The 56,979-nt window shown below is 63.5% G+C and carries 55 protein-coding genes (2 of these 55 running past the window's edge); 39 read left to right on the top strand and 16 right to left on the bottom strand.

Annotation, left to right across the window (positions count from 1 at the left end):
- Positions 1-262 carry the final stretch of a phosphopyruvate hydratase gene (gene eno, locus PQQ53_RS11790; RefSeq protein WP_121317352.1) on the top strand. The gene continues 1,022 nt to the left of window position 1, outside the view, so only the last 262 of its 1,284 coding nucleotides appear in the window; its start codon lies off the left edge, out of view; the stop codon is at positions 260-262.
- Between the two features lie 108 nt (positions 263-370).
- A complete protein-coding gene (ftsB, locus tag PQQ53_RS11785) occupies positions 371-799 on the top strand; it encodes a cell division protein FtsB (protein WP_121317354.1) in 429 nt (142 codons plus the stop codon).
- A gap of 123 nt (positions 800-922) precedes the next feature.
- On the opposite strand, the gene PQQ53_RS11780 is transcribed toward ftsB, so the two are convergent.
- The 3 genes from PQQ53_RS11780 to PQQ53_RS11770 form a co-directional block, all read right to left on the bottom strand.
- Positions 923-1,303: a hypothetical protein gene (locus PQQ53_RS11780; protein ID WP_408156291.1), complete on the bottom strand. Its 381-nt coding sequence runs from the start codon at positions 1,301-1,303 to the stop codon at positions 923-925.
- 203 nt (positions 1,304-1,506) lie between these two features.
- A complete protein-coding gene (gene hslO / locus PQQ53_RS11775; protein ID WP_408144049.1) occupies positions 1,507-2,457 on the bottom strand; it encodes an Hsp33 family molecular chaperone HslO in 951 nt (316 codons plus the stop codon).
- Positions 2,458-2,500: 43 nt separating this feature from the next.
- Positions 2,501-3,025: a gamma carbonic anhydrase family protein gene (locus PQQ53_RS11770; RefSeq protein WP_408324178.1), complete on the bottom strand. Its 525-nt coding sequence runs from the start codon at positions 3,023-3,025 to the stop codon at positions 2,501-2,503.
- 280 nt (positions 3,026-3,305) lie between these two features.
- On the opposite strand from PQQ53_RS11770, the gene PQQ53_RS11765 reads away from it, so the two are divergent.
- From PQQ53_RS11765 to PQQ53_RS11720, 10 genes are all read left to right on the top strand, one after another.
- Entirely contained in the window at positions 3,306-4,199 is an 894-nt protein-coding gene (locus PQQ53_RS11765) for a ferritin-like domain-containing protein (protein ID WP_408324176.1), read from the top strand.
- A gap of 83 nt (positions 4,200-4,282) precedes the next feature.
- Positions 4,283-5,167 (top strand): alpha/beta fold hydrolase, encoded by an 885-nt coding sequence (locus PQQ53_RS11760; protein WP_408324175.1) that lies wholly within the window; start codon positions 4,283-4,285, stop codon positions 5,165-5,167.
- 102 nt (positions 5,168-5,269) lie between these two features.
- Complete coding sequence (locus PQQ53_RS11755) at positions 5,270-6,100, top strand: 3',5'-nucleoside bisphosphate phosphatase (RefSeq protein ID WP_408144055.1); 831 nt, start codon at positions 5,270-5,272, stop codon at positions 6,098-6,100.
- Between the two features lie 185 nt (positions 6,101-6,285).
- On the top strand, positions 6,286-6,921 hold the full coding sequence (locus PQQ53_RS11750; protein ID WP_408144057.1) for an L-threonylcarbamoyladenylate synthase: 636 nt from the start codon (positions 6,286-6,288) through the stop codon (positions 6,919-6,921).
- 58 nt (positions 6,922-6,979) lie between these two features.
- Complete coding sequence (locus PQQ53_RS11745) at positions 6,980-7,642, top strand: site-2 protease family protein (protein ID WP_408144059.1); 663 nt, start codon at positions 6,980-6,982, stop codon at positions 7,640-7,642.
- 6 nt (positions 7,643-7,648) lie between these two features.
- Positions 7,649-8,851 carry a tryptophan--tRNA ligase gene (locus PQQ53_RS11740; protein WP_121317372.1) on the top strand — a complete coding sequence of 401 codons (1,203 nt, stop codon included), beginning with the start codon at positions 7,649-7,651 and terminating at the stop codon, positions 8,849-8,851.
- Positions 8,852-8,868: 17 nt separating this feature from the next.
- Positions 8,869-9,468 (top strand): class I SAM-dependent methyltransferase, encoded by a 600-nt coding sequence (locus tag PQQ53_RS11735; protein ID WP_408324173.1) that lies wholly within the window; start codon positions 8,869-8,871, stop codon positions 9,466-9,468.
- 43 nt (positions 9,469-9,511) lie between these two features.
- Positions 9,512-10,423 carry a 4-hydroxy-tetrahydrodipicolinate synthase gene (gene dapA, locus PQQ53_RS11730; protein ID WP_408156282.1) on the top strand — a complete coding sequence of 304 codons (912 nt, stop codon included), beginning with the start codon at positions 9,512-9,514 and terminating at the stop codon, positions 10,421-10,423.
- 126 nt (positions 10,424-10,549) lie between these two features.
- Entirely contained in the window at positions 10,550-11,692 is a 1,143-nt protein-coding gene (bamC, locus tag PQQ53_RS11725) for an NlpB/DapX family lipoprotein (RefSeq protein WP_408144066.1), read from the top strand.
- Between the two features lie 7 nt (positions 11,693-11,699).
- A complete protein-coding gene (locus PQQ53_RS11720) occupies positions 11,700-12,473 on the top strand; it encodes an MBL fold metallo-hydrolase (RefSeq protein WP_408144068.1) in 774 nt (257 codons plus the stop codon).
- A 146-nt stretch (positions 12,474-12,619) separates the two neighbouring features.
- Here the strand turns inward: PQQ53_RS11720 and PQQ53_RS11715 are convergent, their stop codons facing one another.
- Positions 12,620-13,318: a Bax inhibitor-1/YccA family protein gene (locus PQQ53_RS11715; RefSeq protein WP_168669848.1), complete on the bottom strand. Its 699-nt coding sequence runs from the start codon at positions 13,316-13,318 to the stop codon at positions 12,620-12,622.
- A 285-nt stretch (positions 13,319-13,603) separates the two neighbouring features.
- Here PQQ53_RS11715 and ndk point away from each other — a divergent pair, with 285 nt between their 5' ends.
- The 17 genes from ndk to PQQ53_RS11630 all read left to right on the top strand — a co-directional run bounded on the left by ndk (position 13,604) and on the right by PQQ53_RS11630 (position 33,043).
- Positions 13,604-14,029: a nucleoside-diphosphate kinase gene (gene ndk, locus PQQ53_RS11710; protein ID WP_042322811.1), complete on the top strand. Its 426-nt coding sequence runs from the start codon at positions 13,604-13,606 to the stop codon at positions 14,027-14,029.
- A 161-nt stretch (positions 14,030-14,190) separates the two neighbouring features.
- Positions 14,191-15,342, top strand: a complete 1,152-nt coding sequence (gene rlmN / locus PQQ53_RS11705) for a dual-specificity RNA methyltransferase RlmN (RefSeq protein WP_408144071.1) — start codon at positions 14,191-14,193, stop codon at positions 15,340-15,342.
- A 218-nt stretch (positions 15,343-15,560) separates the two neighbouring features.
- Positions 15,561-16,664: a RodZ domain-containing protein gene (locus tag PQQ53_RS11700; protein ID WP_408144073.1), complete on the top strand. Its 1,104-nt coding sequence runs from the start codon at positions 15,561-15,563 to the stop codon at positions 16,662-16,664.
- An 85-nt stretch (positions 16,665-16,749) separates the two neighbouring features.
- Positions 16,750-18,066 carry a flavodoxin-dependent (E)-4-hydroxy-3-methylbut-2-enyl-diphosphate synthase gene (gene ispG / locus PQQ53_RS11695; protein ID WP_042322815.1) on the top strand — a complete coding sequence of 439 codons (1,317 nt, stop codon included), beginning with the start codon at positions 16,750-16,752 and terminating at the stop codon, positions 18,064-18,066.
- A gap of 20 nt (positions 18,067-18,086) precedes the next feature.
- Complete coding sequence (gene hisS / locus PQQ53_RS11690; RefSeq protein ID WP_408324170.1) at positions 18,087-19,427, top strand: histidine--tRNA ligase; 1,341 nt, start codon at positions 18,087-18,089, stop codon at positions 19,425-19,427.
- Positions 19,428-19,493: 66 nt separating this feature from the next.
- Entirely contained in the window at positions 19,494-20,123 is a 630-nt protein-coding gene (locus PQQ53_RS11685; RefSeq protein WP_408144079.1) for a YfgM family protein, read from the top strand.
- Between the two features lie 74 nt (positions 20,124-20,197).
- On the top strand, positions 20,198-21,343 hold the full coding sequence (bamB, locus tag PQQ53_RS11680) for an outer membrane protein assembly factor BamB (RefSeq protein ID WP_408144081.1): 1,146 nt from the start codon (positions 20,198-20,200) through the stop codon (positions 21,341-21,343).
- A 444-nt stretch (positions 21,344-21,787) separates the two neighbouring features.
- Positions 21,788-23,125, top strand: a complete 1,338-nt coding sequence (der, locus tag PQQ53_RS11675; RefSeq protein ID WP_408157068.1) for a ribosome biogenesis GTPase Der — start codon at positions 21,788-21,790, stop codon at positions 23,123-23,125.
- A gap of 142 nt (positions 23,126-23,267) precedes the next feature.
- Positions 23,268-23,504: an RNA chaperone Hfq gene (hfq, locus tag PQQ53_RS11670; protein WP_006051315.1), complete on the top strand. Its 237-nt coding sequence runs from the start codon at positions 23,268-23,270 to the stop codon at positions 23,502-23,504.
- A 72-nt stretch (positions 23,505-23,576) separates the two neighbouring features.
- Positions 23,577-24,752 carry a GTPase HflX gene (hflX, locus tag PQQ53_RS11665; protein WP_408324168.1) on the top strand — a complete coding sequence of 392 codons (1,176 nt, stop codon included), beginning with the start codon at positions 23,577-23,579 and terminating at the stop codon, positions 24,750-24,752.
- Between the two features lie 49 nt (positions 24,753-24,801).
- Positions 24,802-26,181 (top strand): FtsH protease activity modulator HflK, encoded by a 1,380-nt coding sequence (hflK, locus tag PQQ53_RS11660; RefSeq protein WP_408324166.1) that lies wholly within the window; start codon positions 24,802-24,804, stop codon positions 26,179-26,181.
- 12 nt (positions 26,182-26,193) lie between these two features.
- A complete protein-coding gene (gene hflC / locus PQQ53_RS11655) occupies positions 26,194-27,096 on the top strand; it encodes a protease modulator HflC (protein ID WP_408324164.1) in 903 nt (300 codons plus the stop codon).
- A 45-nt stretch (positions 27,097-27,141) separates the two neighbouring features.
- Entirely contained in the window at positions 27,142-27,333 is a 192-nt protein-coding gene (locus PQQ53_RS11650; protein ID WP_121317405.1) for a DUF2065 domain-containing protein, read from the top strand.
- A gap of 229 nt (positions 27,334-27,562) precedes the next feature.
- Positions 27,563-28,714 carry an ATP phosphoribosyltransferase regulatory subunit gene (locus PQQ53_RS11645; protein WP_408324163.1) on the top strand — a complete coding sequence of 384 codons (1,152 nt, stop codon included), beginning with the start codon at positions 27,563-27,565 and terminating at the stop codon, positions 28,712-28,714.
- Positions 28,715-28,916: 202 nt separating this feature from the next.
- On the top strand, positions 28,917-30,263 hold the full coding sequence (locus PQQ53_RS11640) for an adenylosuccinate synthase (protein ID WP_121317409.1): 1,347 nt from the start codon (positions 28,917-28,919) through the stop codon (positions 30,261-30,263).
- A gap of 3 nt (positions 30,264-30,266) precedes the next feature.
- Entirely contained in the window at positions 30,267-30,857 is a 591-nt protein-coding gene (locus tag PQQ53_RS11635; RefSeq protein WP_168669864.1) for a phosphoribosyltransferase, read from the top strand.
- A gap of 299 nt (positions 30,858-31,156) precedes the next feature.
- The gene (locus tag PQQ53_RS11630; RefSeq protein ID WP_408144095.1) at positions 31,157-33,043 is read left to right on the top strand and encodes a potassium transporter Kup; all 1,887 of its coding nucleotides are present in this window, start codon (positions 31,157-31,159) and stop codon (positions 33,041-33,043) included.
- A gap of 234 nt (positions 33,044-33,277) precedes the next feature.
- Here the strand turns inward: PQQ53_RS11630 and PQQ53_RS11625 are convergent, their stop codons facing one another.
- Positions 33,278-35,626 carry a Tex family protein gene (locus PQQ53_RS11625; RefSeq protein WP_408324161.1) on the bottom strand — a complete coding sequence of 783 codons (2,349 nt, stop codon included), beginning with the start codon at positions 35,624-35,626 and terminating at the stop codon, positions 33,278-33,280.
- Between the two features lie 384 nt (positions 35,627-36,010).
- Between PQQ53_RS11625 and PQQ53_RS11620 the strand changes: the two genes are divergently transcribed.
- From PQQ53_RS11620 to yoaA, 3 genes are all read left to right on the top strand, one after another.
- Entirely contained in the window at positions 36,011-36,952 is a 942-nt protein-coding gene (locus tag PQQ53_RS11620) for a hypothetical protein (RefSeq protein WP_408144099.1), read from the top strand.
- 135 nt (positions 36,953-37,087) lie between these two features.
- Positions 37,088-37,306, top strand: coding sequence for a DUF465 domain-containing protein (locus PQQ53_RS11615; protein ID WP_042322843.1), 219 nt, complete (start codon positions 37,088-37,090; stop codon positions 37,304-37,306).
- Between the two features lie 63 nt (positions 37,307-37,369).
- A complete protein-coding gene (gene yoaA, locus PQQ53_RS11610; RefSeq protein ID WP_408144101.1) occupies positions 37,370-39,646 on the top strand; it encodes a DNA repair helicase YoaA in 2,277 nt (758 codons plus the stop codon).
- A gap of 149 nt (positions 39,647-39,795) precedes the next feature.
- Here the strand turns inward: yoaA and PQQ53_RS11605 are convergent, their stop codons facing one another.
- On the bottom strand, positions 39,796-40,059 hold the full coding sequence (locus tag PQQ53_RS11605; protein WP_168669870.1) for a hypothetical protein: 264 nt from the start codon (positions 40,057-40,059) through the stop codon (positions 39,796-39,798).
- 235 nt (positions 40,060-40,294) lie between these two features.
- Positions 40,295-41,545 carry a JmjC domain-containing protein gene (locus PQQ53_RS11600; protein WP_408324159.1) on the bottom strand — a complete coding sequence of 417 codons (1,251 nt, stop codon included), beginning with the start codon at positions 41,543-41,545 and terminating at the stop codon, positions 40,295-40,297.
- A 32-nt stretch (positions 41,546-41,577) separates the two neighbouring features.
- Here PQQ53_RS11600 and PQQ53_RS11595 point away from each other — a divergent pair, with 32 nt between their 5' ends.
- Positions 41,578-42,117, top strand: a complete 540-nt coding sequence (locus PQQ53_RS11595) for an FKBP-type peptidyl-prolyl cis-trans isomerase (protein ID WP_121317423.1) — start codon at positions 41,578-41,580, stop codon at positions 42,115-42,117.
- Here PQQ53_RS11595 and PQQ53_RS11590 read toward each other — a convergent pair.
- The 4 genes from PQQ53_RS11590 to PQQ53_RS11575 all read right to left on the bottom strand — a co-directional run bounded on the left by PQQ53_RS11590 (position 42,097) and on the right by PQQ53_RS11575 (position 48,138).
- Positions 42,097-43,494: a metallophosphoesterase family protein gene (locus PQQ53_RS11590; protein ID WP_408324157.1), complete on the bottom strand. Its 1,398-nt coding sequence runs from the start codon at positions 43,492-43,494 to the stop codon at positions 42,097-42,099. The genes PQQ53_RS11595 and PQQ53_RS11590 overlap by 21 nt on opposite strands.
- Entirely contained in the window at positions 43,481-46,171 is a 2,691-nt protein-coding gene (gene mutS, locus PQQ53_RS11585; protein ID WP_408144108.1) for a DNA mismatch repair protein MutS, read from the bottom strand. The genes PQQ53_RS11590 and mutS overlap by 14 nt, the downstream gene beginning before the upstream one ends.
- Before the next feature lie 159 nt (positions 46,172-46,330).
- The gene (gene lplT / locus PQQ53_RS11580; protein WP_408324155.1) at positions 46,331-47,629 is read right to left on the bottom strand and encodes a lysophospholipid transporter LplT; all 1,299 of its coding nucleotides are present in this window, start codon (positions 47,627-47,629) and stop codon (positions 46,331-46,333) included.
- Positions 47,630-47,973: 344 nt separating this feature from the next.
- Complete coding sequence (locus PQQ53_RS11575) at positions 47,974-48,138, bottom strand: hypothetical protein (protein WP_408144112.1); 165 nt, start codon at positions 48,136-48,138, stop codon at positions 47,974-47,976.
- A 633-nt stretch (positions 48,139-48,771) separates the two neighbouring features.
- On the opposite strand from PQQ53_RS11575, the gene PQQ53_RS11570 reads away from it, so the two are divergent.
- Positions 48,772-49,146: a tetratricopeptide repeat protein gene (locus PQQ53_RS11570; RefSeq protein ID WP_408324153.1), complete on the top strand. Its 375-nt coding sequence runs from the start codon at positions 48,772-48,774 to the stop codon at positions 49,144-49,146.
- Between the two features lie 223 nt (positions 49,147-49,369).
- Positions 49,370-49,849: a glycosyltransferase family protein gene (locus PQQ53_RS11565; RefSeq protein WP_408324152.1), complete on the top strand. Its 480-nt coding sequence runs from the start codon at positions 49,370-49,372 to the stop codon at positions 49,847-49,849.
- Between the two features lie 69 nt (positions 49,850-49,918).
- Here the strand turns inward: PQQ53_RS11565 and PQQ53_RS11560 are convergent, their stop codons facing one another.
- Positions 49,919-50,722, bottom strand: coding sequence for an inositol monophosphatase family protein (locus tag PQQ53_RS11560; RefSeq protein WP_121317432.1), 804 nt, complete (start codon positions 50,720-50,722; stop codon positions 49,919-49,921).
- Between the two features lie 671 nt (positions 50,723-51,393).
- Between PQQ53_RS11560 and PQQ53_RS11555 the strand changes: the two genes are divergently transcribed.
- Together PQQ53_RS11555 and cysE are read left to right on the top strand one after the other, a co-directional pair.
- Positions 51,394-52,230, top strand: a complete 837-nt coding sequence (locus PQQ53_RS11555; protein ID WP_408324150.1) for an RNA methyltransferase — start codon at positions 51,394-51,396, stop codon at positions 52,228-52,230.
- A gap of 187 nt (positions 52,231-52,417) precedes the next feature.
- Positions 52,418-53,248, top strand: a complete 831-nt coding sequence (gene cysE, locus PQQ53_RS11550; RefSeq protein ID WP_408324148.1) for a serine O-acetyltransferase — start codon at positions 52,418-52,420, stop codon at positions 53,246-53,248.
- Positions 53,249-53,519: 271 nt separating this feature from the next.
- Here cysE and PQQ53_RS11545 read toward each other — a convergent pair whose 3' ends face one another.
- Positions 53,520-54,317, bottom strand: coding sequence for a UDP-2,3-diacylglucosamine diphosphatase (locus PQQ53_RS11545; RefSeq protein WP_408144120.1), 798 nt, complete (start codon positions 54,315-54,317; stop codon positions 53,520-53,522).
- 44 nt (positions 54,318-54,361) lie between these two features.
- Entirely contained in the window at positions 54,362-54,856 is a 495-nt protein-coding gene (locus PQQ53_RS11540) for a peptidylprolyl isomerase (protein ID WP_168669883.1), read from the bottom strand.
- On the opposite strand from PQQ53_RS11540, the gene PQQ53_RS11535 reads away from it, so the two are divergent.
- A complete protein-coding gene (locus PQQ53_RS11535; protein ID WP_408157048.1) occupies positions 54,855-54,992 on the top strand; it encodes a hypothetical protein in 138 nt (45 codons plus the stop codon). The two genes, PQQ53_RS11540 and PQQ53_RS11535, sit on opposite strands and share 2 nt — an antisense overlap.
- Positions 54,993-55,055: 63 nt before the next feature.
- On the opposite strand, the gene PQQ53_RS11530 is transcribed toward PQQ53_RS11535, so the two are convergent.
- On the bottom strand, positions 55,056-55,637 hold the full coding sequence (locus PQQ53_RS11530; RefSeq protein WP_408144125.1) for a peptidylprolyl isomerase: 582 nt from the start codon (positions 55,635-55,637) through the stop codon (positions 55,056-55,058).
- Between the two features lie 48 nt (positions 55,638-55,685).
- Positions 55,686-56,474 (bottom strand): tetratricopeptide repeat protein, encoded by a 789-nt coding sequence (locus tag PQQ53_RS11525; protein ID WP_408144127.1) that lies wholly within the window; start codon positions 56,472-56,474, stop codon positions 55,686-55,688.
- Positions 56,475-56,706: 232 nt separating this feature from the next.
- Here PQQ53_RS11525 and cysS point away from each other — a divergent pair, with 232 nt between their 5' ends.
- Positions 56,707-56,979, top strand: the start of a protein-coding gene (cysS, locus tag PQQ53_RS11520; RefSeq protein ID WP_408144128.1) for a cysteine--tRNA ligase. 1,125 nt of this gene lie beyond the right edge of the window; 273 of the gene's 1,398 nt are visible here — the first part of the coding sequence; the start codon lies at positions 56,707-56,709; its stop codon lies beyond the right edge, outside the window.

Genomic DNA, 56,979 nt, shown 5'->3' with positions numbered 1-56,979 from the left:
CGGTACGCTGACGGAAACCTTCGCGGCCATCGAAATGGCCAAGCGCGCCGGCTACACGGCCGTGATCTCGCACCGTTCGGGCGAAACCGAAGATTCGACGATCGCGGACATCGCGGTCGGCCTGAATGCCGGTCAGATCAAGACGGGTTCGCTGTCGCGTTCGGACCGCATCTCGAAGTACAACCAGCTGCTGCGTATCGAGGAAGATCTCGGCGATATCGCGAGCTACCCGGGCAAGTCGGCGTTCTACAACCTGCGCTAAGCAGCCAGTTTGCCAGCGCTGACCGATGAGCCGGTTTTCCTTCGTTTCTGATTGACCTCGCCGCCCTGCGTATAGCGCAGGGCGGCGCGTATTTATTGTGCTTACTTCATGCGGCTTGTCACTGCTGTCCTGATCGTTTTGCTGGCGCTGATCCAGTACCCGCTCTGGTGGGGCCATGGCGGCTGGTTGCGCGTGCACGAGTTGCAACAGCAACTGGCGCAGCAAGTGCAGAAGAATGCCGATTCGAAACTGCGCAACGAACGTATTCAGGGCGAAGTGCAGGATTTGCAGAACGGCACCGCCGCGGTCGAAGAGCGGGCACGCTACGAAATGGGCATGGTCAAGGACGGCGAAGTGTTCGTGCAGTTCGTGTCGCCGAATGCGCCATTGCCGACGGCCAATACACCTTCGGTGACCACCTCCACGCGTGGGGAAGTCTCGGCCGCGCCGCTGCATGTGGTGCCCAATCCGGAGTCGCGTGCGAAGCCGGATCGCAAGCGTGGCGCCAAGGCGGCCAAGGACAAGACGACGCATTGAGCCTGGCTGCTTAAGGCTGACTCAGGACGAAGGATGCAAAAAAGCGCGGTTCAGAAATGAACCGCGCTTTTTTTTGGGGATTGGTGTTCAGACAGCTGACCGGCGATGAATCGCAGCTCCGGCCTACCAGCCCCAGGTCGGCCCAAAGCCGACGCCGATGCCGGTGCCCCAGCCCCGTCCCCAGCCGCCGCTCGAATAGCCGCCGAACACGCGGACGGGCGGCGAGTAGTAACGTGACCAGGCCTGCGCGGCGTTCTCGGCGGCAATCGCCTGGTCCTGCTCGAACAGCACCTGACGGTCGATCGTGTCGTAGCGTGCGAGTTCTTCGGGCGTGAGCTGCGCGGGGGCGTAGGCCGCGTCGGATTGTTCGGGGGGCAGGCGGCTCAAAATCTGCGACGGCCCCGGCGGGTTCATCGCGCAGCCGCTCAACGCCGCACTACCCGCGACGATGACCATGGCAACCAGCTTGCACGCATCACGTTTCAACGAAGCAGCGTAGTTCATGTTCGATCTCCATCGGTCGGACGCCTAAGTAAACCATGCGCAGCGTGCATCGCCAATGATTCAACGTAACGATGATCAAAGGCAACGCGCCGCCCAAGCCGTGAAAAGGACATGGGCGGCGCGTAGTCAACCGCCGTCAAACTATACGGCAGGGCAGGCGCCGCTGATGCCGCATCGCCCCTGCATCCACCGCAGCAAGCCGGTCAGTGCCGCTGGTCGGCAGCCGGCGTGACGCCTTGTGAGAGTGCGTTGGCGACGAAAAGTTGCGCCACGTCCACCGGATCGAATTCGTAGCGCTGATTGCAGAATTCGCAGTGAATCTCGACGTGGCCACGCTCTTCGATCACGCCGTCCACTTCTTCGCGACCCAGCATCTTCAGCATGCCGCCGACTTTTTCGCGCGAGCACGTGCACTCGAAACGCGCCGTCGCGGGTTCGAAATGCTGGACATTCTCTTGCCAGAACAGGCGGCGGAACACCGTTTCCGGTTCTTCCTTCAGCAACTCGTCTTGCGACAGCGTGCTGCCCAGCGTGCAGACACGCTCCCAGGTGTCCGCGTCCAGTTCGCCCGGATGCGGGACGATGCCGCCGTCGCCCGGCAGCTTCTGCAGCAGCATGCCGACCGCGCGTTCGGTGTTCGCCGCGAGCCAGAGGCGCGTGTCGAGCTGCTCCGAGTGATGCATGTAATGTTCGAGCACCTCAGCCATCGATTTGAGCGGGCCATCCACACCCGACAGCGGCACGATACTTTGATACGGCTGCTGGCCGGGGTGTTTGTCGGCCGGGTCGAGCGTGATCACGCAGCGGCCATGGCCGCTCGCGTTCAGCAGATCGACCATCGAGGTCGCGTCGTCGATCATGTCGTTCGCGTCGACGGACAGCTTGGCGGTGGCGCGCATCGACAGATCGGAGCCGCACTGGACCACGAGCATCTTGATCGGGCCGTCGCCGAAAATCTGCATGACGAGCGTGCCGTCGAACTTGAGGTTCGCCGACAGCAGCGCGCACGCGGCCATCATCTCGCCCAGAATCGTCCGCACGGGCGCCGGATAATCGCGGCGCGTCAGCACTTCCTGCCACGTATTGCGCAGCGAAACGATCTCGCCGCGCACTGGCGCCGCGCTGAACATGAATTTTTGCAACTGGTCGCTCACAACTTTTCCTTGGTGGAATGGCGCAGCTCGCACGCGCCGGCTGTTAGCCGATGCGTACGAGCTGCGCCTTGAAATATTCGCGGCGCTCGGCATAGCTTGCCGTGCCGCGCTGCATATTGGCGATATCCGTCTCGGTCAGTTCGCGCACCACCTTGGCGGGCGCGCCGAGAATCAGCGAATTGTCGGGAAACACCTTGCCTTCGGTGACGATGGCGCCCGCTCCGACCAGACAGTTGCGGCCGATCACGGCGCCATTCAAGACCACGGCCTGAATTCCGATCAGCGAGCCTTCCTTGATCGTGCAGCCGTGCAGCATGACCTGATGGCCGACCGTCACGTTCGGCTCGATCGTCAGCGGAAAGCCGGGGTCGGTGTGCAGCACCGCGTTTTCCTGCACATTGCTGCCCGCGCCGATGGTGATCGCCTCGTTGTCGCCGCGAATCGTCGCGCCGAACCAGACGCTCGCGTTTTCCTCGACCTTCACATTGCCGATGATGGTCGCCGAATCCGCGACGAACACGCTTTCATGGATGGTCGGGGCGGCTTCGCCAAGCTTGTAAATCGTCACAATGTCTCCTCTTGATCGGTCGCGGCGCACGCGTGCGGGTGTCCCTTCCCGCTGGCGCAATGAGCGCGCTGGCGAGTCGAATCGAGTATTGTAAACGTTTGTGTGGTTGGGCCGCCTGGCGCGCGCGCCAGGCGAACTCGTCGACTGTGGTTTGCATTCGCGGCCATGTTGCGCGCCGCGGGGTTCCACGAAGGGGTCGGTCCTTACCGGGCGGCATCCCGCATCTTCGCGCCTCTTCGTTTCTTCTTCATTAGCCGTTTCCTTCACCTATCCGCTTGCCATGATGTCCGCAGCTCCGAGCGTTGCACCTGTTTCGTCCGTACCGAATGCCCAAGGTCAGCCTGATTGCGCCCGCACCGCCGCGCTGGCCGCCTTGCGCGAGAGCGATCCGGTCACCAAGGCGGCTGCGGCGCGCGCCCTGTACGCCGCCGTGCTCGCGGGCAGCGCAGCGTGTTCCGCGCGCCTCGAACTCGGCGAACCTGCCGGCCTGCCGGGGCGTCCCGCACGGCCCGAGCTGGTCGATGCGCGCCAGCTGAAACGACGCAGCATGCAGTCGCCGCAAGGCCGGGCGGTGTTGCTGCATGCGCTCGCGCACATCGAATTTAACGCGATCAACCTCGCGCTCGACGCCGTCTGGCGCTTCGCCGGCATGCCCGACGCGTTCTACACCGACTGGCTCAAGGTCGCGGCCGAAGAGGCGTATCACTTCTCGCTGCTGGCCGGGCGCCTCGCGGAATACGGCCACGCGTACGGCGATTTCCCCGCCCACGACGGCCTGTGGGACATGTGCGAGCGCACCCGCGCCGACGTGCTGGCGCGCATGGCGCTGGTGCCGCGCACGCTCGAAGCCCGCGGCCTCGACGCTTCGCCGCCGATCCGCGCGCGCCTGCTGCAGGCGGGCGATCAGGCGTCCGCGGCGATTCTCGACGTGATCCTGCGCGACGAGATCGGCCACGTGCTGATCGGCAACCGCTGGTTCCGTCATTTGTGCGACGCGAGCGGGCTCGACGCGCACGAGACCTACACACGCCTCGCCGATCAGTATCACGCACCGAAATTACGTGGGCCGTTCAATTTCGAGGCGCGCCGCGACGCGGGTTTCGACGAAGCGGAACTCGCCGCGCTCGCCAATCTCGACGCCCAGCAGCCGGTTCCGCCGGCAGAGAGCGCCTGAACGCTTCTTCGACAATCGGACCCCCCGTATCGTGCGGCTATCTCTATAATCGAACGATCATTCTTTTTTTGAGCGCGCCGTTCATGAATACTTCCCGGTCTGAGTTCGTCGCCGTGCGCGGCATCCGTCTGCATGTGCGCCGTTGGGGCAATCCCGATGCGCCCATGCTGTTCATGCTGCACGGCTGGATGGACGTGGCGGCCTCGTTCCAGTTCGTCGTCGATGCATTGGGCGGCGACTGGCAGGTGCTCGCGCCGGACATGCGTGGCTTCGGCCTCTCGGACTGGCCGGTGGCCGAACGCGGCGGCGGCAGCTACTGGTTTCAGGACTATGTCGCCGATCTCGACGCGTTGCTCGACCACTATGCGCCGGACGGTGAGGTGAATCTGGTCGGTCACAGCATGGGCGCGAACATCGTCTGCCTGTATGCGGGCGTGCGGCCCGAGCGGGTGCGGCGGGTGGTCGATCTGGAGGGCTTCGGGCTCGCGCCGTCGCACTCGGCGCAAGCACCCAAACGGCTGCGCAACTGGCTCGACGAGTTGCGCGATCCGCCGCAACTGAAGCGTTATGCATCGCTCGACGACGTCGCCGCCCGCCTGATCAAGACCAATCCGCGCCTCGAGCCGCAGCGCGCGGGGTTTCTCGCGCAGCACTGGTCGAAGCCCGATGGCGAAGGGCGTCACATGCTGCTCGCCGATCCGGCGCACAAGCTGCGCGGCCCGACGCTGTACCGTCTCGACGAGGTGATGGCCGTGTGGCGCAAGGTCAGTGCGAAAGTGTTGCACGTGGAGGTCGCCAACTCGCCGACGCTCGCGCAGATCGCCGGCGAGATTCCGCTCGACGAGTTCAAGGCGCGTTTCCAGGCGTTTCCGAACTGGCGCGAGAAGATCATCGACGAGGCGGGGCACATGGTGCATCACGACCAGCCGGAGCAAGTGGCGGCCTTGATCGAGGGGTTCTGTTCCTGAAATCGTCACGTAGTGGGAAGGATCGCGCCGGCGGCGCGAGATAGCTCTGCGTCCACTTACTGCGTTGCAGTAAAATGGCTGGAGAACCTTTCGAAGACCACGATGAACGCTGATCTGCACTGTCACTCCACCGTTTCCGACGGCCAGTTCGCGCCGGCCGACGTTGCGCGCCGCGCGCACGCGGGCGGCGTGACGCTGTGGGCGCTCACCGATCACGACGAACTCGGCGGCCAGCATGAAGCGCGTGCCACTGCCGAGGCGCTCGGCATGGGCTACGTGAGTGGCGTTGAAATTTCGGTGACGTGGGCCTCGCGCACCGTGCACATCGTCGGGCTGGGCGTCGATCCGACCAGTTCGATCCTGATCGATGGCCTCGCGCGCACCCGCGACGGCCGCGCCGCGCGCGCCGAAGCGATCGGCGAGCAACTGGCCACGCTCGGCATTCCGGACGCGTATCGGGGCGCGCTCCAGTACGTGTCGAACCCGGACATGATTTCGCGCACGCATTTCGCGCGTTTCATGGTCGAACACGGCTATTGCACCTCCACGCAGGACGTGTTCAACCGCTATCTCGGCGACGGCAAACCGGGCTATGTGGCGCACCGCTGGTCGAAACTGGCCGACGCGGTTAGCTGGATCCGGGCGGCAGGCGGCGAGGCGATCATTGCGCATCCGGGCCGCTACGCGTACACACCGGTCGAATTCGACGCGTTTTTCGCCGAGTTCATCGATCTCGGCGGCAAGGCGATCGAAGTGGTGACCGGCAGCCACACGCCCGATCAATACCGCGAATACGCGGACGTCGCGCGCCGTTTCGGCTTCGAGGCGTCGCGCGGGTCCGACTTCCACGCACCCGGCGAAGGCCGCATCGACCTCGGCACGCTGCCGCAATTGCCCTCCGATCTCAAGCCCGTCTGGGAACGCTGGCTGTGATCGTGCGCCGTGCCTTGGGGCACGTCACGCGCGGGAGCCGGCCGGGCGTCGCCCATACCCGCATCCGAACCGCCGGGCGCCAGTCATCCGCATGCCAGCCGTCCGTGATTCAATCGCTGTTCACGATCCGGCCGCGGCTCGTTTGAAGTTCACTTGACGTTCATCGATAGCCACCGTTAGTCACCATGTCCCAATACTTTCGGCTTCATCCTGACAACCCGCAGCCGCGCCTCGTCAAGCAGGCCGTGCAGATCATCAGGGACGGCGGCGTGGTCGCATTGCCGACGGACTCGAGCTATGCGCTCGCGTGCCAGCTCGACGACAAGGACGCGGCGGAGCGCCTGAGGCGCATTCGCGGCCTCGACGAGAAGCAGCTGCTGTCACTGCTGGTGCGCGACCTGTCGGAACTGGCGAACTTCGCGATGGTGGACAACCGGCAGTACCGCCTGATCAAGTCGGTGACGCCCGGTCCCTATGTGTTCGTGTTGCAGGCGACCAAAGAAGTGCCGCGGCGCCTGTCGCACCCGTCGCGCAAGACCATCGGTCTGCGCGTGCCGGACCACGCGATCACGCTCGCGATTCTCGAGGAACTCGGCCAGCCGCTGCTCGGCTCGACGCTGATCATGCCGGGCGAAACCGAGCCGTTGAACGACCCCGAAGAAATCCGCGAGCGGCTGGAAAAGCAGGTGGATCTGGTGATCGACGGCGGCGCCTGTGTGTGCGAGCCGTCCACTGTCATCGATCTGACCGGCACGCAGCCGCTGCTGGTGCGGGCAGGGCGCGGCTCTCTCGCACCTTTCGGCCTCGAAGAGACGGCTTGAAAGCGGCATGAATGAAAGCGGACAGACGCACGCAATCGCGTTGTTACAATAGCGAGTTATGGATTCTTCCCTGATACAGACCATTGCGGTGTACGCGCTGCCGGTTGTTTTCGCGATTACGTTGCACGAAGCCGCACACGGCTACGTCGCGCGCTGGCTCGGCGACAATACCGCCTACGTGCTCGGCCGCGTGTCGATCAATCCGATGCGGCACATCGATCCGCTCGGCACGATCGCGATTCCCTTATTGCTGTATTTCGCCACCAGCGGCGCCTTCGTGTTCGGTTACGCGAAGCCGGTGCCGGTCGCTTTCGGCAACCTGCGCAATCCCCGCTGGGGCAGCCTGTGGGTCGCGGCGGCGGGCCCGGGTTCCAATTTCATCCAGGCGCTGATCTGGGGCCTGTTCGGCGTCGCGCTGGCGGTGTTCAATGTCGATGAACCGTTCTTCACGCGCATGGCGGGCGCGGGCGTCGGCGTGAACCTCGTGCTCGGCGTGCTGAACCTCTTTCCGTTGCCGCCGCTCGACGGCGGCCGCGTGCTGATGGCGCTGTTGCCGCCACGGCAATCGATCGCGCTGTCGCGGCTCGAGCCCTATGGCTTTTTCATCGTGATGGCGCTGGTCATGACCGGCACGTTGACGCGTTATTGGCTGAATCCGCTTGTCACGTTCGGCTACAGTGCGATTACCGCAATCCTGACTCCTCTTGTTTCGCTTTTCTAAATAACCATGTTCCCAGACCGTATCTTCTCCGGCATGCGGCCCACCGGGTCGCTGCACCTCGGCCACTATCACGGCGTGCTGAAAAACTGGGTGCGGCTGCAGTCCGAATACCCGTGCTTCTTCTGCGTGGTCGACTGGCATGCGCTGACAACGCACTACGAAACGCCCGAAGTGATCGAAAAGAACGTCTGGGACGTGCTGATCGACTGGCTCGCGTCCGGCATCGATCCGGCGCAGGCGACGCTGTTCATCCAGAGCAAGGTGCCCGAGCACGCGGAGCTGGCGCTGCTGCTAGGCATGAGCACGCCGCTCGGCTGGCTCGAACGCGTGCCGACCTACAAGGAGCAGCAGGAGAAGCTGAAGGACAAGGATCTGTCCACCTACGGCTTCCTCGGCTATCCGGTGCTGATGGCGGCGGACATTCTGCTGTACCGCGGCTCGCTCGTGCCGGTCGGTGAAGACCAGGTGCCGCACGTCGAAATGACGCGTGAAATCGCGCGCCGTTTCAACTACCTGTACGGCCGCGAGCCGGGCTTCGAACAGAAGGCCAACGAAGCCGCGAAGAAGCTCGGCGGCAAGCGCTCCAAGCTCTATCACGAGCTGCGCAACGCATACCAGCAGGAAGGCGACGACGAGGCGCTCGAACAGGCGCGCGCGATGTTGCAGGAATCGCAGAGCCTGTCGATGAGCGACCGCGAGCGTTTGTTCGGCTACCTTGAAGGGTCGCGCAAGATCATCCTGGTCGAGCCCCAGGCGATGCTGACCGAAGCATCGCGCATGCCGGGTCTGGACGGCCAGAAGATGTCGAAGTCGTACGGCAACACGATCGGCCTGCGTGAAGACGCGGAAACGATCACGAAGAAAGTCCGCACCATGCCGACCGATCCGGCTCGCGTGCGCCGCACCGATCCGGGCGATCCGGACAAGTGCCCGGTCTGGCAACTGCACCAGGTCTACACGGACGAAGCCACCCACGAGTGGGTGCAGAAGGGTTGCCGCACGGCGGGCATCGGCTGTCTCGATTGCAAGCAGCCGGTGATCGAAGGCATTCTGCGCGAACAGCAGCCGATGCTCGAACGCGCGCAGAAGTACATGGACGACCCGTCGCTGTTGCGCGCGATCGTCGCCGACGGTTGCGACAAGGCCCGCAAGTACGCCACGGAAACGATGCGCGACGTGCGCGAGGCCATGGGCCTGTCGTACAACTGAGCCGGCGGATCGCAGCGATGAGCACGCCCGCCGCCGTCATCCATGGATTGGGTGAGCCGTCGCACTGGGTGCGCCAATGGGCGCATCTGATCGCGCCCGGCGGCGCGGTGCTCGATGTCGCATCGGGGGCGGGGCGGCATGCACGCTTCTTTGCGTCGCTGGGCCACCCGGTGACCGCGCTCGATCGCGATGCCGCCGCACTCGGCACGCTGCGCGGCGAACCGCTTATCACGCCGCTTGCCGCCGACCTCGAAGGTGCCGCGTGGCCGTTATCGGCCGACGCGAGGTTCGCCGCCGTGGTGGTAACGAACTATCTGCACCGGCCGCTATTTCCGCAGCTACTGCGCGCGCTGGCGCCGGGCGGCGTACTGGTTTACGAGACCTTCGCGCAAGGAAACGAAAGCGTCGGCAAGCCCTCCAATCCAGCGTTTCTCCTCGCGGCCGGCGAGCTTCTCGACAGGGTGCGCGGCCAGCTCCGGGTGGTCGCGTTTCAGGACGGTTTTCTCGCGCAGCCGCGCCCGGCCTACGTCCAGCGGATTTGCGCCATTCTGGAGGCGGAGCGCCCAGACGACCCCGTGCAGGCGGCGCCCCCGCCTTGTTACGAGTTGGCTGGCTAATCCGCTACAATCGCGGTTTACCTGATCAAATTCATGGCGTTTCATGACTAACGGCAACCACAGCAACGACGGCGTTCAGATTCGCGGCAGCATTCCTGCCATCATTACCCCGATGCTCGAAGACGGCAGCCTCGATCTGCCGGCGTTTCGCAAACTGATCGACTGGCACATCGCGGAAGGCACGGATGGGCTCGTGGTGGTCGGCACGAGCGGCGAGTCGGCCACGCTGTCGGTCGAAGAGCACGTGCTGATGGTCAAAACCGCAGTCGAGCACACGGCGGGCCGTATTCCGGTGATCGCGGGCTCGGGCGGCAACTCCACCACCGAAGCGATCGAACTCACGCAGCAGGCGAAAGACGTTGGCGCGGACGCGACGCTGCAGGTCGTGCCGTACTACAACAAGCCGACCCAGGAAGGCATCTATCGCCACTTCGCGAAGATCGCCGAAACCGTCGATCTGCCGGTGATCCTTTACAACGTGCCGGGCCGCACCGTTGCGGACATGAGCAACGAGACCGTCCTGCGCTGCGCGCAGGTGCCGGGCATCGTCGGCGTGAAAGAAGCGACCGGCAACATCGAGCGCGCCGCGCATCTGATCAAGTCGGCGCCCGCGCATTTCGGCATCTACAGCGGCGACGATCCCACCGCGATCGCGCTGATGCTGCTCGGCGGCCACGGTAACATTTCGGTCACCGCGAACGTCGCGCCGCGCGCAATGAGCGAACTGTGCAAGGCCGCACTCGCGGCGGACGCGAAGACCGCGCGCGAGATTCATCTGAAGCTCCTGTCGCTGCATAAAAACCTGTTCATCGAATCGAATCCGATTCCGGCCAAATGGGCGCTGCAGCAACTGGGCCGGGTGCAGGGCGGCATCCGCCTGCCGCTCACGCCGCTCGCCGCGCAGTATCACGAAGCGGTGCGCGCCGCGCTGCGCGAAGCAGGGCTGCTGGCCTAAGCGGTTCGACCGCGGCATCCCGCAGCGCCAACCAAAGACCGCCACCGGCATTCCCTTAACCGACGTCGATCCAGCCCACGTTCCCGGCAGAACCAGGCACCGCGTTCCAGCATCACGAAGGACCTCATGAAACGTTCCGCACTTTCCCTCCACGCAACCCGCATGGCGGCGCTGGCGCTTGCCCTGACGACGCTCGCCGGCTGTGACACGCTGAACGACTGGTTCGCTTCCGACCGCGTCAACTACAAGGGCGCGGGGAGCGCGCCGCCGCTCGCCGTTCCGGGCGACCTGAGCACCTCGCCGACCGATCAGCGTTATGTCGCACCGCCCGCCAATCTGGCGCTGGGCGGCGCGACGGCGCGCAATGTGACGGCAGCGGGCAACGCGACCGAAGGCCAGCCGACCGCGCAGGACCCGTTCGGCATGCACATCGAGCGTGATGGCGATCGCCGCTGGCTGGTGATCGACGGCCGCTCGCCGGAACAACTGTGGCCGCAGCTGCAGGAGTTCTGGCAGGAAAACGGCTTCGTCCTGAAAACGGACGCGCCGGCCACCGGCATCATGGTGACCGATTGGGCGGAAAACCGCGCGAATATTCCGGACGACTGGTTCCGCCGCACGGTGGGCAAGGTGATCGACTTCGCGTACTCGTCGGGCACGCGTGACAGCTTCCGCACGCTGGTGTCGCGCGGCTCGTCCGACACCACGGACATTTCGATCACACATAGCGCGATGGAAGAAATGATGACGGGCCAGGACAAGACGTCGTCACGCTGGGAAGAGCGTCCGCGCGACCCGGCGCTCGAAGCGATGTTCCTCGCCAAGCTGATGGAGAAGTTCGGCCTGACAGAAGCGCAATCGAAGCAATTGCTGACCGACGCACGCCCGGCTACCGCGTCGGCGACGATCGACAAGAGCGCGGGTGCGTCGACGCTCGACCTGCAGGAATCGTTCGACCGTGCATGGCTGCGCGTGGGCCTCGCGCTCGACCGCACCAATTTCACCGTCGATAACCGCGATCGCGCGAAGGGCATCTATTACGTGCGCTACGCGGACTCGATGCAGGAGCTGAAGCGGGAAGGGCTGCTCGGCAAGCTGTTCTACAGCGGCAGTAGTTCGTCGAAGAAGCCGGGTCAGGAATTCCTCGTCAACGTGCGCTCGAAGAGCGACTCCGTGACACAGGTGGCGGTGCTCGACGCGAACGGTCAGGTGGACACGTCGTCCGACGCGCAGCGCATTGTGACGCTGCTGCACGCGCAACTCAACTAAGCGAGCCGTGCGCTTCGCGAGTCTCGGCAGCGGCAGTGAAGGCAATGCGTTGCTGGTGGAGGCGCAAAGCGGCGCGACCACCACGCGCGTGTTGCTCGACTGCGGCTTTTCGGCGCGAGAAGTCGAGCGGCGCCTGACGCGGATCGGCGCGAGCGTCGAAGGTCTCGACGCCATTCTGATCACGCATGAGCATAGCGATCACATCGGCAGCGCGCTGACGCTGGCGCGCAAGTGGTCGATTCCGTTGCACATGAGCTGGGGCACCGCCCGCGCGGTAGGCGCCGATGAAGCCGATGTCGACCTTCAGGTGTTGTGGGGCGACGAGGCGGTGGCGATCGGCGACCTCAGCATCCTCCCTTACACTGTCCCTCACGATGCCCGCGAACCGTTGCAATACGTGTTCTCGAATGGCGCGAGCCGGCTCGGCGTGCTGACCGACGTCGGCACGTCCACGCCGCATATCAGCGCGGTGCTGAGCGGCTGCGACGCGCTCGTGCTCGAATGCAATCACGATGTGCGGATGCTCGCGGGCAGCCGCTACCCGCAATCGTTGAAGGCGCGCATCGGCGGCAATCATGGGCATCTGAACAATGACGCGGCGGCTGATATTCTGGCTTCGCTCGACCGCTCGCGCCTTCGCCACCTCGTCGCTGCGCATTTGAGCCAGCAAAACAATCTGCCGGAACTGGCGCAGGCGGCGATGGCCGGTGTATTGGGTGCGGCGCCTACCGACGTGGTGGTCGCTTCGCAGGATGAGGGGTTTGCTTGGCTGAGCGTGTGATGCCCGGCCGTGGGTGGTGGATCGATCACGATCGCTAACGCCGCAAGCATTGCGGCGGTACAAAGAAAAAGCCCATAACGATTTCTCGTTATGGGCTTTTTTCCTTCAGGGCGAAGCGTTCTGGGAACACCGCGCCCGCGTCAGACTCAGTTGCGGTTGCCGCCGAAGATGCCGAGCAGCGCGAGCAGGTTGACGAACACGTTATACAGGTCCAGATAGATCGCGAGCGTGGCGGTGATGTAGTTCGTTTCGCCGCCGTTCACGACGCGCTGGACGTCGAACAGCATGTAGGCCGAGAAGATCACGATGGCCATCACCGAAACCGTCAGCATCAGTGCCGACAGTTGCAGGAACACGTTGGCGACCGAAGCCAGCAACAGCACGATCACGCCCATGAACAGCCACTTGCCGAGGCCGGAAAAATCGCGCTTGCTGACCGTGGCAATGGTGGCCATTGCCGTGAAGATCACACCAGTACCACCGAAGGCGAGCATGATCAGCGACGGCCCGTTCGAAAAACCGAGCACGAAGCTCAGGATGCGCGACAGCATCAGGCCCATGAAGAACGTGAAGCCGAGCAGCACGAACACGCCGAGCGAGCTGTCTTTCGTTTTCTGGATCGCGAACATGAAGCCGAACGCGATCGCGAAGAACGCCAGCATGCTCATTGCCGGGCTGGTGGCGGCGAACAGCGTGAAGCCGGTGGCGAGACCCACCCACGCGCCGAGCACGGTCGGAATCATGGACAGCGCCAGCAGCCAGTAGGTGTTCCGTAGTACGCGGTTGCGCGTTTCGACCGTGCTGACAGCGCCATTGCGGCCAAAGCTATACGGATGTTCGTTCATGGTCTCTCCTTACCTCAGAAACGTGTTTCGTGATGGTGGTACGGCGGTTGGGCCGCGCCGGGCGCATGGGGTGGCCGCGAGGCGCAGGTCTTCATTCCTAAGATTAGCGCCGAAGCACGGAGTTTCAATACCTCGAAATGCCCGTACGTCCTACGCTACCAGTATTTTAGAGCGCGCGCTGCGTTCCTTTCAGTTCTGTAAGGGTTCAATCGCAATCATACACGGGAACATGCTACAATAGCGGATTCATTTGAATCTGTAACCTCTTAATTTTTTGGAGTTTTTATGGCGATCGAACGCACCCTGTCGATTATCAAGCCGGACGCAGTGGCCAAGAACGTGATCGGCCAGATCTACACCCGTTTCGAAAACGCTGGTCTGAAGATCGTGGCATCGCGCATGGTTCACCTGTCGCGCGCTGACGCGGAAAAGTTCTACGCCGTGCACGCTGCACGTCCGTTCTTCAAGGACCTGGTCGAATTCATGATCTCGGGCCCGGTTGTCGTGCAAGCGCTGGAAGGCGAAAACGCAATCCTGAAGCATCGCGATCTGATGGGCGCAACGGACCCGAAGAAGGCGGAAAAGGGTACGATTCGCGCCGACTTCGCGGACAGCATCGACGCTAACGCAGTCCACGGTTCGGACGCGGCTGAAACGGCTGCCGTTGAAATCGCATTCTTCTTCCCGCAAGTGAACGTCTACTCGCGTTAAGCCGGTTTGTTTTCACGCAGTTCGTGCAGCCGATCTGTTTTATCGCACGAATCGCCCGGCAAAGTAGTAAGGTAAAAGCAGCAGGAATGGGCGCGAACGGCATTGCGTTCATGCAGCTTGTTGCATGAACGCAGTCTCGCACTGAAATGGCAGGATTCGATATGACGAGCAGTCCCACCGTCAACCTTCTCGACCTTGACGCCCAAGGGCTGGTCGCCTATTGCGACAGCCTGGGCGAGAAGCCGTTTCGCGCCAAGCAATTGCAGCGCTGGCTTCATCAGTACAACGCTGCCGACTTCGACGGCATGACCGATCTCGCGAAGTCCTTGCGCGAAAAGCTCAAAGGGCGCGCTTCGATCACGATGCCCGGCATCGTCAGCGACCATATTTCGACCGACGGCACACGCAAGTGGCTGATCGACGTCGGTAACGGCAACGCGGTTGAAACCGTCTACATCCCCGAAGAAACGCGCGGCACGTTGTGTGTGTCGTCGCAGGCCGGGTGTGCGGTCAATTGTCGTTTCTGTTCGACCGGCAAGCAGGGTTTCTCCCGCAATCTCTCCACCGGTGAAATCATCGGCCAGCTGCGCATGGCCGAATTTGCGCTGCGCGCATCGCGCGGCGTGGCCGGCGGCCGCGCCACGGGTGGCGACGGCAAGGGCGAGCGCGTGGTCACGAACGTCGTGATGATGGGTATGGGCGAGCCGCTGCTCAATTACGACGCGGTCGTGCCGGCCATGCGCCTGATGCTCGACGACAACGCGTACGGGCTTTCGCGCCGGCGCGTCACGCTGTCCACCTCGGGTGTCGTACCGATGATGGATCGGCTCGGCGCCGATCTGCCGGTGGCCCTCGCGGTCTCGCTGCATGCGCCTAGTGATCCGCTGCGCGACATGCTGGTGCCGTTGAACAAGAAGTATCCGCTGCGCGAACTGATGGCGGCTTGCCAGCGCTATCTGAAAGTCGCGCCGCGCGATTTCATTACGTTTGAATACTGCATGCTCGACGGCGTGAACGACAGCGAAGCGCAAGCGCGCGAATTGCTGGCCGTGACGCGCGACGTGCCGTGCAAATTCAATCTGATTCCGTTCAATCCGTTCCCTGAATCGGGCCTGATCCGCTCGAAGCCGGAACAGATCAAGCGGTTTGCACAAGTGTTGATGGACGCGGGCGTCGTCACCACGGTGCGCAAAACACGCGGCGATGACATCGACGCTGCCTGCGGTCAGTTGGCCGGTGCGGTTCAGGACCGCACGCGCCTTGCTGAGCGCACCGGGAAGGCAGCGAAGGTGATCGAGGTTCGCGCCGTGTAATCGCGCGGTATGGCAGGACCGTCGGCGTTCGCTGGAAAGTTGAGTCGATCCGCGAAAGTCGTCATGCCACCGTCGATTGAAAAGAAAGTTTGCAGAAGCGATCGGAAGCGGCACACAAAGCCGCGCATTTTGTTATAAACGGTCTGCGATCCGGGCGCGAGGTTTCAGCGGCTCCGGGTGGCACGAGTGAAAAAAGAATCGACGCGAAAGGATTTGGGATGAGTGAGCCGCAGCACCCGCAGCCGCACGACACAGACACGAACGAAGGCCATCCGGCGCCGGTTGCACGGGCGGTAGTGCAGCCTGTTGTGCAGTCGAACCTGGATTCGTTGGCGGCGGCTGGCGCGCGCTTGTCCCAGTTGCGTGAATCGAAGGGCTGGTCGATCGAAGACGTATCGGCCCGCCTCAAGGTGTCGGTCAACAAGTTGCGTGCGCTCGAGTCGGGCGACATCAGCCAGTTGCCGGATACGACTTTCGCGCTCGGCGTGGTGCGTAGCTACGCGAAGATGCTCGGCGCCGATCCGGCGCCGTTCACGCAGGCATTGCGCCGCGAAACGGGTGTGCCGGCACCGGATCTGTCGATGCCGGCGTCGTCGGGTAAGGATTTGCCGCGTGGCCGGGTGTCGCTGTCGCTCGGCGGCGGCGGGCAGAAAAGCCGTTCGTGGCTGTGGGGCGTGGCGGCGGTTGTCGTGGCGGTGATTGCGCTCGCTATGTGGCATACCAATGGCGGCGATTCGACTGCGTGGCTTGCGCGTCTGAAAGCAAGCGCGAATGGCGCCACGGGCACCGCGACCGGCGCATCGGGCGCGGTGGCGCAGGGGCCGTCGGCGGGCGCGACTGCGGAAGAAGAAGCGTCGGCGCCGGAAGCGCCGGCCGCAGCAGAAAACGCAGCGTCGGCCACGCCGATGCCCGCGCCGCTGGCTACCGGTGCGGCGCCGTCATCGGCACCTGCGGTTACTGCAATGACGGCGGCGCCGAAGGTCGGCTCGCAGGCTCAGGCCGCGGCACCTGGCGCGAGCGCGCCGGCTGCCGTCGTGGCCGGGGCTTCGGCGGCAACGGTGGCGCCTGCTGCAGGCGAAGCGATCGTCGCGCTGCGGGTGACGCAGGACAGCTGGTTCAGCGTGCGCGGCAAAGATGGCAAGGAAGTGTTTTCCGGCCTCGTGCACGCAGGCGATACGAAGGAAGTGACAGGCGAGGCGCCGTTCAAAATCACGCTCGGCAACAAGGCCGGTCTCGAGTCGCTGACGCTCGACGGCGAACCGGTCGATCCGGCGAAATATTCGGCGGCCAAAGGGAATGTGGCGCGTTTCGCGCTGCCTTGACAGGTACGGTATGCGCCGCGGCCAACCAGTCCGCGGCGCTTTTTCAATTCAGGCGCTACGTTTTTGTGTAGCGCATGCGGCGTAAATGGGTTTTTCGATGCAATCCGAAGCTCAATCCCGATCCAGTAGCAAGATCGTTTCTAACGAACCGGTGTTCGGCGGCCAGGCTGCGCGGCGCAAGTCGCACGCAGTCGACGTGCGTTGGGGCGGCCAGCTCGTCACCATCGGCGGCGACGCGCCCGTGCGCGTGCAGTCGATGACCAACACGGACACGGCGGACGCGATCGGCACCGCGATCCAGATCAAGGAATTGGCGCAAGCCGGTTCGGAACTGGTGCGCATCACGGTGAACACGCCGGAAGCGGCCGCGGCCGTGCCGGCCGTGCGTGAGCAGCTTGACCGCATGGGCGTGTCGGTGCCGCTGGTCGGCGACTTCCACTACAACGGCCATCTGCTGTTGCGCGATTACCCCGCGTGCGCGGAGTCGCTGTCCAAGTACCGGATCAATCCGGGCAACGTCGGCCACGGCGCGAAACGCGACACGCAGTTCGCGCAGATGATCGAAGCCGCGGTGAAGTACGACAAGCCGGTGCGCATCGGCGTCAACTGGGGCAGTCTCGATCAGGACCTGCTCGCGAAGATGATGGACGAGAACGCGTCGCGCGCCACGCCGTGGGAAGCGCAAAGCGTGATGTACGAAGCGCTGATCCAGTCGGCGATCGGCTCGGCCGAACGCGCGGTGGAACTCGGCCTCGGGCGCGACAAGATCATCCTGTCGTGCAAGGTCAGCGGCGTGCAGGACCTGATCGCCGTGTACCGCGAACTCGCGCGCCGTTGCGAATTCGCGCTGCATCTCGGCTTGACCGAGGCAGGCATGGGTTCGAAGGGCATCGTTGCGTCGACCGCGGCGTTGTCCGTGCTGTTGCAACAGGGCATCGGCGACACGATCCGTATCTCGCTCACGCCGGAGCCGGGCGCATCGCGCACCGGCGAGGTGATCGTCGGCCAGGAAATTCTGCAGACCATGGGGCTGCGTTCGTTCACGCCGATGGTGATCGCGTGCCCGGGTTGCGGTCGTACCACCAGCACGCTGTTCCAGGAACTGGCGTCGCAAATCCAGACCTATCTGCGCACGCAGATGCCGGTGTGGCGCGATCAGTATCCTGGCGTCGAAAAGATGCACGTTGCGGTGATGGGCTGCATCGTCAACGGTCCGGGCGAATCGAAGCAGGCCAATATCGGCATCAGCCTGCCGGGTTCGGGCGAAAACCCGGCCGCGCCGGTGTTCATCGACGGCGAGAAGGTCAAGACGCTGCGCGGCGAGAACATCGCGCAAGAATTCCAGCAAATCGTGAGTGACTACGTCGAGCGCCGCTACGGCCGCGCTGAAGCACTCAACTAAACATCGGCTATCGAACACAGATGACTGAACAGAAGAAAAAGCTCGAAAAGCTCTCCGGCGTGAAGGGCATGAACGACATCCTTCCGCAGGAAGCCGGGCTGTGGGAATTTTTCGAAACCACCGTCAAGTCGATGCTGCGTTCGTACGGATACCAGAATATTCGTACGCCGATCGTCGAGCATACGCAGCTGTTCAAGCGCGGTATCGGCGAAGTGACCGACATCGTCGAGAAGGAGATGTACAGCTTCACCGACGCGTTGAATGGTGAAAATCTGACCATGCGTCCCGAGAACACGGCGGCGGTGGTGCGTGCGGCTATTGAACACAACATGCTGTACGACGGTCCGAAGCGGCTGTGGTACGTCGGTCCGATGTTCCGTCACGAGCGTCCGCAGCGCGGCCGCTATCGTCAGTTCCATCAGGTCGGTGTGGAAGCACTGGGCTTCGCGGGTCCGGACGCCGACGCTGAAATCATCATGATGTGTCAGCGGCTGTGGGACGACCTTGGCCTGATGGGTATCAAGCTCGAAATCAATTCGCTGGGTCTGGCGGAAGAACGCGCGGCGCACCGCGTCGAACTGATTGCGTACCTCGAAAAGCACGTCGACGTGCTCGACGAAGAAGCGAAGCGCCGTCTCTACACGAACCCGCTGCGCGTGCTGGACACAAAAAATCCGGCCATGCAGGAAGTCGCGCAGAACGCGCCGAAGCTGATCGATTTTCTCGGTGACGAGTCGCGTGCGCACTTCGAGGGTTTGCAGCGCATCCTGAAAGCGAACAACGTCCCGTTCACGATCAACCCCCGTCTCGTGCGCGGTCTCGATTACTACAATCTGACCGTGTTCGAGTGGGTGACCGACAAGCTCGGCGCGCAAGGCACGGTCGCGGCGGGCGGCCGCTACGATCCGCTGATCGAGCAGCTCGGCGGCAAGCCGACGGCAGCGTGCGGCTGGGCGATGGGCGTCGAGCGGATTCTCGAATTGCTGAAGGAAGAGGATCTCGTGCCCGAGGCTGAAGGCTGCGACGTGTACGTGGTCCATCAGGGCGACGCCGCGCGCGAGCAGGCCTTCATCATCGCGGAACGTCTGCGCGATACGGGGCTCGATGTGATCCTGCATTGCAGCGCCGACGGTCAGACGGCCAGCTTCAAATCGCAGATGAAGCGCGCCGACGCGAGCGGTGCGGCATTCGCGGTGGTGCTCGGCGAAGACGAAATCGCCAACGGCATGGTCGGTGTCAAACCGCTGCGCGATACAAATGCTAACGGCGGTAAAAACGAGCAACATAACGTGCCCGCCGAAGACTTGACCGAATTTCTAATCAATGCGATGGTTGCAACCGCCGAAGACGGCGACGACTGATCGCGATGTCGCCGGGCCGATTGGCTCGACACGCACACGTATCAAGAAAGAGGAAATCGCCGGGCAATGAGTTACCACGACGAACAAGAATCGATTGAAAGTCTGAAGGCATGGTGGACGCAGTGGGGCAATGCAACCACGTGGATCGTGCTGGTGGCATTGGTTGCAGCAGCCGGATGGAACGGCTGGAATTTCTGGCAACGGCGCCAGGCGGCAGAAGCCGCGGTGCTGTATGACCAGGTGCAGCAAGCCGTGGCATCGGGTGACAAGGCCCGGATCACGCGCGCCGCCACCGACATGGAAGACAAGTTCAGTCGCACCGCGTATGCACAGATGAGCGCGCTGGGCGCAGCCAAGGCGCTCTACGCGGCAGGCGACGAAGCCGGTGCGAAGGCCCAGTTGCAATGGACCATCGATCACGCGAAGGACGACGAGTTCAAGCAGATCGCCAGGCTGCGCATGGCGTCACTGCTGCTCGACGAGAAGGCTTACGACCAGGGCCTCGCGTTGCTCGCCGAACCGCAATCCGACGCGTTCAAGGGCGTCGTGGCGAACCGCCGCGGCGATCTGCTCGCCGCCCAGGGCAAGCGCGACGATGCGCGCACGGCCTACAAACTCGCGCTCGACTCGCTGTCGAAAAACGACAGCTCGGCACGCCAGTTGATTCAGTTCAAGCTGGACGCGCTGGGCGGCTGATCGCCGCACATAGTGCGCCGCACGAACGACCAACCGGTCTCCTTTAATTAATTTCCTGAATGCTTCGTCCACCGATGAATCTGCTGAAACGTTACGCCGTGCCCGTTATCTGTGCGATGACCGTCCTCACGATGGCGGCTTGCTCATCCACGAAAGACGAGCGCCGCGTGCCGACGCCGCTCACCGAGTTCAAACCCGTGCTCGACGTGCAGCAGGCCTGGACGGCGAGCGTAGGCAAGGCGGGCCGTTACCTGTTCGCACCGGTCGCTGTCGGCAACGCGGTGTTCGCCGCAGGCGCGAACGGCTCGGTTGCGAAGATCGACGCGCAAACCGGCAAGGACATCTGGCGCGTCAAGCTGCGTGACGATCTGTCGGCGGGTGTCGGCAGCGACGGCACGCTCACGGCAGTAGGCGGTCTGAAGGGCGACGTCTACGTGCTCGGCGCGGACGGCAAACAGTTGTGGACCGCGAAGGCGCCGGGTGAAATCATTTCGCCGCCGCTGGTCGGCAACGGTCTCGTGGTGGTGCGCACGGTCGACGGGCAGCTCGTCGCTTTCAATGCGCAAACCGGCGAGCAGAAGTGGAACTACCGCAACCGCGCAGTGCCGCTCAATCTGCGGGTGTCGGCGGGCATGACCTTCGCGGGCGACGCGGCCGTGCTGGCCGGTTTCCCGGGCGGCTCGTTCGCCGCGATCAACCTGCAGACCGGCGACGCTTACTGGCAGACCCCGGTGTCGTATCCGAAGGGCGTGACGGAAGTGGAGCGTATCAACGACGTGACCGGGCCGCCCACGCTGGTCGGCTCGCAAACCTGCGCGGTGACGTTCCAGGGCCAGATTGGCTGTTTCGACGCGAACTCAGGCCGCGTGGTGTGGGAAAAGGCGTTCTCGAGCACGAGCGGCCTCGCGCAGGATGACCGCACCGTGGTGGCGGCGGACGACTGGTCGGTGGCGTCGGCGTTCGACGTCAACACCGGCGCGGTGCTGTGGAAGAATGACCAGTTGAAGAACCGCGATCTGAGCGTGCCGTTCCTGCTGGGCCGCGCTGCGGTGTTTGGCGACTATCAAGGCTACGTGCACTTCCTGTCGGCTGCCGACGGCACGCTCGTCGCCCGCGTGAAGACCGACGGCAGCGCGATTACCGCGGCACCGGTGCTGGCCGGTGAGACGCTGGTCGTGCAGACGCGCGACGGCGGCCTGTACGGCTTTCGCCCGCGCTGATCGCGCGAGGCTTGCGTTCGAGCGCGCAGGCCGGCTTCGCCGGCCGCGCGCGTTTCTGTCGAGCGGGTTTTGATTGTTGTCGTATCGCAAAGCAAGTAGAAGAATTTTGCCGGAGTGGCTGGTCCGGCAAGTCGGATCGGACAGGGCACGTGTGAGCCTCGTGTCCCTTGGTGGCTGCTTGCGGCACCACCTGTCGGCGGCCTCGCAGATCCATCGCCCGCGAACGGGCGTGCGGGCCGTCGAGCAAGAAAGACTGAATCTGGCGGCCCGTTGGCGCTGCCCATACAGCCAAATCCCCGTCCGCCCGGGTGTGCATATTGCCCGCACATCCGAGGCTGGTCGAATTCGTGATAATTTTCGTCAAACGCTGCCGTGTGGCGGTCGCATGGCGTCGCTACGCGAGCGGTCGATTTCGATCCCGCGTTTCACCGTGAACAACATCTGATGAAACCCGTTATTGCCCTCGTCGGGCGCCCCAATGTGGGGAAATCCACGCTGTTCAACCGCCTCACGCGCTCGCGTGACGCGCTGGTTGCCGACCTGCCCGGTCTCACCCGCGATCGCCATTACGGCGAGGGGCGCACCGGCGAGCGGCCGTATCTGGTCGTCGATACCGGCGGCTTCGAGCCGGTCGCGAAAGACGGCATCCTGCACGAGATGGCGCGTCAAACCCGCCAGGCGGTCGAGGAATCCGACATCGTCGTGTTCATCGTCGACGGCCGCAACGGTCTCGCGCCGCAGGACAAGTCGATTGCCGACTATCTGCGCAAGGTCGGCAGGCCGATCTTCCTCGTCGTCAACAAGGCCGAGGGGATGAAGTACACGACTGTCGCCGCCGACTTCTACGAACTCGGTCTCGGCGACCCGCGCGCCATTTCGGCCGCGCACGGCGACGGCGTCACGGAAATGATCAACGAGGCGCTCGGCGTCGCGTACGCCGGCCAGCCGGAAGAAAGCGACGACGAGAAAGCGGCGCGCGGCGTGAAGATCGCGATCGTCGGCCGTCCGAACGTCGGTAAGTCGACGCTGATCAATGCGCTGGTCGGCGAAGAGCGCGTGATCGCGTTCGACATGCCGGGCACCACGCGCGATTCGATCTACGTCGACTTCGAGCGCCAGGGCAAGCCGTACACGCTGATCGACACGGCCGGCTTGCGCCGCCGCGGCAAGGTGTTCGAAGCGATCGAAAAGTTCTCGGTGGTGAAGACGCTGCAATCGATCTCGGACGCGAACGTCGTGATCCTGCTGCTTGACGCGCGCCAGGACATTTCCGAACAGGACGCGCACATTGCCGGCTTCGTCGTGGAGCAGGGCCGCGCGCTGGTGGTGGGCGTGAACAAATGGGACGGTCTCGATCCGCATGTGCGCGAGCGCACCAAAGCGGACCTCGAACGCAAACTAAAATTTCTCGACTTCGCGAAATTCCATTTCATTTCCGCGGCGGAGAAAACCGGTATTGGTCCGCTGATGCGTTCGGTCGACGATGCATACACTGCGGCAATGGCCAAGCTGCCGACGCCGAAGCTCACGCGCGCGCTGATCGATGCGGTCGAATTCCAGCAGCCGCGTCGTCGTGGTCCGGTGCGGCCGAAACTGCGTTACGCGCACCAGGGCGGACAGAATCCGCCGATCATCGTGATTCACGGCAACGCACTCGATGCGATCACCGAAACGTATAAACGTTACCTCGAAAACCGCTTCAGGGAAACTTTCAAGTTGACTGGGACTCCATTGCGAATAGAGTTCAGATCATCGACGAACCCTTACGCGGACAAAGGCTGAAACCCGCGTGCGTGTTGGGTTTGGGCGCAGGACCCCGGCTCTCGCGCAAAAACGAAAATCGGCTATAGTGTAGCGGTTGACGGCTGATCTCTTTTTCCTCACCGTCAATTCAGTCAACCTGCAAAAAAATACGGAGTTTGCTATGAGCAACAAAGGGCAATTGTTACAAGACCCGTTTTTGAACGCACTGCGTAAAGAGCATGTGCCGGTGTCGATCTACCTGGTCAACGGCATCAAGCTTCAAGGGAACATCGAATCGTTCGACCAGTACGTCGTGTTGCTCCGGAATACGGTCACCCAGATGGTCTACAAGCACGCAATCTCGACGGTCGTGCCAGCCCGCCCGGTGAATTTCCACCCGGATTCCGAACAGTCCTAACCCCCGTCGCGGCCGGCGTAGCGTCGCCCGTTGGCGATTACTCCCGGCCGCCTCATTTTGATACCCTCCAATTTGATCAATGCAGCGCTTGTCGGCATCGACTTCGGTAAGATCGATTTCGAAGCCAGTCTCGAAGAACTCAGCCTGCTCGCGCAAAGCGCGGGCGCGAATCCCTTAGTCACCCTCACCGGACGCCGCTCCAGTCCCGACGCGAAGATGTTCGTCGGCAGCGGCAAGGCCGAAGAATTGCGGCTTGCCTGTGAGGCGAACGACATCGAACTGGTGATCTTCAATCACGCTCTGGCGCCTGCGCAGCAGCGCAATCTGGAGCAAGCGCTTAATCGGCGCGTGGTCGATCGCACGAGTCTCATCCTCGATATTTTTGCGCAACGCGCCCGCAGTCACGAAGGCAAGCTGCAGGTCGAGCTCGCGCAGCTGCAATATCTGTCGACCCGGCTGATTCGCGCATGGACCCACCTCGAACGCCAGAAAGGCGGTATCGGTTTGCGCGGTCCCGGCGAAACGCAGCTCGAAACCGACCGCCGTCTGATCGGCGAGCGCATCAAGGCGCTCAAGACGCGGCTCGAAAAACTGCGCCGTCAGCACGGCACGCAGCGCCGCGCGCGCAGCCGCAACCAGACGATGTCGGTATCGCTGGTCGGCTATACGAACGCGGGCAAGTCCACGCTCTTTAACGCGCTCACGAAAGCTCAGGCGTATGCCGCCGACCAGCTGTTCGCGACGCTCGACACGACCTCACGGCGCGTCTATCTCGGCGACGAAGCGGGGCAGGTGGTGGTGTCCGACACGGTCGGCTTCATTCGGGAATTGCCGCACCAGCTGGTCGCGGCGTTTCGCGCGACGCTCGAAGAAACCATTCATGCCGACCTGCTTCTGCATGTGGTCGATGCGTCGAGCGCGGTGCGCCTCGACCAGATCGATCAGGTGAACGAGGTATTGCACGCGATCGGCGCGGACACGATCCGCCAGCTGCTGGTGTTCAACAAGATCGACGCGGTGCCGGAGCTGGCGGCCCGTGGCGACGCGGTCGAGCGGGATGAGTATGGTAATATTTCGCGCGTCTTTTTGAGCGCGCGCACCGGGCAAGGGCTGGATACGTTGCGTGCTGCCATCGCTGAAATCGCTACTGCTGAACCGCTTGCCGATACGTTGATCGATCGGTCGGAAGAAGGCCGGTCGGCAGCACCGCGCGACGACGACCGCAAGGTTCCAGAACTCGGGCACTGACCCATTCCAATTGCACTGACCCGCTGTCTACTCTGGTGAACGAACACAGGTGAACGATTACAACGAGCGGAGTATCTGGCTGCGCATGCGAGCCTTGCTTTCACTGAACGATCCGCGCTGGGGCCGGGGAGACGGCAATGGCGACCGGCAACGGCCCAACGATCCCAAGCGTCCGCCGAAGGACGGCGAAGGTCCGCCCGATCTCGACGAGATGTGGCGTGATTTCAACCGCCGCTTGAGCCGGATCTTCGGACGCAAGGGCGGTGGTGCGGGCGGCGGCCGTCCGGACAACGGACGTGGCGCGCGCATCGGCGTGGGCATCGTGATCGGCGTGCTGATCGCGATCTATCTCGGCAGCGGCGTGTTCGTCGTTCAGGATGGCCAGGCCGCGGTCGTCATGCAGTTCGGTAAGTATCGCTACACCGCCGGGCAAGGCGTGCATTGGCGTCTGCCGTATCCGTTCGAAGCACATGAGTTCGTCAATATCGGCCAGGTCCGCCAGGTCGAGATCGGCCGCAACAACGTGGTACGCCCGGCGAACGTGAAGGACGCGTCGATGCTCACGCACGACGGCGATATCGTCGACGTTCGGTTCGCGGTGCAATACCAGGTGCGCAAGCCCACCGACTATCTGTTCCGCAGTGGAGACCCTGATCAGAGCGTCACGCGTGCTGCTCAGTCGGCGGTGCGCGGCATCGTCGGTGCGCGCAGCACGAACGAAGTCCTCGATCAGGATCGCGAAACAATGCGCCAGCAACTGGTGGCGGCGATCCAGCAATCCCTCGATCAATACGAATCCGGCCTCGCCGTGACGGGTGTGACGATCCAGAGCGTGCAGATGCCCGAGCAGGTGCAGGCCGCGTTCGACGACGCCGCCAAGGTGCGTCAGGAAAACGAGCGCGCGAAGCGCGATGCGCAGGCTTATGCGGCGGATCTGTTGCCGCGTGCGCAAGCCGATGTGGCGCGCCAGATCGAAGAAGCGAAGACCTACAGCGAGAAGACGGTGGCGCAGGCACAAGGCGAAGCCGACCGCTTCAAGCAGGTATTCGCGCAGTACTCGAAAGCGCCCGCCGTGGTCCGCACGCGCATGTACATGGAAACCATGCAGCAGATCTACTCGACTACGACCAAGGTGTTTGTGGACAGCAAGAACGGCAACAACGTGTTGTATCTGCCGCTCGACAAGCTGGCCGAGCAGGGCCGGCAGCGCGTCGCCGACGCCGCTGCGGCCACGCCGGGCGCTGCGGCCGCAGGTGCGCCGCAAGCGGCGAGTGCCGCGGCGCCGTCGGGCGCTTCCGCCCCTGTCGCGGGAGCGGCAACCGCACCCGCCGCGAGCGATGTGCCCGCCAGCCAGCCGGGAGCCAGCGGCGCCTCGATGCGTTCACGCGAAGCCTTCCGCAATCGCATGCGCGAAGACGACGTTCAATAAGGAGCGCACAACATGAACAAGATCATTGCGCTCGTCGTGGCTGTCGTCATCGTGCTGTTTGCGGCTTCGTCGATGGTGTTCGTCGTCGATCAGCGGCACATGGCCGTGTTGTCGTCGCGTGGCGATACGCCGTCCACGTTGCTCGGCCCGGGTCTGCACGTCAAATTACCGCCGCCGCTGCAAACGGTTACGCTGGTCGACAACCGCATCCAGTCGCTCGACACGCCTGACGAAGACCGCTTTGCCACGTCGGATAAGACCGATCTGCTGGTCAATCCGGTCATCAGGTTCCGCGTGACCGATCCGCTCAAGCTGCTCGCCGAAACGAAGGGTGACGTGCAAAGCCTGCCGGACCGGCTCGCGTTGCTGTCGCGCACTGCGCTCGGCGATGCGTTCGGCAAGTTCACGCTGACCGATGCGCTCTCCAAACAGCAAAGCGTGGCCGACGAAGCACGCGGCGCGATGGACAAGGGCGCGACCTCGCTGGGCGTGTCGGTGGTCGACGTGCAACTGACGCGTGTCGATTTCCCGGCGGGTATGACCGATTCGGTCTTCAAGCGGATGATCGCCGCCCGCGAGCAGATCGCCGCCGACGAACGCGCGAAGGGCGCGGCCGAGGCCAACCAGATCAAGGCGGACGCACTCGCGCAACAGCAGGCGGTGCTCGCCGATGGTTATAGCCAGGCGCAGACCATCCGCGGCGAAGGCGATGCGAAGGCAGCGGAAATCGCCGCCGAAGCGTTCGGCAAGGATCCGCAGTTCTATCAGTTTTATCTGAGCATGCAGGCATACAAGAAGACCTTCAAGCCGGGCGACCTGATCGTGGTCGATCCGAACAACGAGTTCTTCCGCTTCATGCGTAGTCCGACCGGTGGCGTTACGCCGGACGCTCCCGCGGTCTCGCGCAAACACTGATAACCGGAAGGCCGCGGCATTCGCATCGCGGCCCGTTGAATTCGCATGGATATAGCCGGCTCGTTACTGCTCGCGATCGCGTTGATGCTGATTATCGAGGGGATGTTCCCCTTCGTTTTTCCGGCCGCCTGGCGCGACACGTTCCGTAAAATAGCGGAACGGCCTGCGCACCAGATTCGCGTGGGCGGTCTGATCGTGATGCTGCTCGGGCTAATCCTGCTGTTCATCGTGACCTGACGGGCCGCGTCGGCGAGTGGGCGGCACGTGTGCTGCCCGATTGCTCGCAGGGCCAACGCCCGGTTTGGGTGCGCTGGGCGCTGTAGCACACGGTGATATCCGCTTGAAGCGCTGTCGGCGGACCGCGCCGATGTCCGCGACAGTCGCCAGAATCAAGCCGCCGCCCGCCATTCACACACTCACTTACCGGCGCTTCAGCCGCCGTGTTCAACGTCGTAGGACTGTATCGATGTCGACCTGGTTACTTCCCGAGAATATTGCCGACGTGCTGCCGTCGGAAGCCCGCAAGATCGAAGAGTTGCGGCGCCATTTGCTGGACCGTTTCCGCTCGTACGGCTACGAGATGGTGATGCCGCCGCTGCTCGAATACCTCGAGTCGCTGCTCACCAGTGGCGGCCATGATCTGAATCTGCGCACCTTCAAGCTCGTCGATCAATTGTCCGGCCGCACGCTCGGCCTGCGCGCCGACATTACGCCGCAAGTTGCGCGTATCGATGCGCATCTGCTGAACCGCCAGGGCGTTACGCGTCTTTGCTACGCGGGCAACGTCGCCCATACGCGGCCGCGCGGCCTGCACGCGACGCGCGAGCAGATCCAGATCGGCGCGGAAATCTACGGTCACGCCGGCCTCGAAGCGGATCTGGAGATCCAGCAACTGATGCTCGACGCGCTGCGTCTGGCCGGGCTCGCCAAAGTGCGCCTCGATCTGTGTCATGCGGGCGTGCTCGCGGCCTTGATCGAAGCTGAGCCGGCTGCGGCCGACCTCGGCCAGTCGCTCTACGACGCGCTGGCGGGCAAGGACGTGCCGCGCCTCGTCGGACTGACGGAGGGGCTCACGCCGGTGATCCGCGACGCGCTGCGCGCGCTGCCCACGCTGTACGGCGACGCCTCGATCCTCGACGAAGCCCGGGCGCGCCTGCCCAACGCACCGGCGATCGCCCGCGCGCTCGACGACCTCGCGTTCCTCGCGAGTCAGGTGGACGGCGCCGAAGTGATGATCGACCTCGCCGACTTGCGAGGCTATGCGTACCACAGCGGCGTGATGTTCTCCGCGTACGTCGACGGCGTGCCGAACGCGGTGGCGCGCGGCGGTCGTTACGACCACGTCGGCCAGGCTTATGGCCGGGCTCGCGCGGCAACCGGTTTTTCGCTCGATCTGCGTGAAGTCGCGCGCATCTCGCCGGTCGAAGCGCGCAGCAGCGCGATTCTCGCCCCGTGGCAGCACGACGACGCGTTGCGCGTGAGCGTCGCCGCGTTGCGCGATGCCGGTGAAGTGGTGATCCAGGCGCTGCCTGGCCACGAGCACGATCTGGATGAATTCGCGTTCGACCGCGTGTTGGTCGAGCGCAACGGTGCATGGGTCGTCGAACCGCGCGCCTGAGCGCGTTCCGGCTGATCCTTGAGGGGTTATTCCCGACACCTGCCAGACGGCGGCGAAAGTGCCGCTGAACCAGGCGCGGTGAGTCGCCGCGCCGTCTTTCCTATACCCAACATAACGTGCATACCGTTGAGCGGAAACGGAAAAATTCGGAAGGTTCCGCGAACATAGGTAGAATACGTTTTTAACCAGCTTACGAAACAACATGTCTGCCAGCGCAGTGAATGTGAACCCCGGGCGTAACGTCGTCGTCGTGGGAACCCAGTGGGGTGATGAGGGCAAGGGCAAGATCGTCGACTGGCTGACGGACCACGCCCAAGGCGTCGTTCGCTTCCAGGGCGGTCACAATGCCGGTCACACGCTCATCATCGGCGGCAAGAAAACCATCTTGCGTCTGATTCCGTCGGGCATCATGCATCCCGGCGTCGCGTGCTACATCGGCAATGGCGTCGTGTTGTCGCCGGAAGCGCTGTTCAAGGAAATCGGCGAACTCGAAGCCGCCGGCGTCGATGTCCAGAACCGCCTGTTCATTTCCGAAGCCACCACGCTGATCCTGCCGTATCACATCGCCATCGACCAGGGCCGCGAAGCGCGCCGTGGCGCGGGCAAGATCGGCACGACCGGGCGCGGCATCGGCCCGGCCTACGAAGACAAGGTGGCACGCCGCGGCTTGCGCGTGCAGGACCTGTTCGAGCCGGCGACGTTCGCCGAACGCCTGCGCGAAAACCTCGACTATCACAACTTCGTGCTCACGCAATACCTGGGTGTCGCCGCTGTCGACTTCCAGCAAACGCTCGACACGATGCTGAGCTACGCCGACCGTCTGAAGCCGATGGTCACGGATGTTTCGCGCCGTCTGTACGACGCGAATGCCGCCGGCAGCAATCTGCTGTTCGAAGGCGCGCAAGGCACGCTGCTCGACATCGACCACGGCACCTATCCGTTCGTCACGTCGAGCAACTGCGTGGCAGGTGCGGCGACGGCGGGCGCGGGCGTCGGTCCGCAAAAGCTGAACTACATTCTCGGCATCACCAAGGCGTACTGCACGCGCGTCGGTTCGGGCCCGTTCCCGAGCGAACTGTACGATGCGGACAACGCCGCGCGTCAGGAAGCGATCGGCCTGGAACTGGCCACCGTCGGTAAGGAATTCGGCTCGGTCACTGGCCGTCCGCGCCGCACCGGCTGGCTCGACGTCGCCGCGCTGCGCCGCTCGATCCAGATCAACGGCGTGTCGGGTCTGTGCATGACCAAGCTCGACGTGCTCGACGGCCTCGACGAAGTGAAGCTATGCGTCGGCTACACGGTCGACGGCAAGAATGTCGATCTGCTGCCGCGTGGCTCGTCGGAAGTCGCGCGTTGCGTGCCGGTGTACGAAACCTTCGCGGGCTGGAAGGAAAGCACCGTCGGCATCAAGGAATGGGACAAGCTGCCGGCCAATGCGCGCGCGTATCTGTCGCGTGTGCAGGAAGTCGCGGGCATTCCGATCGACATGGTGTCGACCGGTCCGGATCGCGACGAGACCATTCTGCTGCGTCATCCGTTCAAGGTTTAAGCCATGGTTCAAGGTGTACCCATGATCGCGATGAAAGATCCGCGCAATGACGACAAGAACCTGTGGGTCGGCTGGGACGAGTATCACCGGCTGATCGAATTGCTGGCGCTCGACGTGCACGAATCGGGCTGGAAGTTCGATCAGATCCTGTGCCTCGCGCGCGGCGGCCTGCGCGTGGGCGACCAGCTCTCGCGCATCTACGACCTGCCGCTGGCGATTCTCGCCACCAGCTCGTATCGCGAAGCGGCCGGCACGGAGCAGGGCGAACTCGACATCGCGCAATACATCACGATGACGCGCGGCGAGCTGCACGGCAACGTGCTGCTGGTCGACGACCTGGTCGATTCGGGCGTCACGCTGGCGCGGGTTCAGCAGCATCTGAAGGAACGCTATCCGGCGATTACCGCGGTGCGTTCGGCGGTGCTCTGGTACAAGGGCTGCTCGAAGGTGAAGCCCGATTACCACGTGCAGTATCTGCCCACCAATCCGTGGATTCATCAACCGTTCGAGGAGTGGGACACGGTTCGTCCGCACAACCTCGGCGCGTGGATCAAGCGCGGTGTCGCGCAGGCGCAGGAGTCGTCGGGAGAGTGATGTGGACTTCGGCGCTTTAACCATCGCGTCGTTTGCACCGCAGTGCCCGCAAAGCGGAGCCCGTATGGGCTCCGTTTTTTTTTGCGCATCCATCCCGCCTGCGCGCGGCTCGAATGCACTTCGCAATCCGCGTGATGGCGGCGCCGGCCGGACGGCCGACCCCGCAGACGCGTGCAAAACGCAGTGCTACACTGCGCGGACTATCCACGTGGTGTATCCACAACAAGCAGGGCGGCGTCAGGCGGGCAGTTTAGAATAGCGGTCGTTTTTTCCGCTCAGGGAACGGATTCCTCGCGTCTATGACAGATAACAATCACGAGCACAAACAGCCACTGCCTTCCCTCGCGATTGCTGCGATCGGAGTGGTGTTCGGCGATATCGGCACGAGCCCGTTGTATTCGTTGAAAGAGGCATTCAGCCCGTCGCACGGCATTCCACTGACCGAGCAATCGATCCTCGGTGTGATCTCGCTGCTGTTCTGGGCGATCATGATCGTGGTCGGCGTCAAGTACGTGCTGTTCGTGATGCGCGCGGACAATAACGGCGAGGGCGGCGTGCTCGCGCTGATGGCGCTGGCGCTGCGCTCGCTGGACGAGAAGTCGAAAATGGCCGGCCTGCTGGTGATGCTCGGCATCTTCGGCGCCTGCATGTTTTACGGCGATGCGGTGATTACGCCGGCCATCTCGGTGATCTCGGCGGTCGAGGGCCTCGAGATTGCGGCGCCCCATCTGTCACATCTGGTGCTGCCGCTGACGATCGTCATCCTGATTCTGCTGTTCTGGATTCAGCGGCACGGCACGGCGATGGTCGGCCGCCTGTTCGGCCCGATCATGGTGGTGTGGTTCGTCGTGCTCGCCGCGCTCGGCCTGTGGCATATCGGGCAGGCGCCCAACGTGATCCGCGCGCTGAACCCGTATTACGCGTACTCGTTCATGGCCGCGCACGTGCTGCAGGCCTATGTGGTGCTCGGCTCGGTCGTGCTGGTGCTGACCGGCGCCGAAGCGCTGTACGCCGACATGGGCCACTTCGGCGCGAAGCCGATCCGCATGGCGTGGTATCTGCTGGTGATGCCGTCGCTGGTGCTGAACTATTTCGGCCAGGGCGCGCTGCTCATGCACGACCCGAAGGCCATCGAAAATCCGTTCTTCCTGCTCGCACCCGACTGGGCGTTGCTGCCGCTCGTCGTGCTGTCGACGGTGGCGACGGTGATCGCCTCGCAGGCCGTGATCTCCGGCGCGTATTCGCTGACGAGCCAGGCGATCCAGCTTGGCTACGTGCCGCGCATGAAGATCCTGCACACGTCGGAACTGGCGATCGGGCAGATCTATGTGCCCGTGGTGAACTGGATGCTGCTGTTCATCATCCTGTGCATCGTGATCGCCTTCAAGAGCTCGGACAATCTCGCCGCCGCGTACGGTATCGCGGTGACGGCGACGATGGTCATCACGACGATCCTCGCGTGCGTTGTGATGGTCAACGTGTGGAACTGGAACAAGCTGCTGGTGGCGTTGATCATCGGTGTGTTCATGACGATCGACCTGGGCTTTTTCGGCGCCAATCTGCTGAAGGTCGAGGAGGGGGGCTGGCTGCCGCTCGGTATCGGCGCACTGCTGTTCTTCCTGCTGATGACCTGGTTCAAGGGCAGGATGATCGTCAAGGAGCGCACGGCCGCCGACGGTATCCCGCTGATGCCGTTCCTGCAGGGGTTGCTTGCCCATCCGCCGCATCGCGTGTCGGGGACGGCGATCTATCTGACCGGCAGCGATACGCTGGTGCCGGTGAGCCTGCTGCACAACCTGAAGCACAACAAGGTGCTGCATGAACGCACGATCTTCCTGACCTTCGTGACGCGCGATATTCCGTACGTGAACGACGCGGAGCGTGTGACGGTCAAGGATTTCGACGGTGGTCTGTATCTCGTGAAGGCGGCGTACGGCTTCAACGAAACGCCCGACGTGAAGGCGGTGCTGCTCGAAGTCGGCCGCACGCACGACATGACCTTCGAGCTGATGGACACGTCGTTCTTCCTCGCTCGCGAAACGGTGGTGCCGACGCAACTGCCGGGCATGTCGGTGTGGCGCGAGCGCGTGTTCGCATGGATGCATCAGAACGCCGCGAAGCCGACGGACTTCTTCAGCATTCCGGCCAACCGGGTGGTGGAGTTGGGAACCAAGATCGAGATCTGAGCACGGTCACAGCGGGTTGCTGGGCGCTTCGTACGACGGGGCGCGAAAACAAAAAGCCCACGCGATTGCGTGGGCTTTTTGTTTGGGTTTCTTCAAGGGCTTCGTTGCCGCATCGGCGCATTCATCGCCGCGCGAGCGCTCAGGCGATGAAGGTGCGCACATGCATACCCGGAAGCATACGTAGGCCAGCGCGTGAGCGGGTCAACATACCGCCCACGCGCAAACCCGACGCGCTCACTTCTGCTTGAGCTTCGCGAACGCGGCAGCCATCGCACCACCGGGTTCCGGTTCGCGCGAGCGTTGCTGCGAAGCGCCTCGTCCTGCACCGCCCGAGCGGGCGGCACCGCCGCGATCCTGCTGCGCGCCGCCGCCGCTGCGTGCTGCAGCCGCGCCGAACTCGTCGTCCAGACGCATGGTCAGCGCGATGCGCTGACGCTTCACGTCGACTTCGAGCACCTTCACCTTGACGATCTGGCCGGCCTTGACGACTTCGTGCGGGTCCTTGATGAACTTCGTCGACATCGCCGACACGTGCACGAGACCATCCTGATGCACACCGATGTCGATGAACGCGCCGAACGCCGCCACGTTCGTCACCACGCCTTCGAGCACCATGCCCGGCGTCAGATCGCTGACCTTCTCGACGCCTTCGCGGAACGTCGCGGTCTTGAACTCGGGGCGCGGGTCGCGGCCCGGCTTTTCGAGTTCGAGCAGAATGTCGCGCACGGTCGGCAGGCCGAAACGCTCGTCGACGAATTCACTCGGTGACAGCCCGCGCAGCGCGTCGCGATTGCCGAGCACTTCGCCGACCTGCTTGCTGATCTTCGCGAGCATCCGTTCGACGACCGGATACGCTTCCGGGTGCACCGACGAACGGTCGAGCGGATTCTCGCCGTTGTTGATGCGCAGGAAGCCGGCGGCCTGTTCGAAGGTTTTGTCGCCGAGACGCGGCACCTTGCGCAGATGCTCGCGCGACGGGAACGGACCGTTCGCATCGCGATAATCGACGATGTTGCGCGCGAGCGTTGCGTTCAGGCCCGACACGCGCGCGAGCAGCGCGACCGACGCGGTGTTCGCATCGACGCCGACCGCGTTCACGCAGTCTTCGACCACCGCGTCGAGCGAGCGCGCCAGTTCGCGCTGATTGACGTCGTGCTGATACTGGCCGACGCCGATCGCCTTCGGCTCGATCTTCACGAGTTCGGCGAGCGGGTCCTGCAGGCGGCGCGCAATCGACACTGCGCCGCGCAGCGACACGTCCATGTCGGGGAATTCCTTCGCCGCGAGTTCGGAGGCCGAGTACACCGACGCGCCCGCTTCGGACACGACGATTTTCTGCAGCTTGAATTCCGGATGACGCGCAATCAGCTCGCTGGCGAGCTTGTCGGTTTCACGCGACGCCGTGCCGTTGCCGATGCTGATCAGCTCGGCCTGCGTCTGCGCGCAGATGCGCGCGAGTTTCGCGATGGAGCCGTCCCAGTCGCGGCGCGGTTCGTGCGGATAGATCACGTCGGTGGCGAGCACCTTGCCGGTTCGATCGACCACCGCGACTTTCACGCCGGTGCGCATCCCCGGATCGAGACCGATCACGGCCTTCGGGCCGGCGGGTGCGGCCAGCAGCAGGTCCTTCAGATTGCGCGCGAACACGCGGATTGCTTCGTGTTCGGCTTCGTCGCGCAGGTTGGTCAGCAGTTCGTTTTCGATGTGCGGCTGCACCTTCACGCGCCAGCACCAGCGGCACACGTCGGAGAGCCATTTGTCGGCCGGGCGGTTCTGATTGGCGATGCAGAAGTGGCGCGCGATCAGCGCTTCGCCCGGATGCGGCACTTGTGCGTCGAGCTCTTCGCCGAGGCCCAGCTTGACCATCAGCACGCCCGCATTGCGGCCGCGGAACAGCGCCAGCGCGCGATGCGACGGCACCGTGCGGATGGTCTCCGCGTAATCGTAGTAGTCGCGGAATTTCTCTTCTTCCGCGTTCTCCTTGCCCTCGACCACTTTCGACGACACCACGCCCTGGTTGAACAGGTAGTCGCGCAGCTTGCCGAGCAGCTCGGCCGTTTCGCCGAACTGTTCGGAGAGGATGTCGCGTGCGCCGTCGAGCGCGGCCTTGACGTCGGCGACGCCTTTCTCGGCGTCCACGTACGCGGCGGCTTCGGTTTGTGGATCGAGCAGCGGATTGGCCAGCAGCGCGTCGGCGAGCGGCTGAAGACCGGCTTCACGCGCGATCTGCGCGCGCGTGCGGCGCTTCGGCTTATACGGGAGGTACAGATCTTCCAGCACCTGCTTGCTGTCGGCGCCTTCGATCGCGCTGCGCAGCTCGTCGGTGAGCTTGCCCTGTTCGTCGATGCTCGTGATGATCGCGGCGCGCCGGTCTTCCAGTTCGCGCAGATACAGCAGGCGTTCCTCGAGATTGCGCAGTTGCGTGTCGTCGAGATTGTCGGTCACTTCCTTACGGTAGCGGGCGATGAACGGAACAGTCGCTCCTTCGTCGAGAAGTTGCACCGCGGCCGCGACCTGGCGCGGCTGGACGGACAGTTCGGCGGCGATGCGCTGTACGATCTTGAGTGCTACGGTTTCCGTCATAAGGTCTTGGTGTTCCTGCGGACTCAGTCAGGGGCCGCGCGCTGACGGCGCGTCGGGACACGCCGGGCGTGTGCGCTGCGACCAGGTTGCTGGAGCGGGGCATTTTGCCATAAATGCCAAAGGGCTCAACCGCAGGGTGATAGAATTTCGGGCATGTTCCGCTGACCCTCTACGACGTTGCCAATCTCCTTGTCCCTCAACCGCCTGGGCTCCCGCTTGGTCTCTCGCCTGTCACCGGGTTTGTCGCCGGTATTGCCAGAATCGCCGCTGTTTTCGTCGCGTTTGTCGCTCACCTCGATGGTGTCGGCGGCGCGCGCCGCGCTTGGGTCCATGTTCCGGTCTACGTTCCGGTCCACCTTCGGGTCCACTATCATCGCGCAGCGGATGTTCGCCGTATCGTGCGCGTCGTGTGTGATGGCGGCCGCGCTGGCCCTGTCCGCAACACCGGTCGCGGCGCAAACGCCGGCGTCGGCGGGCAATAGCCCGGCGGTGCCCGCGGAGGCTGTAGCGCCGGCAGCAGCAACAACCGCGCAGGACGAAGCGCCGGCCGGCGACGCGGACACCGACAGCGCGGCGAGTGCCGATAGCGCGAGCGACGCGGCCGCACCGGACAACTCGTTCGAAGCGCGGCAACGCGCGCTGGATCAGCGCAGCGACGAGAACAACTACACCTACGGCGTCGCGCAGCACAATTGCTACAGCCGGTTCTTCGTCAATCACTGCCTGAACCGGGCGCGCGACAGCATGCGTGCGGTGCAGGCGGAGATTCGCAAGGAACAGCTCGCGCTCGACGGCGAGCAGCGTGCGCAACGCGCGCGCGCGCGCGACGAACGGGCCGCGCTGCGCCGCGCCCGCAACGAAGCGGATGCGCCGCAGCGTGCCGCCGAAGATACGCGCAACGAACAGGCTTACCAGGACAAGCAGCGTCAGCACGCGATCGATCAGGCACAACGCGGCGCCGAAGCGCCGCAACGCGCGGCCAACGCGCAGGCCTACGAGGACAAGCAGCGCCAGCATGCGATCGATCAGGCGCAGCGTGGCATCAGCCCGTCGCAGGCGGCGGCCAATCAGCAGGCCTACGATCAGAAGCAGTCCGACTATCAGCGCAAGCTCGAGGAAGCGCGGCAGCAGGGCGCGCAGAAGGCGCAGGAGCGCGTTGAGAAGCAGCAGAGCTTCGAGAAGAAGCAGGTCGATGCCGCCCAGCACAAGGCCGATGTGGAAGCGCGTCAGAAGCAGGCGGCCGAGAAGGCCGAGCAGAAGCGGCAAGACCAGTTGAAGCAGCAGCAACTCGAAGAGCAGCAAAAACAGCAACAGCAGCAACAGTAAATGTGCTGTAGTGGGTCCTGGCGGGTTCTGGCCAGGACCGTAGTCCGTAGTCGCCGTAACGCGTTTTAAGCCGGACAGCAACCTCAGGCGTCGGTCTGCGCGCGCAGCCCGCGCCGCAGACGGGAGGAGGCGAGCATGCGCGATCATCACCACGTCATCAACGCGGACACACTTCGCGACCGAATTCTGCAACTGGAATCGGAGCACAGTGGGCTCGATCGGTTGATCGACCGAATGTCGGATGAGCCCGGCATCGACGACTTCGAGTTGCAGCGCCTGAAAAAGCGCAAACTCAAAGTCAAGGACACCATCATCTTGCTGCAATTGCAGCTCGAACCGGACGCACGCGCCTGAGTTCGCGGCCTGGCAGGCGCCGGGCGCGCGCCGCGCGAGCCGGACTTTGCAGGAACGCTTGCCTTGAATTCACCGCTTGAAACTTCATCCCGGCGCACGTCGGACGACGACACCGCAGCAGCTACCGGCACGCCGGCGCCGCGTCCTGGCGCGTCCGCGCTGAGCGCGTCGTTGAATCCGCGGCGCGTCGCCGAGCTGGATCAGATCTTCGCCGACGACGGTCTGCTGGCCCGGCAGATCGACGGCTATCGCTCGCGGGCCTCGCAGATCGAAATGTCGCGCGCAGTCGCCGCGGCGATGGAAGCGTCGGGCCGCGCGATGCCCGAGCCCGCGATGTTCGAGGCGCAGAAGCGTCCTGCACGGCGTCTGCAGACGGCCGGCGCGGCCGGCGCCGAGGCCGCGGCCGACGCCTCTGAAAACACCGGAGCGAGCGGACTCGACGGCAGTGAGAACACGCTGATCGTCGAAGCGGGCACGGGCACCGGCAAGACCTATGCGTACCTCGTGCCGGCCATGCTGTGGGGTGGCAAGGTGATCGTCTCCACCGGCACCAAGCACTTGCAGGACCAGCTCTTCCAGCGCGACATTCCGACCGTGCGCGACGCGCTCGCGGTGCCGGTGTCGGTCGCGATGCTCAAGGGGCGCGCCAACTACCTGTGCCACTACTATCTGCAGCGCACCGCGGATAACGGCCGTCTGCCGTCGCGCCAGGAAACCTCGTATCTGCAGGACATCGTGCGCTTCGCGAAGATCACGCGCACCGGCGACAAGGCCGAACTCGCGAGCGTGCCGGAAACGGCGGCGGTGTGGTCGATGGTCACGTCGACGCGCGAAAACTGTCTCGGCCAGGAGTGTCCGCATTACAAAGACTGCTTCGTGATGCAGGCGCGCCGCGAAGCGCAGCAGGCCGATATCGTGGTGGTCAACCATCACCTGTTTTTCGCCGACATCATGTTGCGCGACACCGGCATGGCCGAACTGCTGCCCACCGCGAACACCGTCATCTTCGACGAAGCGCATCAGCTGCCCGAGACCGCGACGCTGTTCTTCGGCGAGACGCTGTCGACCACGCAGTTTCTCGAGCTCGCGCGCGACTCGGTCGCCGAAGGTCTGGGCCATGCGCGCGAAACGGTCGACTGGGTCAAGCTCGGGGCGACGCTCGAGCGCGCGGCGCGCGATGTGCGGCTCGCGTTCAAGGAAGACTCGGTGCGTTTGTCGATCGGCCAGTTGCCCGACGATCATCCGCTGTTCCCCGCGCTCGAAACGCTCGAAACCGAACTCGACGCATTGGCTACCGCGTTGGCGGGGCAGGCCGAACGCGCCGAGTCGATCGGCGCGTGTCTGCGTCGTGCGCGTGAATTGCAGGGGGTGCTGGCCGGCTGGACCACGCCGCCCACCGCGACCGAGCGCAATGCCGCCGACGCACAGCAGGCCACCTCGAACGACGGCAACGCCGAACGCGCGGACCCGAACGAAAAGGTGCGCTGGATCGAAGTCTTCTCCCATACCGTGCAGTTGCACGAGACGCCACTGTCGGTCGCGCCGATCTTCGCGAAGCAGCGCGCCGGCGTGCCGCGTGCGTGGATCTTCACGTCGGCGACGTTGTCGGTGCGCGGCGACTTCACGCACTACGCCGCGCAGATGGGTCTGAACGCCAGGCGCTCGATGACGCTGCCCAGTCCCTTCGACTATCCGACGCAGGGGCTTCTGTACGTGCCGCGCAACTTGCCGCAGCCTTCCTCGCCGATGTTTACCGACGCCGTGTTCGACGCCGCGTTGCCCGCGATCGAAGCCTCGGGCGGCGGCGTCTTCATGTTGTGCACGACGCTGCGCGCGGTGGATCGCATCTCGGCGAAGTTGCGCGACACGATCGAAGCGCGCGGCTGGAACTACCCGCTGCTTGTGCAGGGCGATGCGAGCCGCACCGAGTTGCTCGACCGCTTCCGCTCGTACGGCAATGCGATTCTGGTGGGTAGCCAGAGCTTCTGGGAAGGGGTGGACGTGCGCGGTGATGCGCTGTCGCTAGTGGTGATCGACAAGCTGCCGTTTGCGCCGCCTGACGATCCGGTGCTGTCGGCGCGGCTCGATGCGTTGACGAAGAAAGGCTTGAGCCCGTTTGCCGTGCATCAGTTGCCGCAGGCCGTGATCACGCTGAAGCAGGGCGCGGGCCGTCTGATTCGCGCGGAGACCGATCGCGGTGTGCTGATGATCTGCGACACGCGCCTCGTCGACAAGCCGTATGGACGTCGTATCTGGCAAAGCCTGCCGCCGTTCAAACGTACCCGTGAGATCGAGGTGGTGCGCGAGTTCTTCGAAGAGAATTCGACGCCGGTTCAATAGGCCGGATGTGGGTCGAACCGCCGTTGAAAAACGGCGCCTGAATGGCAAAACGCCACGGATGTGAATCCGTGGCGTTTTGCTTTACCACCCGCGAAATCGGGAAGATTTCGCGGTGCGGTTTCGCCCAGAGGCGAGCCCTAAGCTACAGCTTAGTTGCTTGCAGCCGAAGCCGGAGCAGCAGCCGAAGCAGCAGCGCCTGCGTCCGAAGCAGCAGCGCCTGCATCCGAAGCAGCAGCCGTAGCCGAAGCAGCAGCGTCGCTCGCAGCAGCAGCCGAATCGGAAGCTGCAGCAGCAGCCGGTGCCGAAGCAGCAGCTGCGTCGCTAGCCGGGGCAGCGGCCTGATCGTTGCTCTTGTTGCATGCAGCCAGTGCCACAGCTGCCAACAGGGATGCTACGAGGAGGGATTTCTTCATGATCACGTCCTTTTATGGTTTAAAGGTAAGCAACAGCGCAAAATAAAACCGGTAATGTGCTCCAACACCGACCTGGGCCGCTGGTGGAGACGCTCTTTCGACGAGCTGGAATCTTCCCTACGGCTTGGGCGGAAATTATATGCACTTTCGCACTGACAGTCGATAAATCCGGGGTCAATACGTTGTCTTTCTCATACAAAATTTCAACGGTACGGTATATAGCAGGCGAGCAGAGTTACGCAAGCTCGCCCACTTGTATCCAGCCCGCACAATACCACTCGTGTAGCAGTGCTGTCACCGACGAATCGTGTGAGAGTGTTACAAAGCGTTTCGCACTCAAGCACCGGTGATCCGCGAGATCAAACAGCCATTTTTTTGCGCCATCAAATGACGTTTCTTCTCCATTTACGAAGAAAAAACGGCGGTTGTACAACAGATTGGTCTTGCGGTCGAGCCGCAGGCCGGACTTCGCTGCCTGACTGATAAAACGGGCTTCGTTGAGCGGCCTTTGCGGCGGATCAAACACGACACTCGGCTTCGGTTCGCTGAGATAGGTGCCAAGGAACGACGCAATATCCTGCTCTTTCCATTTGATGCCAGCAAGGATTGCGCCAACCTTCTCGACCAGCGCCGCCGGCAACTCCGCAGGACGGTCGACGGCGGGCTGCTGCGGATCGCGGTAAAGCGCGCCGGTCTTGCCCGCCGATTCGCCGCGCTCGGCCAGATGGTAGAGAAACTGCGCGGTCAACTCGCTCGCGGCAGGGGCGCGAAAGCCGATCGAGCAGGTCATGCATTCGCCTTCCGCGATGCCGTCATGCGCGATGCGCGGCGGCAGATACAGCATATCGCCCGGCTCGAGCAGCCATTCCTCTTCGGCCTGGAAATTCTGTAAAACTTTCAAAGGCAGGCCGGCTTGCAAGGTCAGATCTTTCTGCGAGCTGATGCGCCAGCGCCGCTTGCCTTTTACTTGCAAAAGAAACACATCGTAGGAATCGAAGTGGGGGCCTACGCCGCCGCCATCGGTTGCGTACGAGATCATCAGGTCGTCGAGGCGCGCGTCCGGCACGAAGCGGAAGCGGTCGAGCAACGCGCGCGCGCGATCGTCGTAAAGATCCACGCCTTGCACGAGCAGCGTCCACGCGCGCTGCTTCACCGAGGGCAGTTCGTCGGGCGCGAACGGGCCGTGCTCGAGCTGCCATTTGTTGCGGAAGTGAGTGATCAGGCGCGCTTCGACTTCGTCCTGATCGGCCAGTTCAAAGAATTCGTCACGTGAGAGCGGCGCCTCGACGTTCGGAATCGCCTGGCGAATCAGCAACGGCTTTTTTTGCCAGTACCGGCGCATGAATTGCGACGGACTCAAATTGCCGAGCAACGCAGTCGGCGTGTCGGGCGAGGGTGGAAGAACGGCAAGCGCCGGCTTTGAAGCCGGCGACGAATTCCGTGCCGAAGCTGCATCGGCCGGGTGGTCTGTGGGCCGCTTGGGCATCGTATAATGTGAGTTGTATTCTGGAGAATCGAATGAAAATCGCAAAGAACACCGTCGTGTCGGTCGCTTACAAGCTATCGGATGCGCAGGGCAATCTGATTGAAGAAAGCGACGAGCCGATGGTCTATCTGCACGGCGGCTATGATGGCACGTTCCCCAAGATCGAGGAAGAGCTCGACGGCCACGAGGCCGGCTTCGAGACTCAGATCCAGCTCGAACCGCAAGACGCGTTCGGCGAGTACGATGCCGATCTCGTGAAGATCGAGCCGCGCGATCGTTTCCCGGAACCGCTTGAAGTCGGCATGCAATTCGAAGGCACGCCGGAAGAAGGCGACGAGGATCTCGACTCGCTCGTCTACGTGGTGACCGAAGTCGCGGAAGACAAGGTCGTGCTCGACGGCAACCATCCGCTCGCGGGCATGGCGCTGCGTTTCGCGCTGACCGTGAAAGACGTACGCCCGGCTACCGAAGACGAAATCCAGCACGAGCATGCGCATGGTGCTGACGGCCTCGAAATCCTCGACGAAGACGACGAGGAAGACGAAGACAAGTCAGGGCCCACTCTGCACTGAACTTGCCGGCACGCCGCCGGGCACGCTCGAGCCTGATGAGGTGCCGGGCGCGTGCGGCGTGGAGGCCGGGGCGGGCGGCGCCGACATCGCCGGTCCATATCCGCCGCCGCCCTGATCGGCCGGCAGGCGCGGCACTTGGTCCGGTTGCGGCTCGCCGGGAGTCTGCAGTAGCGGCGGCAATTCCGATGCCGGTCCGAGTGCGGGTACGGCCGGCATCGAAGCAGCCGGTTCCTCGCGCGGCCATGCCGGTTGCGTCGCGGGCATCGGCATATGCTTCGGCACATCGCGCACGCTCACACGGAACGGCGGTTTCCTGCCGGGCTCCGCTTCAATCTGAATCCATTGGTTAAGACGATCATGCGGCGCAAGCGCGACTCGCGTGAGATTCGTCACCAGCATCCCCTTGTCATTGCGTAGCGGCTGATCGATCACGAAGCCGCCGTTGGCGCGTTCGTCGTCCTCGTGTATTACCAGTATGGGTCCGTGGAAAATCTGCGCGAGCTTGACAAGGCTGCGTTTGAATTCCATGAAGCCGTCGCGGCGAGGGCTGTGCGCAAAGCGCAGCCACGCGAAACGGTCAGGCCGTTCGTAACGTTCCGGATCGAAGTCGCCCTGAAGGAATACGACGATCGCGCGCGCGTCGCGGCGTTTGGCGTATTCGCCGGCGTGTTCGAGCCAGAAGGCATTGGCGATGACCCGGTCTTCGAATTCACCGTTGCGGCCGCCCGCCGTCAGATAGTGATTGTTCGGGCTCGGCGCATTCAGGCCGACGAACACGATGTCGCCGGGCTTGTCACCTTTGTCGCCCGAGTTGTCGTTGGATAACCAGCGCACGTTCTCGCGAAACGGCCGAAAGCGCGAGACTTCGCTTTCGCGCGTCAACGCGATCGGATTCTGGCCCATCGACGTGGCGTCCGCGAACAAAGTCTGACGCAGCAGGTCGAGCCTTTCGACCGGGTCGAAGCCACCGGCTTCGGCCGTGCCGCAATCGACCCAGTCATGTTGGCCCGGAATGAAGAATAGAGGGATGCGCGAGGTTTCGAGCAGCGTGTGACGGCGCTCGTAGAGCGCATCGCGGCAGGCTTCTTTCGGTCCCTTCAGATTGCCGTTGTAGACGATGAACGACACGTCGCGCTCGCGGTTGATCGCCTCGATCAGCCGCTGCGTGGCGGGTTCGTCGGCGGGGCCGTGCATCGTGTTGGCGACGACCGCGAAGGTAAAGCGCGGCGCCGCGGCGTAGGCGGGCGTGGCGAATGCGATGAGTCCCGCGAGAGACAGAAGTCCCGCGAGAGCGCCGATCAACGCGAAAGCGAAAGTCAGCGCCGCGCGAATTCCGCGCGGGCGCTGTGAGGGCCTGTGTGCGTCAATGATCCGCATCCGGCGCGGCGGCCAGTTCGTGCAGCTCGTACAGCAGATCGAGTGCTTCGCGCGGGCGCAGATCGTTGGGGTCGATGCCGCGCAAACGTTCGACGAGCGCCTGCATCGCGGGCGATGCCGACGCTTGTGCGGACCCGGCGTCGTGTTCAACATCGTCCGCGTCTTCGACCAGCATCGGCATGGGCGCGGCGAACAGATCGAGTTGCGGCGCGGGCTGCGCCGCCGACTGCTGTTCGAGATGGGCGAGATGCTTGCGCGCCGCGCGAATCACCGCGTTCGGCACGCCCGCGAGCTGCGCGACCTGCAGACCGTAGCTCTGATTGGCCGGACCTTCGCTGACCGCGTGCAGGAACACGATACCGTGTCCATGTTCGACCGCCGACAGATGGACGTTGGCAGCATGCGGAAACTCGGCCGGCAACTGCGTCAGTTCGAAGTAGTGCGTGGCGAACAGCGTATGGCAGCCATTGTGCGCAAGCAGATGCCGCGCGATGGCCCACGCCAGCGCGAGCCCGTCGAACGTCGACGTGCCGCGGCCGATTTCATCCATCAGCACGAGGCTTTGCGGCGTGGCGTCGTTCAGGATCGCAGCGGCTTCGGTCATCTCGACCATGAAGGTCGAGCGGCCGCCGGCCAGGTCGTCGGCCGCGCCGATGCGTGTGAAGATGCGGTCGATCGGGCCGAACGCCGCGCGCCGCGCCGGCACATAGCTGCCCACGTACGCGAGCAGGGCGATCAACGCGGTCTGGCGCATGAAGGTCGATTTACCGCCCATGTTCGGGCCGGTGATCAGCAGCAGTTTGCGCTCGGGCGTAAGCGTGCAGTCGTTGGCGATGAACTGCTCGACCTGCGCCTCGACGACCGGGTGCCGTCCCTGTTCGATCTCGATGCCGGTGTCCGGCGAAAACGTCGGCGCCACCCAGTCGAGCGCGCGGGCGCGCTCGGCGAAGGCGGCGAGCAGATCGAGTTCGGCGAGCGCCGAGGCGACCCGCTGGCAATCCGGGATGAAGGGCAGCAGCGTTTGCAGCAGCGCGTCGTACAGCGAACGTTCGCGGGCGAGCGCGCGCTCCTGTGCCGACAGCGCCTTGTCCTCGAAAGTCTTCAGTTCCGGCGTGATGTAGCGCTCGGCGTTTTTCAGCGTTTGACGGCGGCGATAGTCGTCGGGCACCTTGTCGGTCTGGCCGCGCGTGACTTCGATATAGAAGCCATGCACCTTGTTGTATTCGACGCGCAGATTGCCGATCCCGGTACGTGTGCGCTCACGCGTTTCGAGGTCGATCAGGAACTGTCCGCAGTTTTCCGAAATATCGCGGAGTTCGTCGAGTTCCGCATCGTAGCCTCGCGCGATCACGCCACCGTCGCGCACCATCGCCGCGGGCTCCTGCGCGACCGCACGCGTGAGCAGTTCGACGCAGGCTTGCGGCGGTTCGAGCGACGCATCGATGCGCGCGAGCGAATCCGCGTTCGACGACACGGCCGCGAGTTGCGCACGCAGTTCGGGCAGTGCGATGAAAGTGTCGCGCAGACTGGACAGATCGCGCGGGCGCGCCGACAGCAGGGCGAGCCGCCCTGTGATCCGTTCGATATCCGAAATCTTCCGCAACGCGCCGCGCAGCGTGTCGACGTCCGCGCCCGGCGGCGCGTCGAGCAATGCGCCGATCGCCTGCTGACGCCCCTGCGCCACCGCGGACTCGCGCGGCGGATGATGCAGCCAGTGACGCAGCAGACGGCTGCCCATGGTCGTGCAGCAGGTGTCGAGCAGCGAACACAGCGTGGGCGATTCGGTGCCGCGCAGCGTTTCGGTGAGTTCGAGGTTGCGGCGCGTGGCAGGGTCGAGGCCGATATATTCCGATTCGTACTCGACCTTCAGACTGCGCACGTGACGCAGTTGCTGTCCCTGTGTGGACGCCGCATACAGCAGCAGCGCGCCGGCCGCGCCGCACGCGCAGGTCAGCGAATGCGCGCCGAAGCCGTCGAGGCCCGCCACTTCCAGCTGATCGCACAGGCGCTGCGTGCCCGAGGCGATATCGAAATGCCAGACCGGCACGCGTGTCAGCGCACTCGCGTTCACGGGCGGCGTCCAGCTTGCGGAATCGGAGGGCGTGTCGGCGACCAGAATTTCGGCGGGACGAATCCGCTCCAGTGCGGCCGCCACCTGGTCGGGCGCGACTTCCGCGAGGCGCAGCGCGCCGCTCGCCAGATTCAGCCACGCGAGGCCGACGCTGGTCGCGACGCCGCGCCGGTTGTGCGCGACGCACATGGCGAGCAGATAGACGTCGTTCTTGTCGGACAGGAGCGCTGCGTCCGTCAGCGTGCCCGGCGTGACCACGCGCACCACCTTGCGCTCGACCGGGCCCTTCGACGTGGCCGGGTCGCCGATCTGCTCGCAAATCGCGACGGATTCGCCGAGCTTCACCAGCTTGGCGAGGTACTGTTCGACCGCGTGATGCGGCACGCCCGCCATCTTGATCGGATTGCCGCCCGACGCGCCCCGTTGCGTGAGCGTCAGATCGAGCAGACGCGAGGCTTTTTCCGCGTCTTCGAAAAAGAGTTCGTAGAAGTCGCCCATCCGGTAGAACACCAGCGTGCCCGGATGCTCTGCCTTGATGCGCAAATACTGCTGCATCATCGGCGTGTGTTGTGCGACGTCGTTGGCCGCTGCGGTTTGAATGCCCATCCTCGGTGTCTTCTTGCGTTAGCTGTTCAGGGCGTGAGTTTAACCCGCCGGCGCAGCGAGCGGACCCTGGCCGGATGGCCAATCCGCGCAGCGGTTCGTCCCGCGCGGTGCAGCGGCTTGCGCGCGCTCGAATGCGCACGGCGTGCCGCTGCGATGGCGTCATTCCCCGGCCATCGCCCGCATGTCCACCGTGCGCTCGTTCACCGCACTGCGCCGTTTGGCGAGCCACATCATGAACGTGATGAAGCTGCCGAACACGACGATGATCCATTGCGCCGGCATCTTCGCGGTGAGCAGCAGCGCATAGGCGCCGAGCATCAGCAGCACGGCGAGGTTCTGGTTGAAATTCTGTACGGCGATCGAATGGCCCGCGGACAGCAGCGTCGCGCCGCGATGCTGAAGAATCGCGTTCATCGGCACGATGAAAAAGCCCGAGAGCGCGCCGAGCAGGATCATCAGCGGATACGCGAGCAGGATATAGAACGGCGCGACGTACGAGCCGATCCGGATGCCAGCGCCCGGCGGGAACAGGTCCTTGTTGTAGAAGGCCATCGCGATCGCCACCGCGCCGGTCAGAATGCCGACCGGCAGCACCCGCAGCGACTTGCGCAATGGAATCAGCGCGGCCGCCGCGGCTGCGCCGGCCGCGATGCCGAGCCCTGTCACCCCTTGCATCACCGCCGCCTTCGATAGCGATAGTCCGAGGTTCACATTGGCCCATTTGAGCACCAGCAATTGCAGCGTCACCGCGCCACCCCACATCAAGGTGGTGACCCACAGCGCGATCTGCGCGAGTTTGTCGGCCCACAGCACGTTGAAGCAGTGATAGAAATCGCCGACCAGCTTCGTGGGTTCTGACAGACGATTCGGATAACGCGCGCCGGTATCGGGAATGAACATGTTGATCGCGGCGGCGATCGCGTAGGTGATCATCACCGCGAACATCGCCAGATCGGCGGCGGAGCGGATTAGCGGCAGGTGCGCATGGGCGACGAATCTGTCGGCGAAGCTGCTGATCAGCGCGCCGCCCACCATGGTGCCGACGATGGTCGAGAGGACCGTCGCCGATTCAAGCCACGCGTTCGCCTTGACGAGCTTTTCCGCGGGCAGCAGTTCGGTGAGGATGCCGTACTTGGCGGGCGAATACGCGGCCGCGCCGAAGCCGACCACGCCGTAGGCGATCATCGGGTGAACGCCTGCGATCATCATCAGACAGCCGCTCGCCTTCAGCGCATTCGAGATGAACATCACGTGGCGCTTTTGCAGCGAGTCGGCGAATGCGCCGACGAACGGCGCGAGCAGCACGTACGAGACGGTGAAGAAGATCTGCAGAAGCGGGGTGACCCAGGCGGCCGAGCGGATCACGGAGAGCAGCGCGATGGCGGCGATCAACAGGGCATTGTCCGCGAGCGACGAAATGAACTGCGCCGCGATGATCGTGTAGAAGCCTTTGGACATGAATGGCGGTATGCGTTATCTGACGCGGTGGAGCGGGAGCTTGCCTGACTTGGGGGAATCCTTTCCCCCCGCAATTCCCCGCACGATTAGGCGAGGGGGACAGCATACCCGGCTTGTGTCAAAGGCGTGACGGATCGTTCATCCGATGCTGTCATTTCCACGCCGGGACAGATCAGCACCAATCCTGTTTTCGAGAATATGACGGATTACCTGTTCAGTCGATGAATTGACGGATTATTCATTCTATTTTGCAGTGCAATTGCACTGTATTTCAAAAACGCGTTCCTCCACCATGAAAGATGGTTGAATTGACTTTGCCCGCTTTATTTAAAATTGTTATTTTATTAATTGGAAAAAGTCATAATGAAAAATTGGTAAACAGTGACGATATCCGGGTTGAATCTGCGCCGCTGGTGGCGCGCGTGCAGACGACGTGCGCAAAGTGTGCGCAGGCCTTGCAGCAGGAGGGGCGTGAGGTCGAATGCCCAGCTCGACAACGCGGTGGACATGGTGCTGTCCGCGCTGGTCTACGTCTCGGTCACGGCAATGCCGATCACGTGCAGGCCCTTGTCCGATACGCGATAAATGTCAGGGATCGTCAGGTTTATTCGCGCTGCATGATCTGCGAGCAATTTTTAGATTCGTGTCATTGCTTTCTCACGAATACAGTCCGCGCGCCCCCGACAAAGCCTGTAGGGCGGTGACGAAGACCACGCCCACGCCTGGGCCGGTCTTTCCGGCTGTAGATTCGTGCAGCGAGGCTGTCTCATTTATATTGCATTGGCTAGTGCATGCTCGTTGTAGACGATCCCAAGGCACAGGGTTCCATCTCGTCTTCGGCAACAGAGCAAGCCTCAAACGGCGGAAAGGTCGACTGAGATGGTATGATTTCTATTTAATGACGCCGCTCGGGCCGCGAAATTAAAGTTCGATCTGTACTTTAGAGATTATTTCGTCATGCAACGAAACTCATCCGCACTTGCGAGCGCAGCACGCAAACTGGACGCTGATAATTTTTCCGTTTTTTCATTGATTAGGGTTGCCAGAAGTTGTTAATTATCGAGACAGATTAACAATGAAGTACACCTCTGCTGTTGAATGTTCGAATCAAGTTGTCGCCCTCTACAGAAAGGGGGACTTCAATGCGGCTCTTGATGCTGCAATATCATCCAGCAGATGCCGAAATATTAAATATCGCGCGGGCGCGCGCATTTCAAATGGGCCGATTGGACAGTGCAGGCGTCTGCTGGTCCCAAGCCGTTGAAAAAAATCCAGATAGCGCGAATGCGCAGACCAACATGGGCTTGGCGCATAGAAGCCGAAAATGTCTTTCGGAGGCGGAAGCATGCTTTCGACGTGCGCTGGCGATCAACTCAGATCATATGGCCGCTTTGTTTAATCTTGGCGACACGCTTCGTATCCAGAGGCGCCTTGGTGAAGCAGAAGCGACATATCGTCAGGCTATCGGTGTTAATCATGATAATGCTGACGCGTTTGCGAAATGGGTTTTCTGTTAAAAGATTTCGGACGTTTCGCAGAAACCGAGGTGGCCTACCGGCACGCTCTCGGTAGTTCTCCGGATAATGCCACTTATAAACTGCAGCTCGGCGTGCTGCTCTTGTATGCAGGGCGATGGTCGGAGGGAGGGGCACTTTTCGAGGCCCGCCTGGATAAGGGATTTAAAGGGGTTTTGTGCATCCTCCTTTGATCGGATTCCCTCGGTGGCAAGGCGAATCATTGATGGGAAAGACCTTGCTCATCTTGCCCGAGCAGGGATTCGGAGATCAAATTCAACTGGTCAGATACGCTGGCGTATTGAAGCATCGCGGAGCGAAACGCATTACCCTCGTCTGCAAGCCTGAAATTCGAGCGATATTTGAATCTGTCGAAGGCATAGACTCGGTAATCTCCACTATCGTATTTAATACTTCCAGATGTCAGGCACACGATTTTTGGAGGTACATACATAGCACTCCATTCCTGCCCGGAACAACTGCAGCAACTATCCCTGCGAGTTTGCCTTACCTGAGCGTGCCAAAGAAAAGGATTGAGAATTGGTCGCGCCGCCTCCCCAAGTCCGGACTGAAAATCGCCGGACGAAGCAGCGCGCCGGCACGGCATCCCGCTTGTAGCACGAACGCGCATGCGATGCAGAGCCGCCAACAAAAAAGCGGCCGAAGCCGCTTTTTTGTTCAACACGCCGGCGCAGGGCCGAATTGATGCCGGTTCGAGCTTGAATCAAAGCCGAAGCAATATCGACTCAGGCCAGCACCCTGACGACAGCCGTCCTTAAGCCGACTGCTCGCGCGTGCGGCTGTAACGCGACAGGACCGGGATCATCTGCGCATAGATCTTCGGGTTGCCCGCGACGATTTCGCCGACGTGCAGGAAGTCCGAGTCGCCCGTGTAGTTGCCGACCAGACCGCCGGCTTCCGTGATCAGCAGGCTGCCCGCGGCCACGTCCCACGCACTGAGGCCTTGTTCGAAGAAGCCGTCCATGCGGCCCGCGGCGACGTTCGCCAGATCGAGCGCGGCGGCGCCCGGACGGCGCAAGCCCGCGCAGGCTTCGGTCATTTCAGCGAACTGGCGGCCGTAGGCTTCGATGCCGTCCTTTTCACGGAACGGGAAGCCGGTGCCGATCAGGCCGTCGGCGAGACGGTCGCGCTTGGCCACGCGGATGCGGCGGTCGTTCAGGAACGCGCCACGGCCGCGCGACGCGGTGTACAGGTCGTTGCGGGTCGGGTCGTAGACCACCGCCTGCGTCACGATGCCCTTGTGCGCGAGCGCGATCGACACGCAGTAGTACGGAAAACCGTGGATGAAGTTGGTGGTGCCGTCGAGCGGATCGATGATCCACTGGTACTCGGATTCGTTATCCGACTTGCCGGATTCTTCGGCGAGGATCGCATGATCGGGGTAGGCGGTCTTCAGCGTGTCGATGATCGCCGCTTCAGACGCTTTGTCGACCTCCGTGACGAAATCGTTGTGCTGCTTCTTGCTGACCTGGATCAGATCGAGGTCGAGCGACGCGCGGTTGATGATCTGGGCTGCGCGGCGCGCGGCCTTCACAGCGATATTGAGCATGGGATGCATGAGACTGATCCTTGTGCCGGGGCAGCACGGCTGCTGGCCGGTAAATGAGCGCTAAACCTGCGCTGACTGGGCGCCCGAAGAGCGCGGAAACAGCACGGAACGCGGTCCGGTACAGGACCGGTGCGCGTTCCGCCGACGGAGACGAATTGAATAAGAACGAGGCGCCCGGTTGAGCGAAGGGCCGAAACCGGGCGCGAATCCTGGTATTTTACCTGAGTCCGGGCGACGCGGCAGCGTTCGCGTTGGGGGCGGGAATTCGGCGGCGAGCGGGGCGCTTTGGGGCGCTGTGGAGCAGCCGCATGGCCGGTTCGCGGCGGCGGAGCGGGGAACGTCTGGCGGAGGGCTTCGCTTCTGCAAGGCGGTCGCCTCCCCGGCTGCCCGGCTGCCACGCGGCGGTGAAATTGCGCTCCGCCGGCAGCGGCGTGGCGAGCGCGAAGTGGCGTCGCGGGCGGCGTCACCGCTTCTGTGTGACGACCGCCTGACTCGTTGCCTGGCCGCCGCGGGCGATGAAATTGCCTTCGGCCGGCAGCGGCATGGCAACGGCGAAGTAGCGCCGCGGCCGCCACATCATTCGCCTGGCGGTGCGGAAATCGCCGCCCCGCCTCGCGGCAATTCGGAGCCTGCCCGAGGTTGGCGCTACCATACGCGTCTTTAGCTTGCAGAGTGCCATCGTGGACCACACCCACCATTCCTCCGATCCCGCCGTGGCCGAGCTGCGCGGCGGCTTCACCTCGACACGCTTCGTGCTCGTCGAACCCAGCCATCCCGGCAACGTCGGCGCGGCGGCGCGCGCGCTGAAGACGATGGGCTTCTCGCGGCTCGTGCTGGTGTCGCCGCGCGTGCCGCATGTGCAGAGCGATCCGGAAGCGATCGCGATGGCGAGCGGCGCCGACGACGTGCTCGCTTCTGCGCACGTCGTGCCGACCCTTGCCGACGCGTTGGTCGGCGTGCACTGGTCGATCGCGCTGACCGCGCGGCTGCGCGAATATGGTCCGCCGCAGTGGACGCCGCGTGCCGCGGCCGCGGTCGCGCATGAGCAGGCGGTGCATGGCGAGATCGCGCTGGTGTTCGGCAACGAGCGCACGGGTCTGTCGAACGAGGACGTCGAGCGCTGCAGCGCGCTCGCGCATATTCCGGCCAATCCGGCCTACAGCTCGCTGAATCTCGCGCAGGCCGTGCAGGTGCTGGCGTACGAATTGCGCACTGTGTATCTGTCCGAGGATGACGCGACGGCCCGCGCGCTGGTCACCGCTCAGGCGAGCGCGACGCAGGTCGAACCGGCCGGCCCGCGCGCGGCGAGCGACGAAATCGAAAGCATGTTCACGCATCTCGAGAGCGCGCTGGTCGCCCTCGACTTCCTCGATCCGGCCAATCCGAAGAAACTGATGTCGCGCTTGCGGCGGCTCTTCGCGCGCTCCGGGCTGGAGCGCGAGGAAGTGAACATCGTGCGCGGCATCGCAAAGCACATTCTGCTGAAGGCGAAGCGAACCGACGGCGACGCACCCTGAGCCGCATTCGGCCGACGACCTTGCCGGCAGCGTGGACTTCCGGCAGGTTTCTCGCAATCGACCTACAATCCCCGCAACGTTCTAACTAAATCTGCAGCCGTGCTAAGCGGCCGCATCGCCGTCATGCGTGACGCAGCAGTGTCGCAGCGCGCAGACGGTCCTTCTCCCACAACACACTGTCCCTGCCATGTTCACGAGACTTCGCGAAGACATCGCCACGATCCGCGAGCGCGACCCCGCCGCCCGCAGCGCATGGGAAGTGCTCACGTGTTATCCGGGGCTGCACGCGCTCGTGCTGCACCGGCTCGCGCATGTGTGCTGGCAGGCGAAGCGCCGCTGGCTCGCGCGTTTCATCTCGCAGATGGCGCGCTTCATGACCGGCATCGAAGTCCACCCGGGCGCGACGCTCGGGCGGCGCGTGTTCATCGATCACGGTATGGGGGTGGTGATCGGCGAAACCGCGCAGATCGGCGACGACTGCACGATCTATCAGGGCGTGACGCTCGGCGGCACGTCGCTCACGCGCGGTGCGAAGCGGCATCCGACGCTCGAACGCGGGGTGATCGTCGGCGCGGGCGCGAAGGTGCTCGGCGGCTTCACGATCGGCGCGGACGCGAAGATCGGCTCGAACGCCGTGGTGACGAAACCGGTGCCCGCGCGCGGCACGGCGGTGGGCAATCCGGCGCGGATCATCGTGCCCGCGGCGGCGAGCACCGCCAACGTGGACGGCAACGACGCCGCACGCGATGCGAAACGCGCGAGCGAACGCAGCGCATTCTGCGCATACGGCATCACGCCGAATGCGGACGATCCGGTGTCGCTGGCGATTCACGGGCTGATCGATCATGCCGCCACGCAATCGAAGCGTATCGATGAGATCGTCGACGCGCTGGAGCGCCTGGGCACGAGCCTCGAAGGTCTGCAAGGCTTGCAGGGCGCGGACGCGGCGTTGCTCGATTTGCGGCGCCTGTCGGCCGCGATTGCAGGGAAAGAGGAAGGTGCGGTGGCGCAGCGGTAATCGCCGGCGGGCCGGTCGTTGTGAAGGGTGGCGCCGGCTCGGGAGGTTTCTGGCGGGGTGGTTTCAGACGGCGGGCCTTGCCGCAGGAAGCAAAGCCGGCAAGCCCATTTCAAACGAGTCGGCAGCGAGCCGAGCTATTTCGGATCAGCGTGTCGTCAAGCGAGTCAGCGTAAAGCAAGTCGACTTCAAGCGGGTCGGCAGGGCAGTAAGCCAAAGATCAAACCGGCCAGAAGTCAGGCCACTCACGTCGACCAGTCTCACTCAGCCAGCCTCATCCCAACGGCAACGCCCGAATTCCATCCGCATCGATCCGCAGATACCCGCCGCGGTGGGCGCCATGGTCGAGATCCCAGTCCGGCAGAACCCAGCGTGTGCCGCCCGGCTCGCGATGCCGCGCGGGCAGATGCGTGTGCCCATGGATGATGGTCGCCGTTTTCGACGCTTTGAACAGCGCGGCAACGGCCTTCGCCGTCACGTCATACTTCAACGAGACCGGCCGCATGCGGCCATGCTCGCTCTTCGCGCGCATGTTTTCGGCGAGCCTCTGGCGCCAGCGAAACGGTGACGCGAGAAACAGCATCTGCGCGAAACGGTTGCGCGCGAAACGCCGGAACATCTGATAGCCACGATCCGCGGTGCACAAACCGTCGCCATGCGCGAGCGCGACACGGATGCCGAACGCGGTGATCACGAACGGATCGGGCAGCCAGATCGCGCCGGCCACTTTCATGAAGCGCTTGCCGAGCAGAAAATCGCGATTGCCGTGCATGATGTAGAGCGCGATGCCGCGCTCCGACAGCGTGTGCAGCAGCGCCGCAATACGCGCGACGAACGGCTCGACCAGCATGTCGTCGCCGACCCAGTACTCGAACAGATCGCCGAGTATGAACACCGAGTCCGCCTGCTCGGCGGTCACGCGAATGAAATGCTCGAACGCGGCGACCGTATGCGGGATCGCCTCGCTCAAATGAATGTCGGAGAGGAGAAAAAACGGGCGTGCGGCGCGCGGGCGTTGGCCCTCGCCAGGCACGCCCGCGGCGACGCTTCGCAGCGGCGTCTCTTGCAGCATTGAAGGTGCCTGATTTCAGTTCAAACGAGTCGACGCGTGGTGGATTAGTCGACGATCACAGCCTTTTCGATCACGACGTCGTCGGCGGGCACGTCCTGATGGAAGCCCTTCGAACCCGTCTTGACCTTCTTGATCTTCTCGACCACGTCCATGCCATCGACGACCTTGCCGAACACCGCGTAGCCCCAGCCCTGCGGCGTCGGCGACGAGTGGTTCAGGAAGTCGTTGTCGTTCACGTTGATGAAGAATTGTGCCGTCGCCGAATGCGGGTCGTTGGTGCGCGCCATCGCGATCGAGCCGTTGACGTTCTTCAGGCCATTGTTCGCTTCGTTGTTGATCGGCTCGGCCGTCGGCTTCTGCTTCATGCCGGGTTCGAAACCGCCGCCCTGGATCATGAAACCGTCGATCACGCGGTGGAACACCGTGTTGTCGTAGTGGCCGGCCTTCACGTAGTTGAGGAAGTTCTCAACCGACTTCGGTGCTTTCTCAGCGTCCAGTTCGAGTTTGATGACGCCGTGGTTCGTATGCAGTTCAACCATGATGGAATCCTTTGATGAACGGGTGGGTAAAAAGGGCGCGGCGAGTCGTCATGCGTTGCGTACTGCATTGACGGCGGCCCGCGCCGGGGCGTGGATTGTGCACCAACACGTCGACGTGCGGGCGTTGCTGTGCTGATTCGAGAGCACGCTTGCGTTCGTTCATGCGCGCTCGTCGTGCTTCGTCCGCTTAGCTGCTCACTTACTTGCCGACCACCGTGGCCGACTGGATCACGATCGGCGTCTTCGGCACGTCGCTCATCGGGCCGCGCGACGTGGTGGGCGTGGCTTCGATCTTCTTCACGACGTCCATGCCGCTCGTGACCTTGCCGAACACCGCATAGCCGCTGCCGTCCGGATTCGGATAATCGAGGCCGGCATTGTCCACCGTGTTGATGAAGAACTGCGCGGTGGCCGAATTCGGATCGCTGGTGCGCGCCATCGCGAGCGTGCCGCTCAGGTTCTTCAGACCGTTGCGGCTCTCCAGAGGAATCGGCGCGCGCGTCGGCTTCTCGGCGAAGCTCTGCGTGTAGCCGCCGCCCTGAATCATGAAGCCGGGAATCACGCGATGGAAGATCGTGCCGCTGTACTGGCCGGACTTCACGTAGTCGAGGAAATTCGCGACCGTCTTCGGCGCTTTCTCAGGATACAACTCGACGCGGATGTCGCCTTCCGATGTCTTGAGCAGCACGGACGGATGCGCGGCCTGCGAACCGGACTGGGCAAAAGCGGGTGCGTTTGCGATCAGGGCGGCGCTGCCGAGCGCCAACATCAACCATTTCATGAAAATCCTCGGGGTTGGAAAAAGCGGAGTGCCCACAACGTGCCGGCGTTACTGCGACGGCGCCATGTAGGGCGGCATGGCGAGCGAGCCGTTCGCGCCGCCGAACTGGAAGCTCGGTGTCTGGGGCATGGTCATGTTCGAGATGGCGCGGCCCGTGGCGCTGTCCGCGGGCGCTGCCGCTGCGGCGGACCTGGCCGACGCCCCCTTCTTCGGCGGCGAGACGATCTTCTGAATGTCGGCGAGACGCTGCGTGGTCGTGGCGCTCGCCTTGCCGAGCCCTTGCGCGTGACGGTAGGCTTCGCTCGCCATGCGCAGATACACGTCGCCGAGATTCTCGTACGCGAGGCCGTAGCTCGGGTTGGCCTTGGTGGCCGTTTCGAGCGCGGTGCGCGCTTCGATGAGATGGCCTTGCTTTGCGTACAGCGCGGCGAGGTTGTTATACGGCTCGGGCAATTCGGGGTACAACTGCGTGAGTTCGGTGAACGCCGCGATCGCTTCGTCGTCGCGATTCAGGTGCGCGAGCACGGTGGCGCGTTTGAACTTCGCCTGCGCGTCGCGCGGATTCGATGCGATGCGGGCATCGAGCTGGGTCAACGACGCTTCCCAGTTTTTCTGCGCAATCGACGCGTCGATTTCCGGCGTGTTATCGCGCACCGCGGGACCTTGCGGCATCACGCCGGCCTTCTGTGCATAGGCTGCCGCAACGGGCAGGGCCGCGAGAGCGACGGCCACGGTGACGCGCACGGCGAGGGTGCGCGCAGCACCGCGCATGAGGCCATTGCACGCCGTCGCGGCGAGGGTCGCAGCGCTGTGCGCGCGGCCGCTGGAAGGTTTCATAGGCTTGGGTCTGGATGTTATACTCCGACCCATTCTAACAAAAGGTCTGCGCGTTCCGTCGAACCGCAAACTGTCTTTTCGCCACTCGTGGTCGTCTCCGCTTTGAGCGCAGCTTGATCGCCGCACCAGGTGCGCCGGTTTTGCTGTATGCGACGCACCCGTCGTCTTTCTGGCGGGGCGCGGCGCGTCTGAAACACAATGCGGATTTCTTTCGGCCCACGCACCGTTCTCTATGGAATCACTGCGCATCTACAACACGCTCGCGCGTGACAAGCAAACTTTCGTGCCGCTGCAAGCAGGCGTCGTGCGGATGTACGTCTGCGGGATGACCGTGTACGACTATTGTCACGTCGGTCACGCGCGCGTGATGGTCGTGTTCGACATCGTGCAGCGCTGGCTGCGCACGCTCGGCTATGACGTGACCTACGTGCGCAACATCACGGATATCGACGACAAGATCATCCGCCGCGCCGTGGAGAACGGAGAGACGATCAAGTCGCTGACC

The sequence above is a fragment of the Paraburkholderia strydomiana genome, assembly GCF_046030495.1.
Taxonomy (GTDB): domain Bacteria; phylum Pseudomonadota; class Gammaproteobacteria; order Burkholderiales; family Burkholderiaceae; genus Paraburkholderia; species Paraburkholderia strydomiana_A.
This window is presented reverse-complemented; position numbering and strand designations above follow the sequence as displayed.

Bases quoted from the DNA above. Each gene is read 5' to 3' on its own strand.
- ftsB (WP_121317354.1), top strand. From the start codon at position 371: ATGCGGCTTGTCACTGCTGTCCTGATCGTTTTGCTGGCGCTGATCCAG.
- PQQ53_RS11780 (WP_408156291.1), bottom strand. From the start codon at position 1,303: ATGAACTACGCTGCTTCGTTGAAACGTGATGCGTGCAAGCTGGTTGCC.
- PQQ53_RS11765 (WP_408324176.1), top strand. From the start codon at position 3,306: ATGATGTCCGCAGCTCCGAGCGTTGCACCTGTTTCGTCCGTACCGAAT.
- PQQ53_RS11760 (WP_408324175.1), top strand. From the start codon at position 4,283: ATGAATACTTCCCGGTCTGAGTTCGTCGCCGTGCGCGGCATCCGTCTG.
- PQQ53_RS11755 (WP_408144055.1), top strand. From the start codon at position 5,270: ATGAACGCTGATCTGCACTGTCACTCCACCGTTTCCGACGGCCAGTTC.
- PQQ53_RS11750 (WP_408144057.1), top strand. From the start codon at position 6,286: ATGTCCCAATACTTTCGGCTTCATCCTGACAACCCGCAGCCGCGCCTC.
- PQQ53_RS11745 (WP_408144059.1), top strand. From the start codon at position 6,980: ATGGATTCTTCCCTGATACAGACCATTGCGGTGTACGCGCTGCCGGTT.
- PQQ53_RS11740 (WP_121317372.1), top strand. From the start codon at position 7,649: ATGTTCCCAGACCGTATCTTCTCCGGCATGCGGCCCACCGGGTCGCTG.
- PQQ53_RS11735 (WP_408324173.1), top strand. From the start codon at position 8,869: ATGAGCACGCCCGCCGCCGTCATCCATGGATTGGGTGAGCCGTCGCAC.
- dapA (WP_408156282.1), top strand. From the start codon at position 9,512: ATGACTAACGGCAACCACAGCAACGACGGCGTTCAGATTCGCGGCAGC.
- bamC (WP_408144066.1), top strand. From the start codon at position 10,550: ATGAAACGTTCCGCACTTTCCCTCCACGCAACCCGCATGGCGGCGCTG.
- PQQ53_RS11715 (WP_168669848.1), bottom strand. From the start codon at position 13,318: ATGAACGAACATCCGTATAGCTTTGGCCGCAATGGCGCTGTCAGCACG.
- ndk (WP_042322811.1), top strand. From the start codon at position 13,604: ATGGCGATCGAACGCACCCTGTCGATTATCAAGCCGGACGCAGTGGCC.
- rlmN (WP_408144071.1), top strand. From the start codon at position 14,191: ATGACGAGCAGTCCCACCGTCAACCTTCTCGACCTTGACGCCCAAGGG.
- PQQ53_RS11700 (WP_408144073.1), top strand. From the start codon at position 15,561: ATGAGTGAGCCGCAGCACCCGCAGCCGCACGACACAGACACGAACGAA.
- ispG (WP_042322815.1), top strand. From the start codon at position 16,750: ATGGGTTTTTCGATGCAATCCGAAGCTCAATCCCGATCCAGTAGCAAG.
- hisS (WP_408324170.1), top strand. From the start codon at position 18,087: ATGACTGAACAGAAGAAAAAGCTCGAAAAGCTCTCCGGCGTGAAGGGC.
- PQQ53_RS11685 (WP_408144079.1), top strand. From the start codon at position 19,494: ATGAGTTACCACGACGAACAAGAATCGATTGAAAGTCTGAAGGCATGG.
- bamB (WP_408144081.1), top strand. From the start codon at position 20,198: ATGAATCTGCTGAAACGTTACGCCGTGCCCGTTATCTGTGCGATGACC.
- der (WP_408157068.1), top strand. From the start codon at position 21,788: ATGAAACCCGTTATTGCCCTCGTCGGGCGCCCCAATGTGGGGAAATCC.
- hfq (WP_006051315.1), top strand. From the start codon at position 23,268: ATGAGCAACAAAGGGCAATTGTTACAAGACCCGTTTTTGAACGCACTG.
- hflC (WP_408324164.1), top strand. From the start codon at position 26,194: ATGAACAAGATCATTGCGCTCGTCGTGGCTGTCGTCATCGTGCTGTTT.
- PQQ53_RS11650 (WP_121317405.1), top strand. From the start codon at position 27,142: ATGGATATAGCCGGCTCGTTACTGCTCGCGATCGCGTTGATGCTGATT.
- PQQ53_RS11645 (WP_408324163.1), top strand. From the start codon at position 27,563: ATGTCGACCTGGTTACTTCCCGAGAATATTGCCGACGTGCTGCCGTCG.
- PQQ53_RS11640 (WP_121317409.1), top strand. From the start codon at position 28,917: ATGTCTGCCAGCGCAGTGAATGTGAACCCCGGGCGTAACGTCGTCGTC.
- PQQ53_RS11635 (WP_168669864.1), top strand. From the start codon at position 30,267: ATGGTTCAAGGTGTACCCATGATCGCGATGAAAGATCCGCGCAATGAC.
- PQQ53_RS11630 (WP_408144095.1), top strand. From the start codon at position 31,157: ATGACAGATAACAATCACGAGCACAAACAGCCACTGCCTTCCCTCGCG.
- PQQ53_RS11625 (WP_408324161.1), bottom strand. From the start codon at position 35,626: ATGACGGAAACCGTAGCACTCAAGATCGTACAGCGCATCGCCGCCGAA.
- PQQ53_RS11620 (WP_408144099.1), top strand. From the start codon at position 36,011: ATGTTCGCCGTATCGTGCGCGTCGTGTGTGATGGCGGCCGCGCTGGCC.
- PQQ53_RS11615 (WP_042322843.1), top strand. From the start codon at position 37,088: ATGCGCGATCATCACCACGTCATCAACGCGGACACACTTCGCGACCGA.
- PQQ53_RS11605 (WP_168669870.1), bottom strand. From the start codon at position 40,059: ATGAAGAAATCCCTCCTCGTAGCATCCCTGTTGGCAGCTGTGGCACTG.
- PQQ53_RS11600 (WP_408324159.1), bottom strand. From the start codon at position 41,545: ATGCCCAAGCGGCCCACAGACCACCCGGCCGATGCAGCTTCGGCACGG.
- PQQ53_RS11595 (WP_121317423.1), top strand. From the start codon at position 41,578: ATGAAAATCGCAAAGAACACCGTCGTGTCGGTCGCTTACAAGCTATCG.
- PQQ53_RS11590 (WP_408324157.1), bottom strand. From the start codon at position 43,494: ATGCGGATCATTGACGCACACAGGCCCTCACAGCGCCCGCGCGGAATT.
- mutS (WP_408144108.1), bottom strand. From the start codon at position 46,171: ATGGGCATTCAAACCGCAGCGGCCAACGACGTCGCACAACACACGCCG.
- lplT (WP_408324155.1), bottom strand. From the start codon at position 47,629: ATGTCCAAAGGCTTCTACACGATCATCGCGGCGCAGTTCATTTCGTCG.
- PQQ53_RS11575 (WP_408144112.1), bottom strand. From the start codon at position 48,138: ATGTCCACCGCGTTGTCGAGCTGGGCATTCGACCTCACGCCCCTCCTG.
- PQQ53_RS11570 (WP_408324153.1), top strand. From the start codon at position 48,772: ATGCGGCTCTTGATGCTGCAATATCATCCAGCAGATGCCGAAATATTA.
- PQQ53_RS11565 (WP_408324152.1), top strand. From the start codon at position 49,370: ATGGGAAAGACCTTGCTCATCTTGCCCGAGCAGGGATTCGGAGATCAA.
- PQQ53_RS11560 (WP_121317432.1), bottom strand. From the start codon at position 50,722: ATGCATCCCATGCTCAATATCGCTGTGAAGGCCGCGCGCCGCGCAGCC.
- cysE (WP_408324148.1), top strand. From the start codon at position 52,418: ATGTTCACGAGACTTCGCGAAGACATCGCCACGATCCGCGAGCGCGAC.
- PQQ53_RS11545 (WP_408144120.1), bottom strand. From the start codon at position 54,317: ATGCTGCAAGAGACGCCGCTGCGAAGCGTCGCCGCGGGCGTGCCTGGC.
- PQQ53_RS11535 (WP_408157048.1), top strand. From the start codon at position 54,855: ATGATGGAATCCTTTGATGAACGGGTGGGTAAAAAGGGCGCGGCGAGT.
- PQQ53_RS11540 (WP_168669883.1), bottom strand. From the start codon at position 54,856: ATGGTTGAACTGCATACGAACCACGGCGTCATCAAACTCGAACTGGAC.
- PQQ53_RS11530 (WP_408144125.1), bottom strand. From the start codon at position 55,637: ATGAAATGGTTGATGTTGGCGCTCGGCAGCGCCGCCCTGATCGCAAAC.
- PQQ53_RS11525 (WP_408144127.1), bottom strand. From the start codon at position 56,474: ATGAAACCTTCCAGCGGCCGCGCGCACAGCGCTGCGACCCTCGCCGCG.